This window comes from Streptomyces sp. NBC_01717 (assembly GCF_036248255.1).
Classification (GTDB): Bacteria; Actinomycetota; Actinomycetes; order Streptomycetales; family Streptomycetaceae; genus Streptomyces.
Map to the genome: position 1 here is coordinate 1,475,713 of NZ_CP109178.1, position 57,157 is coordinate 1,532,869.

General features: G+C 69.7%; 49 protein-coding genes and 1 tRNA gene. 22 read left to right on the forward strand and 28 right to left on the reverse strand.

From position 1 onward, the window contains the following. Positions 1-174: 174 nt before the first annotated feature. The 5 genes from OHB49_RS06860 to OHB49_RS06880 all read right to left on the reverse strand — a co-directional run bounded on the left by OHB49_RS06860 (position 175) and on the right by OHB49_RS06880 (position 6,266). Positions 175-1,404, reverse strand: a complete 1,230-nt coding sequence (locus OHB49_RS06860) for a cytochrome P450 (protein ID WP_329158750.1) — start codon at positions 1,402-1,404, stop codon at positions 175-177. Positions 1,405-1,731: 327 nt separating this feature from the next. Then, on the reverse strand, positions 1,732-2,424 hold the full coding sequence (locus OHB49_RS06865) for an ABC transporter ATP-binding protein (RefSeq protein ID WP_329158752.1): 693 nt from the start codon (positions 2,422-2,424) through the stop codon (positions 1,732-1,734). Beyond that, positions 2,424-4,220: a branched-chain amino acid ABC transporter ATP-binding protein/permease gene (locus tag OHB49_RS06870; protein ID WP_329158753.1), complete on the reverse strand. Its 1,797-nt coding sequence runs from the start codon at positions 4,218-4,220 to the stop codon at positions 2,424-2,426. The genes OHB49_RS06865 and OHB49_RS06870 overlap by 1 nt, the downstream gene beginning before the upstream one ends. After that, on the reverse strand, positions 4,205-5,044 hold the full coding sequence (locus OHB49_RS06875; protein ID WP_329158754.1) for a branched-chain amino acid ABC transporter permease: 840 nt from the start codon (positions 5,042-5,044) through the stop codon (positions 4,205-4,207). The genes OHB49_RS06870 and OHB49_RS06875 overlap by 16 nt, the downstream gene beginning before the upstream one ends. Positions 5,045-5,078: 34 nt before the next feature. Then, on the reverse strand, positions 5,079-6,266 hold the full coding sequence (locus OHB49_RS06880) for an ABC transporter substrate-binding protein (RefSeq protein WP_329158756.1): 1,188 nt from the start codon (positions 6,264-6,266) through the stop codon (positions 5,079-5,081). 412 nt (positions 6,267-6,678) lie between these two features. Here OHB49_RS06880 and OHB49_RS06885 point away from each other — a divergent pair, with 412 nt between their 5' ends. From OHB49_RS06885 to OHB49_RS06905, 5 genes are all read left to right on the forward strand, one after another. After that, positions 6,679-7,827: a 2-hydroxyacyl-CoA dehydratase family protein gene (locus OHB49_RS06885; RefSeq protein ID WP_329158758.1), complete on the forward strand. Its 1,149-nt coding sequence runs from the start codon at positions 6,679-6,681 to the stop codon at positions 7,825-7,827. Next, complete coding sequence (locus OHB49_RS06890; RefSeq protein WP_329158761.1) at positions 7,824-9,125, forward strand: 2-hydroxyacyl-CoA dehydratase family protein; 1,302 nt, start codon at positions 7,824-7,826, stop codon at positions 9,123-9,125. Before OHB49_RS06885 ends, OHB49_RS06890 begins: the two co-directional genes overlap by 4 nt. A 148-nt stretch (positions 9,126-9,273) precedes the next feature. Then, positions 9,274-10,527 carry a CaiB/BaiF CoA transferase family protein gene (locus OHB49_RS06895; protein WP_329158763.1) on the forward strand — a complete coding sequence of 418 codons (1,254 nt, stop codon included), beginning with the start codon at positions 9,274-9,276 and terminating at the stop codon, positions 10,525-10,527. Next, entirely contained in the window at positions 10,527-11,561 is a 1,035-nt protein-coding gene (locus OHB49_RS06900; protein WP_329158764.1) for a PaaX family transcriptional regulator, read from the forward strand. The genes OHB49_RS06895 and OHB49_RS06900 overlap by 1 nt, the downstream gene beginning before the upstream one ends. Then, positions 11,558-12,760 (forward strand): cytochrome P450, encoded by a 1,203-nt coding sequence (locus OHB49_RS06905; RefSeq protein WP_329158765.1) that lies wholly within the window; start codon positions 11,558-11,560, stop codon positions 12,758-12,760. Before OHB49_RS06900 ends, OHB49_RS06905 begins: the two co-directional genes overlap by 4 nt. A gap of 18 nt (positions 12,761-12,778) precedes the next feature. Here OHB49_RS06905 and OHB49_RS06910 read toward each other — a convergent pair whose 3' ends face one another. The 5 genes from OHB49_RS06910 to OHB49_RS06930 form a co-directional block, all read right to left on the reverse strand. Continuing rightward, positions 12,779-13,735, reverse strand: coding sequence for a PaaX family transcriptional regulator (locus OHB49_RS06910; RefSeq protein ID WP_329158767.1), 957 nt, complete (start codon positions 13,733-13,735; stop codon positions 12,779-12,781). Positions 13,736-13,882: 147 nt separating this feature from the next. Further along, complete coding sequence (locus tag OHB49_RS06915; RefSeq protein ID WP_329158769.1) at positions 13,883-14,347, reverse strand: MaoC family dehydratase; 465 nt, start codon at positions 14,345-14,347, stop codon at positions 13,883-13,885. A 14-nt stretch (positions 14,348-14,361) separates the two neighbouring features. Further along, positions 14,362-15,846: an acyl-CoA synthetase gene (locus OHB49_RS06920; RefSeq protein WP_329158771.1), complete on the reverse strand. Its 1,485-nt coding sequence runs from the start codon at positions 15,844-15,846 to the stop codon at positions 14,362-14,364. 337 nt (positions 15,847-16,183) lie between these two features. Beyond that, the gene (locus tag OHB49_RS06925; RefSeq protein ID WP_443079499.1) at positions 16,184-17,074 is read right to left on the reverse strand and encodes an amidohydrolase family protein; all 891 of its coding nucleotides are present in this window, start codon (positions 17,072-17,074) and stop codon (positions 16,184-16,186) included. A gap of 1 nt (position 17,075) precedes the next feature. Continuing rightward, the gene (locus tag OHB49_RS06930; RefSeq protein WP_329158772.1) at positions 17,076-17,990 is read right to left on the reverse strand and encodes an SDR family NAD(P)-dependent oxidoreductase; all 915 of its coding nucleotides are present in this window, start codon (positions 17,988-17,990) and stop codon (positions 17,076-17,078) included. A 141-nt stretch (positions 17,991-18,131) separates the two neighbouring features. Between OHB49_RS06930 and OHB49_RS06935 the strand changes: the two genes are divergently transcribed. The 3 genes from OHB49_RS06935 to OHB49_RS06945 all read left to right on the forward strand — a co-directional run bounded on the left by OHB49_RS06935 (position 18,132) and on the right by OHB49_RS06945 (position 19,511). Beyond that, positions 18,132-18,587 (forward strand): MarR family winged helix-turn-helix transcriptional regulator, encoded by a 456-nt coding sequence (locus OHB49_RS06935; protein WP_329158773.1) that lies wholly within the window; start codon positions 18,132-18,134, stop codon positions 18,585-18,587. Between the two features lie 238 nt (positions 18,588-18,825). After that, complete coding sequence (locus tag OHB49_RS06940) at positions 18,826-19,008, forward strand: hypothetical protein (RefSeq protein ID WP_329158775.1); 183 nt, start codon at positions 18,826-18,828, stop codon at positions 19,006-19,008. A 20-nt stretch (positions 19,009-19,028) separates the two neighbouring features. Next, complete coding sequence (locus OHB49_RS06945; RefSeq protein WP_329158777.1) at positions 19,029-19,511, forward strand: transposase family protein; 483 nt, start codon at positions 19,029-19,031, stop codon at positions 19,509-19,511. Between the two features lie 3 nt (positions 19,512-19,514). On the opposite strand, the gene OHB49_RS06950 is transcribed toward OHB49_RS06945, so the two are convergent. From OHB49_RS06950 to OHB49_RS06960, 3 genes are all read right to left on the reverse strand, one after another. Further along, entirely contained in the window at positions 19,515-20,111 is a 597-nt protein-coding gene (locus OHB49_RS06950) for a TetR/AcrR family transcriptional regulator (protein ID WP_329158779.1), read from the reverse strand. Positions 20,112-20,511: 400 nt separating this feature from the next. Continuing rightward, positions 20,512-20,585: transfer RNA gene (locus OHB49_RS06955), tRNA-Pro, on the reverse strand. 50 nt (positions 20,586-20,635) lie between these two features. Further along, a complete protein-coding gene (locus OHB49_RS06960) occupies positions 20,636-23,269 on the reverse strand; it encodes an ATP-binding protein (RefSeq protein ID WP_329158781.1) in 2,634 nt (877 codons plus the stop codon). A 108-nt stretch (positions 23,270-23,377) separates the two neighbouring features. Between OHB49_RS06960 and OHB49_RS06965 the strand changes: the two genes are divergently transcribed. Together OHB49_RS06965 and OHB49_RS06970 are read left to right on the forward strand one after the other, a co-directional pair. Further along, the gene (locus OHB49_RS06965; protein ID WP_030973532.1) at positions 23,378-23,923 is read left to right on the forward strand and encodes a DUF309 domain-containing protein; all 546 of its coding nucleotides are present in this window, start codon (positions 23,378-23,380) and stop codon (positions 23,921-23,923) included. Between the two features lie 99 nt (positions 23,924-24,022). Further along, positions 24,023-24,397, forward strand: a complete 375-nt coding sequence (locus OHB49_RS06970) for a hypothetical protein (RefSeq protein ID WP_030973530.1) — start codon at positions 24,023-24,025, stop codon at positions 24,395-24,397. A 15-nt stretch (positions 24,398-24,412) separates the two neighbouring features. Here the strand turns inward: OHB49_RS06970 and OHB49_RS06975 are convergent, their stop codons facing one another. The 3 genes from OHB49_RS06975 to OHB49_RS06985 are packed head-to-tail and all read right to left on the reverse strand — an operon-like array spanning position 24,413 to position 28,549. Beyond that, positions 24,413-25,648 carry an FAD-dependent oxidoreductase gene (locus OHB49_RS06975; RefSeq protein ID WP_329158787.1) on the reverse strand — a complete coding sequence of 412 codons (1,236 nt, stop codon included), beginning with the start codon at positions 25,646-25,648 and terminating at the stop codon, positions 24,413-24,415. Then, positions 25,645-27,078 carry an FAD-dependent oxidoreductase gene (locus OHB49_RS06980; protein ID WP_329158789.1) on the reverse strand — a complete coding sequence of 478 codons (1,434 nt, stop codon included), beginning with the start codon at positions 27,076-27,078 and terminating at the stop codon, positions 25,645-25,647. Before OHB49_RS06980 ends, OHB49_RS06975 begins: the two co-directional genes overlap by 4 nt. 37 nt (positions 27,079-27,115) lie before the next feature. Continuing rightward, positions 27,116-28,549 carry an FGGY family carbohydrate kinase gene (locus OHB49_RS06985; RefSeq protein ID WP_329158791.1) on the reverse strand — a complete coding sequence of 478 codons (1,434 nt, stop codon included), beginning with the start codon at positions 28,547-28,549 and terminating at the stop codon, positions 27,116-27,118. Positions 28,550-28,987: 438 nt separating this feature from the next. On the opposite strand from OHB49_RS06985, the gene OHB49_RS06990 reads away from it, so the two are divergent. Then, entirely contained in the window at positions 28,988-29,995 is a 1,008-nt protein-coding gene (locus OHB49_RS06990) for a hypothetical protein (RefSeq protein ID WP_329158793.1), read from the forward strand. Between the two features lie 65 nt (positions 29,996-30,060). Next, positions 30,061-31,590 (forward strand): amino acid permease, encoded by a 1,530-nt coding sequence (locus OHB49_RS06995; protein WP_329158795.1) that lies wholly within the window; start codon positions 30,061-30,063, stop codon positions 31,588-31,590. Between the two features lie 89 nt (positions 31,591-31,679). On the opposite strand, the gene OHB49_RS07000 is transcribed toward OHB49_RS06995, so the two are convergent. After that, positions 31,680-32,447 (reverse strand): sulfite exporter TauE/SafE family protein, encoded by a 768-nt coding sequence (locus OHB49_RS07000; protein ID WP_313940326.1) that lies wholly within the window; start codon positions 32,445-32,447, stop codon positions 31,680-31,682. 375 nt (positions 32,448-32,822) lie between these two features. Between OHB49_RS07000 and OHB49_RS07005 the strand changes: the two genes are divergently transcribed. The 6 genes from OHB49_RS07005 to OHB49_RS07030 all read left to right on the forward strand — a co-directional run bounded on the left by OHB49_RS07005 (position 32,823) and on the right by OHB49_RS07030 (position 40,332). Beyond that, positions 32,823-33,992, forward strand: a complete 1,170-nt coding sequence (locus tag OHB49_RS07005) for a substrate-binding domain-containing protein (protein WP_329158797.1) — start codon at positions 32,823-32,825, stop codon at positions 33,990-33,992. 101 nt (positions 33,993-34,093) lie between these two features. Then, entirely contained in the window at positions 34,094-35,461 is a 1,368-nt protein-coding gene (locus tag OHB49_RS07010; RefSeq protein ID WP_329158799.1) for an ABC transporter substrate-binding protein, read from the forward strand. Between the two features lie 55 nt (positions 35,462-35,516). Continuing rightward, positions 35,517-36,509, forward strand: coding sequence for a carbohydrate ABC transporter permease (locus OHB49_RS07015; protein ID WP_329158801.1), 993 nt, complete (start codon positions 35,517-35,519; stop codon positions 36,507-36,509). Further along, positions 36,506-37,381 carry a carbohydrate ABC transporter permease gene (locus tag OHB49_RS07020; protein WP_030973507.1) on the forward strand — a complete coding sequence of 292 codons (876 nt, stop codon included), beginning with the start codon at positions 36,506-36,508 and terminating at the stop codon, positions 37,379-37,381. Before OHB49_RS07015 ends, OHB49_RS07020 begins: the two co-directional genes overlap by 4 nt. A 36-nt stretch (positions 37,382-37,417) precedes the next feature. Continuing rightward, positions 37,418-38,449 (forward strand): hydroxyacid dehydrogenase, encoded by a 1,032-nt coding sequence (locus OHB49_RS07025; RefSeq protein WP_329158802.1) that lies wholly within the window; start codon positions 37,418-37,420, stop codon positions 38,447-38,449. Continuing rightward, entirely contained in the window at positions 38,446-40,332 is a 1,887-nt protein-coding gene (locus OHB49_RS07030; protein WP_329158804.1) for a DUF2264 domain-containing protein, read from the forward strand. The genes OHB49_RS07025 and OHB49_RS07030 overlap by 4 nt, the downstream gene beginning before the upstream one ends. 52 nt (positions 40,333-40,384) lie before the next feature. Here the strand turns inward: OHB49_RS07030 and OHB49_RS07035 are convergent, their stop codons facing one another. The 4 genes from OHB49_RS07035 to OHB49_RS07050 all read right to left on the reverse strand — a co-directional run bounded on the left by OHB49_RS07035 (position 40,385) and on the right by OHB49_RS07050 (position 44,188). Beyond that, complete coding sequence (locus OHB49_RS07035; protein ID WP_329158806.1) at positions 40,385-41,017, reverse strand: LutC/YkgG family protein; 633 nt, start codon at positions 41,015-41,017, stop codon at positions 40,385-40,387. Further along, entirely contained in the window at positions 41,014-42,549 is a 1,536-nt protein-coding gene (locus OHB49_RS07040; protein ID WP_329158808.1) for a LutB/LldF family L-lactate oxidation iron-sulfur protein, read from the reverse strand. Before OHB49_RS07040 ends, OHB49_RS07035 begins: the two co-directional genes overlap by 4 nt. After that, the gene (locus tag OHB49_RS07045) at positions 42,546-43,313 is read right to left on the reverse strand and encodes a (Fe-S)-binding protein (protein ID WP_030973497.1); all 768 of its coding nucleotides are present in this window, start codon (positions 43,311-43,313) and stop codon (positions 42,546-42,548) included. The genes OHB49_RS07040 and OHB49_RS07045 overlap by 4 nt, the downstream gene beginning before the upstream one ends. A 149-nt stretch (positions 43,314-43,462) precedes the next feature. Next, a complete protein-coding gene (locus OHB49_RS07050) occupies positions 43,463-44,188 on the reverse strand; it encodes a FadR/GntR family transcriptional regulator (protein ID WP_030973495.1) in 726 nt (241 codons plus the stop codon). A 779-nt stretch (positions 44,189-44,967) separates the two neighbouring features. Between OHB49_RS07050 and OHB49_RS07055 the strand changes: the two genes are divergently transcribed. Further along, the gene (locus OHB49_RS07055) at positions 44,968-46,560 is read left to right on the forward strand and encodes a collagen-like protein (protein WP_329158811.1); all 1,593 of its coding nucleotides are present in this window, start codon (positions 44,968-44,970) and stop codon (positions 46,558-46,560) included. 434 nt (positions 46,561-46,994) lie between these two features. On the opposite strand, the gene OHB49_RS07060 is transcribed toward OHB49_RS07055, so the two are convergent. The 6 genes from OHB49_RS07060 to OHB49_RS07085 all read right to left on the reverse strand — a co-directional run bounded on the left by OHB49_RS07060 (position 46,995) and on the right by OHB49_RS07085 (position 53,385). After that, on the reverse strand, positions 46,995-48,269 hold the full coding sequence (locus OHB49_RS07060) for a glycosyltransferase (RefSeq protein ID WP_329158813.1): 1,275 nt from the start codon (positions 48,267-48,269) through the stop codon (positions 46,995-46,997). Next, positions 48,266-48,871 carry a tetratricopeptide repeat protein gene (locus OHB49_RS07065; protein WP_329158815.1) on the reverse strand — a complete coding sequence of 202 codons (606 nt, stop codon included), beginning with the start codon at positions 48,869-48,871 and terminating at the stop codon, positions 48,266-48,268. Before OHB49_RS07065 ends, OHB49_RS07060 begins: the two co-directional genes overlap by 4 nt. A 753-nt stretch (positions 48,872-49,624) precedes the next feature. Then, positions 49,625-49,903 (reverse strand): hypothetical protein, encoded by a 279-nt coding sequence (locus OHB49_RS07070; protein ID WP_329158817.1) that lies wholly within the window; start codon positions 49,901-49,903, stop codon positions 49,625-49,627. An 81-nt stretch (positions 49,904-49,984) separates the two neighbouring features. Beyond that, positions 49,985-51,028: a S66 family peptidase gene (locus tag OHB49_RS07075; protein ID WP_329158818.1), complete on the reverse strand. Its 1,044-nt coding sequence runs from the start codon at positions 51,026-51,028 to the stop codon at positions 49,985-49,987. 48 nt (positions 51,029-51,076) lie between these two features. Continuing rightward, positions 51,077-51,859 carry a crotonase/enoyl-CoA hydratase family protein gene (locus OHB49_RS07080; protein ID WP_329158819.1) on the reverse strand — a complete coding sequence of 261 codons (783 nt, stop codon included), beginning with the start codon at positions 51,857-51,859 and terminating at the stop codon, positions 51,077-51,079. Beyond that, positions 51,856-53,385 (reverse strand): AMP-binding protein, encoded by a 1,530-nt coding sequence (locus OHB49_RS07085; RefSeq protein WP_329158821.1) that lies wholly within the window; start codon positions 53,383-53,385, stop codon positions 51,856-51,858. The genes OHB49_RS07080 and OHB49_RS07085 overlap by 4 nt, the downstream gene beginning before the upstream one ends. 78 nt (positions 53,386-53,463) lie before the next feature. Between OHB49_RS07085 and OHB49_RS07090 the strand changes: the two genes are divergently transcribed. Further along, complete coding sequence (locus OHB49_RS07090; protein WP_030973481.1) at positions 53,464-54,057, forward strand: TetR/AcrR family transcriptional regulator; 594 nt, start codon at positions 53,464-53,466, stop codon at positions 54,055-54,057. Between the two features lie 141 nt (positions 54,058-54,198). After that, a complete protein-coding gene (locus OHB49_RS07095) occupies positions 54,199-54,969 on the forward strand; it encodes a maleylpyruvate isomerase family mycothiol-dependent enzyme (protein WP_329166390.1) in 771 nt (256 codons plus the stop codon). A gap of 89 nt (positions 54,970-55,058) precedes the next feature. On the opposite strand, the gene OHB49_RS07100 is transcribed toward OHB49_RS07095, so the two are convergent. Then, positions 55,059-55,913, reverse strand: a complete 855-nt coding sequence (locus OHB49_RS07100) for a LysR family transcriptional regulator (protein WP_329158824.1) — start codon at positions 55,911-55,913, stop codon at positions 55,059-55,061. Between the two features lie 68 nt (positions 55,914-55,981). On the opposite strand from OHB49_RS07100, the gene OHB49_RS07105 reads away from it, so the two are divergent. Then, positions 55,982-56,884: an EamA family transporter gene (locus OHB49_RS07105; protein ID WP_329158825.1), complete on the forward strand. Its 903-nt coding sequence runs from the start codon at positions 55,982-55,984 to the stop codon at positions 56,882-56,884. The last annotated feature ends 273 nt before the right edge of the window (positions 56,885-57,157 follow it).

Below are 57,157 nucleotides of genomic sequence, written 5' to 3' on the forward strand. Positions count from 1 at the left end.
TGCGCTGCCAGCCTCCTGACGTTCCCCGACCGACCTACCCGAAAGGGCCCCGGCACTGTGGAGTGGAAGAGCTGGGCAGACCAGCCCACCCCATGCCCGAATGCGCGACTCAACCCCGACACGGCCCGCACAACCCCGAAACACTCACCCCGAGATCAGCCGGTGGATCCAGGCTCAGGCGCGGACGAAATCGAGCGGAACGGAACGGGTACCCCACTCGGCCCATATGGCCATTTCGGGAGATCCGGTGAGTTGGAAGCCGGTGCTGCGGGTGAGGGCCTCCTCCAGTGTCGTGATCATCATCATCCGGGCGAGGGGCGCGCCGGGGCAGCTGTGCGTGCCCCGGCCGAAGGAGATGTGCCTGGCGATGTTGGGCCGGTGCAGGACGAAGGCGTCTCCGTCGGGGAACACCCGGTGGTCCCGGTTCGCCGAGGTGTAGACGAGCGCCACGGGGTCGTCCTTGCGAATGAGCTGCTCTCCCAGCCTCACGTCCTCACGCGCAGTGCGGGCCATGCCCCGGTAGGGCGAGTAGAGCCGGAGGAACTCCTCCACCGCGGCGGGAATGTCCTCGGGCCGGTCGCGCAGGTGATCCTGCAGCTCCTGGTCCTTGCTCAGGTGCACGAACATGTTGCCGATGAAGACGCTGGGCGCCACCATCCCGGTGACGATGAGCTGCCGGACGCAGCCGAGCACCATCTCGGCGGGCAGTGGTGCGCCCTGGTACTCGGCGTCGAGCAGCGCGGCGGTGAGATCCTCCTCGGGATCGTGCGGATGGGCCCGTCGCTCGTCGATGACCGACTGGGCGATCTCGTACAGCCGTCGGCTGAGCTTCTTCACCGTCTCGTGGTCGAGGACCTGGATGGCGTCGACGTAGGTGCCGCTGACCTGCTTGATCAGGGTCGAGGTCTCGACGGACAGGTTGAAGAAGTGGGCGAAGACGTGGGCGGGGAACTGGTGCGCGTAGTCCTTGCACACGTCCGCCCAGCCCCGGTCGATGAGCGGGGCGAGGAGTTCGACTGCTGCGGAGCGGACCTTGGGGGCAAGGTCACGCATCTTCGGCGGGGTGAAGAACTTGTTGATGACGCGCCGGTACGCCATGTGGTCCGGCGGGTCGAGATGCAGCGGTGGCCGCACCCCGGTGAACGCGAACTTCGGTATTGCGTTCTGCTGTGACGTCGTGAAGTGCTCGATATCCGTGATCACCGAGAGCACTTCGTCGTAGCCCAGCAGCGCCCAGAACCCGCCGTACTCCTGGCTGCGGGCGATCGGGCAGCGGGCTCGCAGCCCGGCGAACTCCTCGTGGGCGCTGGTGAAGGTCTCCCCCGGCCGCACGGGATCGAAATCGTGGGCGTCGCGGCGGCTCTCGTCGGCGCTGGACTGGCTGTTGCGGGGGCAGTGGTTCACGGTCCTCCTTGAGGACAGGTTGGTGCGGAATCGGACGGGTCGAGGCAGGGCTCCGACTCGATACGCCGCACGACGGTCCCGGCTCAGGGGCCGACGCCGTCGGGTATCCCGGAGTGCGGCGCGCTGCCGGACGCACAGCGGTGGATCAGGCCGCACTCCATCGAACGTCATCCGTGGAGCCGGTTCGGGGACTCGCGAGCCGGCAGCGGCTCAGGTCGCCGGTGGTCCGGGACGGGGTCCGGTCGGGGCATTCGGACGCCGCGCCACCGCAGAGCAGTGCCGGTGGCTCGCCGGCACTGCTCTGGGTCGCCGTGCCATGTGTGCGCGTCACGGTGCCAGCAGGCGAAGCAGGTGGTCCCGAGCCTCCTCTGCGGCGGGTTCCTCGGCCACCAGGCGGCCGAGCTTCATGACCGCGACCCGGTCGCACACTCCCAGGGTCGCGTCGATGTTCTGCTCGACGAGCAGGATGCCGGTGCCGCGTTCCTGGCGTTCCCAGCGCAGGGCGCTGACCACGGTGTCCACCATCGACGGCTGCAGACCCGCGGTGACCTCGTCCAGGACGATGAGCGCGGGGTCGGCAAGCAGGGCGCGGGCAAGAACGAGCATCTTCTGCTCACCCCCGGACAGGGTGCCGGCGCGCTGACGCAGACGGGTGCCCAGGACAGGGAAGAGGTCGAGGACGGTCGATCGCCGCTTGGGGTCGATGCGCCCGGCTTTTGCGGCGACGATGTTCTCCTCGACGCTCAGCGCCGCGAACACCGGCTCGTCCTGCGCGCCATAGGCCACGCCCCGGCGCACGGTCCGTTCCGGCAGCAGGCCGGTGATGTCCTCCCCACCGAGATGCACGGTGCCCGCCGTTGGCCGGATGAAGCCGAGGAGTGTCTCAAGCAGCGTTGTCTTGCCCATGCCGTTGCGGCCGACGACTCCGACGGCCTCGCCGTCACCGACGGTGAGATCCACCCCCCTCAGGACGGTGGCGGACCCGTAACCGGATTCAATGCCCTGTGCTGTCAGCTTCATCACGCCACCGTCCCGAGGTAGGCCTCGCGGACCACATCGGAGTTGCTGACCTCGGTGGGAGTGCCGTCCTCGATGATCCGGCCCTCGTGCAGCACGACAACACGGTCGGCGATCCGGTTGACGAAGTCCAGGTCGTGCTCGATGAGGATGATCGTCATACCTCCCCTTGCGAGGCGTTGCAACACCGTTCCTACGACTTCCCGTTCGTTGTGGGTGAGCCCGGCAGTAGGTTCGTCGAGCAGCAGCACCTGGGGGCGGGAGGCAACCGAGGCGGCGATCTCCAGTCCCTGCTTGAGCCCGTGTGCCAGCGACGTGCCCTTCTCGTGGTCCCGCCCCTGCAGGCCCATGGCCTCAAGGACGTCGAGTACCGCTGGAGAGGTGGGGATGCGCCGGCTCCGTCGCCAGAAGGAAGGCAGTCTGCCTGCCTTGCGGGCGAGCAGGATCGTCTCGGCCGCCGAAAGGCTTTCGAACAGCTGCGGCGACTGGAACTTGCGGCTCACTCCCCGGCGCGCGAGGCGGTGCGCCGGGGGACGGCGGTCCACGCTGTGCGCGCCGAGGTCGTAGTGCACGGTGCCTCGGGCAGACAAGTTGCCATCGGCGAGGACGGACACCAGCGTCGACTTGCCGGCTCCGTTCGGGCCGACGACGCAGAGCAGTTCACCCCGCTTCACGTTCAGGTCCACACCACGCAGCACCTGAAGACTCCCGTATCCGAACTCAAGGCCGGAAACCGAGATGACGGGCGACGTGTCCGGGAGTGGTGCTGGCGGGGTGGTCTCGGGGACGATCTCGCGCTCGTCGGCCCGGGCACCTCCTCTCAGCAGCCGGCCGAACGCGCGGGTGAGCGGCGGCAGGATGCCGCTGGGCGTGAACACCACGACGAGCACGAACAGCAGGCCCTGGATCAGCGACCACTGCGTGGGGAAGCTCCCCGACAGGTGTGCCCCGAGCAGCTGCAGGCCGATGGCGCCGATCACCGGCCCGATGATGGTGGCGCGTCCGCCGACTGCCACCCACACCATCATCTGCGTGGCGAACAGGAAGGTGAACAGGTCGGCGGCCACCAGTCCGGTGGTGAGTGCCATCAGCCCACCCGCAAAGGCGGCCAGGCCCGCGCCGCCCATGAACGTCACGGTCTTGACGTTCTCCACGCTGTAGCCGAGGTAGCGGGTGCGGACCTCGTTGTCCCGGACCGCCCGCAACAGCAGGCCGACGTCGCTGCGGACCAGGATGAGCGCACCCGCGGTGACCAGCACGAGCGCCGCCAGGGTGAGGTAGTACCAGGCGCGGGTGGTGATCGTGAGGGGATTGAAGCCGAACAGTCCGTTCTCCCCACCGGTGACGGTGGGGAATTGTGAGTAGAGCGTGGTGGCAGCGGTGGTCAGGGCCAGGGTGACAACCGCGATGTAGAAGGGGGATCCCTTGGCCGAGAAGGCGAAGCGCCCCACCACGCCGGCGACCGCGGCGGCGATGACGATGCCGAGGAGCAGGGAGACGACGTAGCGCCAGGTCTCGTCCTGTACCGAGATGACAAGACCGGTGCTGTCGGTCGTCGTGGTCATGGCACCCACGGTGAGGGCGCCGATGCCGAACCACAGGGCATGTCCCAGGTCCGGCGCGCCGACGTAACCCCAGACGAGGTCGAGGCTGACGGCGGATATGCCGTAGATGAAGGCGACGGTGAGCAGGCCGACGTCGTAGTCACCGACGACCTGGCCGAGCACCACGAACACGAGCACGGCGACGAGTGCGCCGGCGGCCGGGAGTCGGCCGTTGAAGGTCAGGCGTGACGCCATGTCAACCCCTCGGGTCGGATACGCAGGAGAACGACGGCGACCGCGATGACCGCCGTGGAGCTGTAGATGGGGCTGGCCCAGTGCGCAAAGAGAATCTGCACCACCCCGAGGACGAGGCAGCTGGTCACGACCCCGGACAGCCTGCCGCCTGCGAGCAGCACCGCAAGAAATCCGGTGGCCACCAGAGAGAGCGCGTAGTTGGGGGTGACTGCCTGGGTGGGGCCCAGGACGGCGCCGGCGAAGCCGGAGAGCGCACAGCCGACGACGAACGTGACGGCTCGGATGAGCGCGACCCGGATACCGAGCGCACGGGCGAGGTGCTGGTTGGACTGCACCATGCGAATGGTCAGGCCGACCCTGGTGAAACGCATCAGCACTGCCAGCGCCACGACCAGCGCGGCTGCCAGCAGGATCAGCATGAACCGGTAGGTCGGGTACGGCGTCCCGGCGAGGGACGTCGTCGTGGCCATCGGCTGGCCGACCGCCTGGTTGTCGTGTCCGAATCCCAGCGTCAGGGCCTGAATGATGATCAGAGAGATGCCCCAGGTGGCGAGAATCGTCTCCAGGGGGCGGTCGTAGAGGCGTCGGATGACCAGGACCTCCACGACCAGCCCGGTGACCGCCGCGGCGGCGGCACCGGCCAGGATGCCCGTCCAGAACGGCCAGCCCGCCTGGTGCGCGATCACGGAGGCGTAGACGCCGACCGCCATGAAGCCGGTGTGCGCGAGGTTGATGACGTCCAGTACTCCCAGCACGATGGCCAGGCCCAGGACGACGATGGTCAGAATCCCGACTGCTGTCAGGACGTCGAGCAGGAGCGTCACTTGATTCTCCTTGAGGTCGTTGCCGAGCCGTCCGTCAGCCCTGGCAAGCCAGCTTCGGGGGGATCGGGTCGGACTTCTTGCGGATGGTGAAGGTGCCGTCGGACCGCGCCTGCGCCAGGTACACCGGCTGGTAGCTGAAGGAGCTCATTGACTTGAGAAGCCCGACCGGGCCGTCAATGTCTGTGTGCTGGAGCGCCTTGATGACGTCCCGCCCACCGGCACCGGCCTTCCTGACCGCCGCGGCGAGCGCCTGCACCTGCATGTAGGACACATACGCGTTGACGTCCGGCGCGCCCTTGAGACCGCTTCGCCCGGCCAGATCCTTGAAGACGTCGTTGCCGTTTCCCTTGATGGCGGCGAAGTAGATACTGGACGACCAGACTCCCTCGGCAGCGGGGCCCAGGGCCTTGGCGGTGCCCTCGCCGAGCAGCACGTCCACCCGCGTGATGCCCTTGGTACGAGGGTCGGCCGCCCACTGCTTCTGAAGGGCGACGTCGTCGTCACCGATCACGTTGAGGAAGGCGACGTCGGGGCGGGCCTTGACGATGTTGGCGATGTCCTGGGAGAAGTCGGCGGTGCCGCTGGGCTCGTAGGCGGTACCGACGACGGTGCCGCCCAGCTTGGTCAGATGCTCCTTGGCCGTCGCGATGGAGGCCTTCGGCGTGGAGTAGTTGGCACCGAGGAAGTACCACCTCTTCTTGCCCTCGGCGAAGAGTTCGTCGATGGCGGGCAGCGTCTGCTGGTTGGGCACCAGCCCGAGGCTCGTGAGGTTCCAGGCGCAGATGTTGCCTGCACCGGACGACAGGCTCACCAGCGGGATGTCGAGCCGCTTCGCGAGGGCGTTGCACGCCAGCAGTTGCGGGCCCGGTATGAAGGCGACGATCGCCTGTGCCTTCTGCTGCTGGATGAGCCGGCTGCAGGCGGTGTTGGCGCTGCGCGCGTCCGCACCTGCGTCGGCCACCATGGAGGTGAACCGGACGCCGGCCTTGTTGTGCTCGTTGACATCCTCGAGGCCGGCCTTGCTGCCGGCTCGGGCGTGGTCCGCGTAGACGGAACCCGCTCCGGACAGCTGGAGGATGAAGCCGACCTTGTACGAGTCGGCGGAGCCGCTCGGCGAACCGGCCGACTGGTGCGTTCCGCAGGCGGACAGGACGAGCGCCATGGCGCTCGACATGGCAAGCACGGCGATCGGTCGCCGTCCGTGTCGGATGAGTCGGGCCATCGGCTGTCTCCTCGGGGGATTGCTGGATGCCGTTGCCATGTCGGCCTCGGCGGACAGGTCGTGCGGTGTGCACGGGAGGGGACCGCGGCAAACAACGGAAGCCCGGGCGGGTAGGGGTGGCCTGGGCCTGACCACAGGAGATGGCGCACTCCGTCGTAGCGCTGGAACGTGACGTGAAACATAGAAAGTACGTTGCCGGGTGTCAATGAATGTGTCTCATATTGCTGCACAACGCTTTGGCGACCTACGCGGAACAAGAGTGCGTATCTAACCTCAAATCGCCCATATATATGCGACGTTGAGCGGGATTTAACCTCGACACGAGATACTTGCCTTCCGGATCGTCGCTGCATATGTTGCTTATCGCGACCGGTCGAACTCGCCGGAAGCAGTACATGAGAGGTGGCGGACGTTGAGATCACTGCAGCATCTCCTCACGGTCTACGAGTCCCGGAACGACCCGTTGCCCGCCGAGGTGCAAAGCCGCCCCGTGGTCGCATGCGTCGGTGCGGACGTGCCTGCCGAGGTGCTCACCGCCGCCGGATTCGTCCCGTTCCGGCTGGCCGGCCGCGCGGATCGGCGCGAGGCAGCCGAGCCGTACTGCGGTCCTGGGATCGACCCGCTTGCGGTGTCGCAACTCGCCCGTCTCCTGGAGGGCGACGCCGCAAGGACCGCCGGTCTGGTGATGTCCGCCGACACCGAGGGGTCCGTGCGGCTCTTTTTGTACCTGCGGGAGATCCAACGCCTTGAGGCCCGCGCCACGGTGCCCCGGTTCACGTTCTTCGACCTGGTCCACCTCCCACAGCGCACCTCGGCCGCCTACAACCGGACGCGCCTCGACCAGCTGGTCGAGGAGATCAGCAGCTGGGCCGGCCGGCCCGTCACCGACGAGCGGCTGCGGACCGCCGCCGAGCTCCACGACCGGGTGCGGGAGCTGATCCGGACGGTCGGCACCCAGCTGCGCAGCGGCCCCGGTGGCCCGCGCCTGACCGGCGCCCAGGCCCTGGCGGTGATCGGATCGGCTTTCCTCACGACGCCTGAGCACTGGTGCGAGGCCGTGGAGCGGCTGCTCGACGACGCCGGCCGGCTGCCCGCGCTGCGGGGCACTCGCGTGTTCCTGACCGGCTGCGATCACGACCACCCGGATGCCTACGAGGCCATCGAGTCGCTGGGCTGTGTGATCGTCGGCGAGGACCACGGCTGGGGAGCCCTCGCCGGCGAGGTAAGGGTCGGACCCGCATACGACATCCGCAGTGCTCTCATCCGGGCCAGGGCTCTGCAGGCGCCCGCCGCCGCGGGTCACAGCGCCGCCTTGCGGGCCGCGCAGACGGCGCGCATGGCCGCCGCGTGCGGCGCGGAACTCGTGGTGGCCTGGGCCCGCTGCCATGACGACGCCCCGCCGTGGGACGTCCCGGCCCAGCGCGCGGCCCTGCAAGCGCTCGGGATCCCGATGTTCGCCGTTCCTGCTCAGAAGTACGGCGAAGAAAGGAACGAGAACGTGCGCTCACTGTTGGAACCGGCGCTGCGCCGGCCGGCCCACGCCGCGGGGGTGACCCGGTGACGGCCGATGCCACCGGCCGGCGCAACCGGGTGGTACTGCCCTCCGCAAGCGCGGCCACGGCCTATCAGCGGCAGTGGTTCGCCGACCTGAAACAGCGTGCCGCGGAGGGCGACCCGGTCGCGCTCGTCAACGCCGATGCCCCGCAGGAGATCCTGCGCGCGCTCGACATTCCGTACGTGGTCAACCAGTGGTGGGCGTCGGTCTGCGCGGCCAAACAGAAATCCGGCCACTACTTGCGTCTGCTCGCGGACCGCGGTTACCCCGCCGACCAGGAGGCGTACAACACCCTGGCGCTGGCGAGCACCTTCGACGAGGACCCTCCGTGGGGAGGTCTGCCCCCCATCTCTCTGGTGCTCGCCGAGGCGACGGGTGACGCCCTGCGCAAGGTCTTCGAGGTCTGGGAACGCGAACACGGCGCCGTCTTCCTGCCCTTCGAGCGCACCATCGCGAACCACCAGGACCCCCGTTGGTGGGAGCGGATCGAGGACGACTGGGAAGCGTTGATCGGCACTGCGCGCATCGACCTGATGACCGCAGAACTGACCGGCGCGGTCAAGCATCTGGAGATGGTCACCGGTCGTGTCTTCGACGAGGAGCGCTTCCGTGAGGTGATGGCCCTGGTCAACGAGCAGCAGTTGTGGAACCGGGCAGCTCGTGACCTCATCGCCCGCACCAGCCCGGCTCCCATCACGATCAGTGACAGCATCCCCAGCGTCATGATCCCCCAGTGGCACCGCGGGACGGTGTGGGCGCGTGACGCGGCCCGTACCTTCTACCACGAGGTACGCGACCGGGTGGACACGGGAACGGCCCCCTGCCCCGAGGAGCGGATCCGGCTCATGTGGGTGGGGACCGGCCTCTGGTTCGACATGGGCTTCTACACCTGGTTCCAGGAGGTGTACGGCGCGGTCTTCGTGTGGTCGATGTACCTCGCGATCGCGGCCGATGGCTACATCCGGCACGGCGACGATCCGCTGCGCACCCTGGCCGGCAGATTCGCAGCGTTCCCCGACATGATCAACGCGCCGCCGTGGGCGGCGGAGTGGTACGCCAAGGAGGCGGTGCACAACCGCATCGACGGCGCGGTCCACATGGCGGGTACCGATCGCCGGGGGACCTACTTCGTCAACCGCGCCTTGGAGGCCGCCGGCGTGCCCGTGCTGCAGATCGGCGGCGACAGCGGCGACTCCCGGGGCTGGGATGCCCAGGCCGTGCAGGCAGAGGTCTCGGAGTTCATCCGAACCCGGGTGGAACCTGTCGCCGCTCGCCGTCGCGCCCGGGAGAAGGGCGCCCGCTGAACGTGCCCCGCCGCACCTTGCCGCGGCCGGGCGTCGGTGCCGGCGCCGTGAGCCGGCACCGGCGTTCCCTGTCACGGCCTTGCACGTGATTGCGCAGTCGAACCATCAGTCCGACCATCCGCTGCCCCCGCTTCCTGTCGAGGTACTCATGTCCCCACAGACCGCCGAACTTCCCCGACCGCTCGAAGGCATCACCGTCATCGACCTGACCATCGCGCTGGCCGGCCCCTATGCAACGCTGCTGCTGTCCGGGCTCGGGGCACGGGTGATCAAGGTCGAGAACCCACGGGGCGGTGACCGGGTCCGCAACAACGCGCCCTATTTCGGCCGCGACGGGCTCACGATGCAGCGCCGCCACGACGACGACATTTCCCTGGGGACCCTCGAACGCACCCGGGGCAAGGAGAGCGTGACGCTCGATCTGAAGCACCCGGCCGGCCGCGAGGTCTTCGCGGACCTGGTACGGCAGGCCGACGTCGTCGTCGAGAACTACAGCCGCGGCACTGCCGACCGGCTCGGCGTCGGCTACGCGGCCGCCGCCGCGATCAACCCCCGCATCGTGTACTGCTCGATCAGCGGCTTCGGGCAGGCCGGGGAGCCGGGGACCGGCAAGGCGATGGACGCGATCGTGCAGGCGCTGTCCGGAACGATGATGACGTCCGGCAGCCCGGGTGACCCGCCGGTCCGCGTGGGGTTTCCCATCGGCGACCTGTCCGCACCGCTCTACGCGGTCATCGGCGTCCTGGGCGCTCTGCGGCAGGCGGAGGCAACCGGGATCGGCCAGCATGTCGACGTCTCCATGCTCGGCTCGCTCACCGCGCTGGTCGCCGGCGAGCAGTCGCACCTGCTGACCCGACTCGGCCTGTCCGGCCGCAACGGCAGGTTCATGCCGCGGCTGGCGCCGTTCGGGGTGTTCGAGACCGCCGATGGCTGGGTGGCCGTCTGTGCACCGGAGGACAAGTTCGCGCGGGGAGTGCTGACGGCGCTGGGGCGTCCCGAGCTCCTGGCCGACGGGCGGTTCACCACCCGTGACGCGAGGGTGGCTCATGCCGACGAGTTCCATGCCCTGATCGAGGAGTGGTCACGTAAGCACCCACAGGACCAGGTGATCGCCGCTCTGGAGGCCCACGGTGTCCCATGCGCGCCGGTCAGGGATCCGGCCGAGGCCGTCGGGGACGCGTCGCTGCTCAGCCGCGGCGACACCGTTGCGCTCCACCATCCCGCCTACGGCACTGCGGACGGACTGATCGGCAGCGGCATGCCCGTTCACATGTCCCGCTCCCGTACCGATCTCGCCGACGGTGTTCCCCGCCTCGGTGAGGACAGCCGGCTCGTCTACCGCGAGCTGCTGGGCTACTCCGCGGAGCGGATCGACGGGCTCGTCGCTGATGGAGCCATCTGATGACGTCTGCTGCCCTTGGACCCACCGGCTCGACACGGTCGGGCGACGTGGTTCCGGCCGCCGGGGACCCTGGCCCGCATCTGCCTCGCCCGCAGGCGGGGTCGTCGTCTCAGCACCTGTTGACGACCCTGCTGGGCGATTACTGGGCGGGGCGCCCTGAGCACCTGCCGTCGGCGGCACTCGTGGCTCTGCTCGGCGAGTTCGACATCGGTCCCGCCGCCGCCCGCGCGGCGCTGAACCGGCTGGCCCGGCGCGGCGTGCTCACCTCGACCAGAGTGGGGCGCTACTCCTACTACGGCTTCGCGCCGGGCGCCGCGGAAGTACTCATGGCCGGCGCATACGAATTCGTGTCCTTCGGACAGGGCGACCGATCATGGGACGGGCAGTGGACCCTCGCCCTCTTCTCGCTCAACGAGAGGGAACGGGATCTGCGCCACGCCGTGCGCTCGAAACTGCGCTGGCTGGGTTTCGCCCCGCTCTACGACGGCACGTGGGTGTCGTCCCGCCCGGTGGCCGCCCAGGCCCGCCAGGAGCTGGACGGCCTCGGTATCCGGGACGTCACCGTCTTCCGCGCGGCGGTGCAGCCTGGGTCGCCCCGTCGGCCGGTCGACGCCTGGGATCTCGACGAGGTCGAGGCGACCTACGCACGTTTCGTGACGGCCTACGGCCCGCTGCGCGACCAGGTCCGTGAGGGAGACGTGAGCGCTGCCCAGGCGCTGCTCGCCCGCACAAGGATCATGGACAGCTGGCGCACGTTCCCCGGTATCGACCCGGATCTCCCCGCCAACCTGCTGCCGCACGAATGGCCGCGGAAGGACGCCCGCACCATCTATGTCGAGGTCTATGACGCCCTCGGCCCCCTGGCTGCGCTCCGGGTCCGGCAGATCGTGGGCCGGTACGCGCCGGAACTCGCCGAGTACATCGAGTACCGCTCCACAGATCAGCTGCTCGGGTTGGGCCGGCAGGCGCTGCAGCGTCGCCGCTCCCCCCGACCCCTTCCCAGCCGGCCAACCAGCGATCGGACCCATCCATGACTGCCGTGGACCCCTGCCCCGACAGGCCGGACGACTTCGACCCGACGGCCGGCAACGCACCGGACCACGTGCACGCCGAGTACCGCCGGCTGCGGGCCGAGTGCCCCGTCGCGTACAGCAGTTCCTACGGCGGTTTCTGGGCCTTGACGCGTCACCGGGAGGTTCGTGCGGCGGCGCTAGACGACCGTACCTTCATCTCCTCGGTCAAGGCCGTCGTCCCCAGTGATCCCCGCGGGCTGCGCAGACCTCCGCTGAACTTCGACGCACCCGCGCACACTCCCTACCGCCGGGCGCTGGAGAGGACGCTGCAGCGTGAGCGGCTACAGCGACTGATGCCGCGGCTGCGCCGGCACGCCGGCAACGAACTCCAGCCGCTGCTCGACCGTGGCCACGGTGACATTGCGCAGGAGTTCGGCACCCGCTTTCCTGCGTGGACCACGACCGAGTGGCTCAACCTCAGCCCGGACGTGGCTCCGCTGCTGGCCGAGACATCGGCCCGGTGGGTGCAGGCCTGGCGCAGCCAGAACAAGGACGTCGTCAACTCGACGAGTCAGAAGCTGTACGACATGGCGCGCGAACTCGTTGCCGACCGGCGACGCAATCCGCGTCCCGTCGACGAGGATCCCGCGAGTTCTCTTCTCTCCGAACGCATCGACGGCGTGCCTCTGGACCCGGAGCACGTGGTCGGGGCGCTCCGTCAGTCGCTCGTGGTCGGGATGGTGGCACCGCCGATCATCCTCGGGTCGATCGCCGTCCATCTCGCGGACGAACCGGAATTGCAGCAACGGCTGCGTTCACGTCCGGAGCTGATTCCCGACGCCCTGGAGGAGTTCCTCCGGCTCTACGCACCGTACCGGGGGTTCGCACGCACCCCGTCCGAGCCCGTGGAGATTCTGGGTCGCACCATTCGCCCGGAAGAGCCCATCACGCTCGCGTACGCGTCAGCGAACCGGGACGCCGCGGTCTTCGACGATCCCGACACGTTCCGGATCGATCGGAGGAACATCGCCGAGCATCTCGCTTTCGGCCGGGGACGGCACCGCTGCCCCGGGGCGCCCATGGCGCGGACGATGCTGAGGATCGCGCTCGAGGAACTCCTGTCCCGTACCACGTCGTTCACCGCCGTCGGTGAGCGCGAGGGCGCCAGAATGCCTGAACTGGGCATTGTCTCGGCCGAGTTGCAGCTCAGTCCTGCCTAGCAGATGGTACTGACCGCCTCACGGCGCGCCGCGCCGTTCTTCTCCGGATGCCCAGTCGGCGGTGGTGCGGTGGCCGGCCAGTTCGGCCACCGCACCGTCGTGGACTGCGGCGAGCTGCCGGAACCGCAGCTCCGCGAGAGGCGCGAGCCCGTCGTACAGGGCCACGAACAGCGACCGCGCCGTTGTCCGGGGCCAGTCGGGGGGAAGCAGTGCGTCCGGTAGGTCCGGGTCGATTCCCGGAAAGGTACGCCAGGCGTCCAAGACCTGGATCCGGCCGGCCAGGGCGGCGCTGGGGCTGACCTCTCCCGCCGTCATTCGTACCGCCAGTTCCTGGTGGTCGGCGACGAAGGTCCGGTAAGCCGCGGCAACGTCGCTCAGATTCCACGCCGCCAGCGGCAGGGTCTCTCCTGCCTCCTCGGCCCTGAAAATCGTCAGGCTGTCCACTCCCGCGGCCCGGAAGATCGGTTCGAGAGCCGCCGGATCGGCGTGCGCCGAAACCCACAGCCCGTCGAACAGCGGCGCGAACCCGAGCCACCTCAGATAGCTGCGTACCCGGTGGCGGACATGGCGCTGCTGTTCCGGAATACTGAAAGCAGCCACCGTCCACAGGCCGTCCCAGTCCGGCTGCAGCGCGCCGAAACGCACAATGCTCGCGGTCTTGTGCCGGGTGTCCTCGCAGCCGATCGCGCTCAGCCGCAAGTAGGACTGGCGCCCGGACCGCTCGGTCTCCAGCACTCCTCGCTTGACGAGCCGGTTCGCGGTCGCGCGTGCGCTCGTCTCGCTGATACCGAACTCCGCCAGCAGGGTGATGACCGTACTCATCGACAGAGCCGCCGGGGCGTCCAGCCAGTGCTCGCCCAGCAACGTGGTCAGCAGCCGTTGCGGAGACGCCCCGGTCTGCTGGCGCGGGAGGACGGATCCCTCCTGTGCGCGGCGCAGCACAAGCGCCTCGATCGACGGGTTCTTCTCCGGCATCGCTCCAGCTTAGTACCCCGACCCTCGCGGCCTGGCGACGGTGGAGACAGGGCTGGTGGCGGGCCGGCAGACCGGCGGGAGGAGCCCGGGGCTGGTCGTCGCCTCCCGCCCGCGGCCCCGGGGCACGCTCCTCCCACCGGCGGGGTGCTACGCGTAGTGACGGAAGATGGCCTGCGCGACGCAGGCCGGCTTGTCGGCACCGTCGATCTCGATGGTGAAGGCCAGGCGCATTTCCACGCCGTTGCCCTTGACGTCCTCGACCGAGTCGACCACGCCGTGCAGACGCACCTTGGCACCCACCTTCACGGGGTGCGGAAAACGCACCTTGTCGAGGCCGTAGTTGATGCTCATCGAGGTTCCCTGAATGGTCAGCAACTGGTTGAAAAGAGGAATGATCAGGGACAGTGTCAGGTAGCCGTGAGCGATGGTGCCACCGAAGGGGCCGTCGGCGGCACGAGCGGGATCGGTGTGGATCCACTGGTGGTCACCGGTGGCGTCGGCGAAGGTGTTCACCCTTTCCTGGGTGATCTCAAGCCACTCGGTACGGCCGAGCTCGGTGCCCGCCAGGGCCTTGATCTCGTCGAGTCCGGTGGCGGTGCGCAGGGCGGTCATGACAGGGAACTCCTTCAGTTGGATGTGCCGAATTGTTCGCGGATGCGGTGCTTGAGCAGTTTTCCGGCGCCGCTACGGGGCAGCGCATCGGCGACGACGACGGATTTGGGGATCTTGTAACGGGCCAAGCGCCCGTCGAGAGAGGCGATGATGTCGCCGGCCGTCGCCTCGGCGGCCGGGTCGAGGACGACGACCACGCGGGGCACTTCGCCCCACGTCTCGTCCGGGACACCGATGACGGCGCAGTCAATGACGGCCGGGTGGTCGTAGAGAGCCTTTTCGACCTCGGCGGGATAGATGTTCTCCCCACCTGAAATGATCAAATCCTTCACGCGGTCGACGATGGTGACGTACCCGTCCTCGTCGGTGCAGACGACGTCACCGGAGCGGAACCAGCCGTTGTGGAAGGCAGCAGCGGTCTCGTCGGGCAGATTCCAGTACCCGCTCATCACATTGGGTCCCTCGACCAGCAGTTCACCGCGTGCGGCGTCGTTGCCGTGGGCATCGACGACACGGATGTCGCTGAAGAAATGCGGCAGACCTGCTGTGCCGGTCTTGTCCAGAGCGTGCTCGGCGTCGAGCAAGCAGACGCCGGGCGAGGACTCCGTCATGCCGTAGCCCTGGATGAAACCGAGACCGCGTTGCTGGTAGAGGCGGACCAGGCCTTCGGGAACCGGCGCGCCGCCGCACAGCAGCATGCGCAACGACGACAGGTCGGCCTCGGCGAACCGGGGTTCCGCGGCGATCTGCTGGAACATGGCCGGCACCCCGAACAACACGGAGACGTGGTGCCGTTCGATGAGGTCGAGGGTGCGGCTCGGTGAGAAGTGTTCCTCGATGACCAGGGTGCCACCCTTCAGGACGGTGGGCAGACTGGTCATGTTCAGTGCCGCGGTGTGGAACAGCGGAGCGGACAGCAGGGTCACGTCCCCGGTGACGAAGTCGCCGTCGACCAGGGTGTTGAAGCTGTTCCAGGTGAGGTTGCCGTGGGTCAGCACGGCTCCCTTGGCGCGGCCGGTGGTGCCCGACGTGTAGAGGATCATCGCGTTGTCCTCAAGGCCGACCACGACATCGAGCGGCGCGTCCGAGGAGCGGGCGAGGGCCTCCTCCAGGTTTTCGTCCACGCTGACGGTCTGCCGGACACCGCTGGAAGCCGCGAACTCCTCGTAGGAAGGCGAGTGCACCAGGACACTCGCCCCGGAGTCTGCCAGACAGTGCCGCAACTCCGGCTGCGCCAGACGGGTGTTCAGGGGCAAGAAGACGGCACCGAGCTGGCCGCTGGCGAAGAGCGTTTCGAGGAAGGCGGGGTGGTTGGGTCCCAGGAACGCGACGCGATCGCCGGGGCACACACCAAGACTGCGCAGGTGGTGGGCCAGACGCGTGGTGCGGTCGTGAAGTTGCGCGTAGGTGCGCCGGGTGGCGCCGTGGACGAGAGCCAGGTGGTCCGGGGACTTACGGGCGCGTCGCGCGGTCCAGGATCCGATGCCGTGGTTGCGCATGCGGGTGCCGTGCCTTTCGGATGTGGTCGGACGAGCCGGTCAGGAAAGGAATGGTGAAGACGGACGGCTCGGGGAGGTGTCGGATGAACCTTTGGCTCGGGAGCCGGTGGTGCCGCGGTTCCCAGCGGGGCTCCACAGGGCAGCCCGTCGCCTGCTACGCCGCGCAGGACCCGGCCGGCAACGGCACGCCTCGACGCAGCCGCGGAGTTACTGCCGTCGCCTCGACGCGTGCGGCAAAACCTACGGAGCCACGCCCCGCTCGCGGCACCGGCCCCGTACCGCGACAGGGTTCCGGCACGGTACGCCGGAGACAACACGAACCGGCCTGAGACGGCGGTCAGTCCTGAACCAGACCGAGCAGTCGCGCCGCATTGTCCTTGAGGATGCGCGGCCGAACCTCAGGCTTGATATCGAGCTTGTCGAAGTCGCTCAACCATCGGTCCGGAGTGATCACCGGATAGTCCGACCCGAAGAGCACCTTGTCCTTCAGCAGCGTGTTGGCGTACCGGACGAGCTGCGGCGGGAAGTACTTCGGGGACCAGCCGGACAGGTCGATGAAGACGTTCGGCTTGTGCGTCGCCACGGCCAGAGCCTCGTCCTGCCACGGAAAGGACGGATGGGCCAGGATGATACGCAGGCCCGGGAAGTCGGCCGCCACGTCGTCGATGAGCATGGGATTGGAATATTTCAGGCGGATACCGCCGCCTCCCGGCACACCGGCACCGATACCGGTCTGACCGGTATGGAAGAGGGCGGGCACGCCCAGTTCCTCGATGGCCTCGTACAGGGGGTAGGCCATCCGGTCGTCCGGCGAGAAACCCTGCAGACTCGGGTGGAACTTGAACCCCCGTACGCCGTACTCCTGAACGAGACGCCGGGCCTGACGCACCCCCGCGCTGCCCCGCCACGGGTCGATCGAGGCGAAGGGGATGAGTACGTCCGCATGGTCGGCGCAGCTCTCGGCGACTTCTTCGTTCGGGATCGGCGGGTGCCCCAGCGCGTGCTCGGCGTCGACCGTGAAGACGACGGCGGCCATCCGGCGCTGCCGGTAGTACTCCGCCATCTCGTCGATGGTGGGCTGGCGGTGTCCGTGTGCCGCGAAGTACTTCTCGGAGGCGGCCATGAGTTCAGGACTGAGCGAGGGATGCCCCGTCCGCGACACCTCCGCATGCGTGTGCACATCGATCGCGGTGAGCTGCTCCGGGTCGATTGCGATGGACGCAGGCATGTCAGGCTCCCGTCGGCGGCTGGGGGGCGGGAATGCCGCAGCTCTCCGGTTCCGCCCCGATGCCGCCGTCCCAGTCATGGGCGATCTCCTCGGCGGACCAGCCGCCGTCACGCAGCATCACCCCCTTCTCCTTGGGATGAGACCACAATGCGAGGCGGTCTCCGCCGGCGCCGATGGCCTGTCCGGTCACACCGCTGGAGGCGTCGGAGGCGAGGAAGGTGACGAGCCCGGTGACGTCGTCGACCGTGCCGAGTCCTTCGTCCTTGCGCATCCAGTCCGGCAGGGGCGCACCGGTACGTTCAGCCTCTTCGATGGCGGGCGCGAAGACCGGAATGGTCTTGGTCATCTCGGTGGCGGCGACCGGGATGACGGCGTTTACGGTGATCTGGGCCCGGGCCAGTTCCATGGCCCACGTGCGCGCCATGGCCACGATGCCCGCCTTGGCCGCCGCGTAGTTGGTCTGTCCAAAGTTCCCGCGCTGCCCCGCAGGCGAGCCGATCAGAATGATGCGTCCACCCTCACCCTGCTCGCGCATCCGCACAGCTGCTGCCCGGGCACAGGTGAAGGTGCCGCGCAGATGGACACGCACGACGTCGTCGAAGTCGTCGTCGGTCATCTTCCACAACACCCGGTCGCGCAAGATGCCGGCATTGGTGACGAGGACGTCCAACCGCCCGAAGTGCTCCACCGCCGCGGAGACCAGCTGTTCGGCCGCGGCGGTGTCACCGACGGCAGCCGTCACGCCGACAGCCTTGCCGCCGGCCGCTTCCACCGTCTTGACCGCAGCCTCGACCGCCTCCTCTTCTACGTCGTTGACGACAACGGAGGCTCCGGACGCGGCAAGCGCCCGAGCATATGCGAGACCCAGCCCGCGTCCGCTGCCGGTGACGACGGCGACCTTCCCGATCAAGTCCATGACTACCGACCCTTCATTGACAGGATTCCTGGCAAGCGCCAGTTTTTCGATCAACAGGAATCCTGTCAATGGGCTAGAGTGGCTCTTCTACACGGGGCATGCCACGAGCGACCCTCAGGGCAGCAACACCGGGAGGACGCCGTGCCGAAAGCAGTCACACCGACGGCCCGCCAAGAGGAGAAGGACCTTCCGTCGCTCCTCTACCTGGTCAAACGCACCGAACTTGTCGTCCGGGCCCGGCTGGACGAAGTGCTCAAGCCGTCTGGCGTGACCGCGCTGCAGTACACGGCGCTGACCGTGCTCCATCGGCACGACGGACTGACGGCCGCCCAGCTCGCGCGCAGCTCATTCGTCACCGCCCAGTCCATGGCGGACATGGTCCGCACCCTGGAAGCCTGCGGGTACGTCGTCCGCCGCGCCAATCCCACCAACCGGCGGGAACTCCTCATCGGCTTGACCGAGCTCGGCCGCCGGCTCCTTGCGGACCATGAAGAACCCGTACGCGAGCTGGAGCGGCGAATGACGGACGGCCTCACCCCGACGGAAACCGCCCAACTACGCAACGCGCTCACCCACGCCTGGCATCAACTGTCCTGACCCCGCTCCTGCACGTGTGCGGGGTCCTGCAGCACCGCAGGACATCGAAGCCGCAACCTTCGCAGACAACGGCCACTGCCTCACCGGTTCTCCACGCGGCCCGCACCGGCGCGAACAGCTCTTCTTCGCTTTCCTGCCGAGCCGTTCACCCGTGATGGCAAAACCGTCGGTCACCGTCAAGCGACCTCGGGGCTGACCATTCCCTGCGTGTCGATGACGCGACCTGCATGGGTGGCTGTTGGAAGTCATCGAGCTGCTGTCGGCCCGCTCTCCATACCTGGACCGCGCCCTGAAGGAGATCGCCGGGAAGGGTGGAGCCGTCATGCTGCTCGACGGCACCCTCGTGCGCACCCGCAGACGCACCGGGAACGAGAGCCGGCCGAACTACTCGGGCAACCACCACTGCTGTTCCTCGCCCTGACCGACAAGCACTGCAACCTGGTGTGGATCTCGGCGGCGAAGCCGGGGCGCTCCAGCGTTCACCACCGCCCTCCACAAACAGGATCAGCGCCCAACCACGGGAAGGCCGGCCTCAGGGTGTTGGCCGACCTCGGCTTCACCGGCCTGGACGACGACACCGACGACCCGGTCATCATCACCGGCCGCCAAGCCACCCGAGGCCACCCGGTCACCGCCGCTCAGAAAGACGCGAACCGACGGGTGAGCCGCGAACGCGCGCCGAACGAGCACAGCTTCGCCGACGTGCAGAACTGGCGGATCCTCACCAAGATCCGTATGAATGCCCGACACGCGACCACACTGCTGCGGGCCCTGCTCGTACTGACGAACGCGGAGATCAGACGCCGACCCGGCGTGGCCGATGATCTCCGCGAGACGATCACCGCAGCCACCAGCGTCAGTACACCCTCACCAGCTCACGCGAGCCCCGTGACCTGCAACTTCAGGATGAAAAGTTCCCATTGAGCCTCAGGGAGCCGCGAGCAGCCCTTCCCCGTCGGTGGAGATGTCGCGCAGGAGCCGGTCCAGGTGCACGTGCACAACGCTGACAAGGTCGAACGCCCTCCCACTCGCCAGCCACTGAAGCCGGATGCCCGCGTCGACCGCGAAGCACTCGCGGGCCAAGGCCACGTCGTTCACGCCCGGCTTGAGTTCGCCGGACTCGGAACCGGCGCGCAGGTTCGCGGCCAGCCGACGGACACCGCTCTCCTGCCACCCGGAGAAGAGGGCGTGCGCAGGATGGTCCGGGCTGATCGCCTCGGCAGCCAGTACGACCTCGAGCTCAATCATCCCGGGCTCGCGCAGATTGTCCTCGATGGCCTGCAGGTAGCTGCGGAAGACCTCCCTGGCGCCGGCGGAGGCTGAGACTTGCATCCAACGCTCGTCCTGACGCTGGAACCAGTACTCCACGACGGCGAGAAGCAGCTGCTGCTTGTCGCGGAAGTGGTGCAGCAGCCCGGCGTCGGTGATCCCGGCGTCTTCGGCGACCCGCGCCAGCGAGGTCCTGCGGTACCCATCGCGCCCGAAGCGGTTCAGGGCGGCGTCGAGGATCTGCGCGCGCCTCATCTGCCCTGTCGCGTAGCCGGCCGCATTGCGTGAAGCACGATATTCGTCATGGCTCCACTACAACACCTGGGAGGACCGGATCCACGGCAGCACCACCTCGCGATCATTGCCACTGCTACGGCACCGCACCTGGCCTCAGCCGGCGAACCAGAACGTGGGCACGAACACAGGCCAGTGCCAGTCGGGGTTTGGAGGTGCGCGGCCGTGGTGGCATCTGCCCGCAGAGAGCGGTAGATCTCCTCAGGTGCGAAAGGCGTGACGCACCTTGACTGGGTCAAGGTGCGCTTCAAATCGGTCAAGTGCGCTGGTCCCCAACTGGTCCCCAACTGGTCCCCAGAAGCGGCCGAAGGGCCGCTTCAGATTACCTCTGAAACGGCCCCTGACCTGCGACTCTTACGAGTCGGGACGACAGGATTTGAACCTGCGACCCCTTGACCCCCAGTCAAGTGCGCTACCAAGCTGCGCCACGTCCCGCTGCGGTTCCCCCTGGCGTTCCCAGGCGGCCGCGCAGGACAAACATTACCTCACTCCGCCGACCGGATCGACGCCCGTGCCTGGTGGGCGCGGGTGGCGAGCGATTCGGCGCCGCACGCGGTGGCCAGTTTCTGCGCCCGGGCGAGCTCCTTCGGGGAGCGGATCGCGATGCCGTAGTCGAAGCGGGCCAGGGCATGTTCGTACGCGGACGGGGAGGCCTCCAGGTGCCGGACCGCGTCGGCGAGCAGGTGCTGGGCGTCCTCGGGGCGGGCGAACAGCGAGACGCAGCGCAGCGCCTCACCGATCGCGGTCTCCGTGCCGAACCTCTCCGCGTGCACCCGGGCCGAGGTCGCGAGTTGGGCGGCGCGGGCCGGGTCGTCGTCGGCCAGGGCGCGGGCGAGATCGCCGGCCCAGGGGGCCCAGATGCCGTTGAACCTGCCACGCGGTTCGAGTGCCTGGCCGGCCGCTTCGAGTTCGGTGACGGCCTCCTTCGTACGGCCTTCGGCGAGCAGGAGACGGCCCCGGACGCACGGCGCGTCGGGCAGCACCATGGCGCTGGGGTAGGGCAGCCCGAAGTGGTACCTGTCAGCTATCGTGCGCGCCTCGGAGACGCGGCCGCGGGCCAGCAGGGTGTCGATGAGCAGGCAGGCGGCGTCCCAGTGGACGGGCAGACCGCTGCCGACACGGTCGGCGAGCCGCAGCCCTTCGCGCAGAAAGCCCTCGGCCTCGGCCAGTCGGCCGCGACGGCGGTGGACCAGGCCGAGGAGGGTGTGCGCGAATGCGAGGTGGGCGCCGCTCCAGCCGGAGATCTCGAAGGCGCGCACTGCCTCGCCGAAGAGTTCCTCGGCCCGGTCGAGCTGGTCGGTGAAGGCATAGGTGATGCCGACCAGGGTGGGGAACTCGAAGCCCCATTCGGTGTCGGTCCAGCCGAGACCGCGGGCGGGGCGGCCGTCGACCAGGGCGCGTTCGCAGAGGTCGATGACGAGTTGGGAGTTCTCGCCGCGCAGCATGGCGTCGAACGCGCGGATGGTGAGCAGGGCGCGTTCGGCGTTGTCCTTGCCGGTGAGGTGGTCGGCGTTGCGGGCGAGCCGACGGGAGCGGCCGGGACCGTCGTCCTCGGCGGCCTGCATGCCCTCCCACATGAAGTGCGCGGCCTGGAGGCGCATCTGACCTGGGCCGGGGGCGGTGCGTCCGGCCTCGGCGGCGAGGGCCAGTGCGGCTTCCTTCAGCTGGTTGTTGTGGGAGAGGGCCGCGGCCAGCCGGAAGGTGGCGTCGACCCGTACGTCGTCGTCGAGTCCGGGCAGATCGAGGGCGGCGCGCAGATGCTGGACGGTGGTGGGCGGGGAGCTGAGCAGCGTGGCGCAGCCCAGTTCGTACAGCAGCGTGGCGCGCACCTGATGGCGCGGCGGTTCCCGCAGGGCTCGCTCCAGGCAGCGGCGCGCGGCCTCGGGTGCGCCGACGGCGAGGTGCTGGCCGGCTGCTTCACGGAGTTGCTCGACCAGCTCCTGGTCGTCGTCCGGGTGGACTTCGAGGAGGTGGCGGGAGGCCGCGGCGGCGCCCAGTCCGGCCCTGGCGATCGCCCAGGCCGCCCGGCCGTGCATGGCGGTGCGGGTGGCCGGCGGGATGGAGCGGTAGACGGCGGTGGCGATCAGCGGGTGGACGAATTCGAGCGGATCGAAGCCGCTGACGATACGGGCGTCGCGCAGCCGCGCGGTGCAGTCGGCGGCCTCGGCGGGGCTCATCCCGGCGAGGGTCGCGGCCAGGTCCTGGGAGATGTCGGTGCCGAGGACGGCGGCGGCCCAGGCGAACCGGTTGGCGTTGGTGCCGAGCCGTTCGAGCCGGGCGACGAGTCCGCTGCCGCGGGCCGAGGCGCCGAGTTCGCGCAGCAGCCCGGCCGACTCCTCCAGTGGCGGCAGTTCGCGGTCCTGCACCTTGGCGACGAGTTCGACCGCCTCGTACGGGTTGCCGCCGGTGACGGCCCACACCTCGCGGCAGAACGGATCGTCGGCGTGGTCGCCCAGCGCCGCCCTGACCAGTTCGGCGGTGGCGTCGGGGGTGAGAGCGCGCAGCGCGACCCGGACCTGCGCCGGGTGTCCGCCGCCGTTGCCACCCTCCGCCTTCCGCGCCGCCAGCTCGTCCGGGCGGTGCGCCTGGACGACCAGGACGGGCAGTTCGCCGAGGCGCGCGGTGAACGAGGCCAGCCAGGCGAGGGATTCACCGTCCGCCCAGTGCGCGTCGTCGACGATCAGCAGCAGCGGACGGTGGCTCAGCCGTGAGGCGAGCCGCGCGACGACCCAGTCGATCCCGTCCCGCACACCCTGCGGATCGGGCTGCGGGCCGGTGGGCTCGGCGAGCCCGAGGGCGGGCGCGGCGATCTCGTACCAGGCCCCGAACAGACTCCTCACCTCGTCGGGCGGGAACTGGTCGAGGGCGGGCTGCAGCAGTTGACGTACGACGTGGAACGGTACGGACGTGACCGTCTCGCCGCCGCGCGCGGACCAGACGGTGCAGCGGTCCGCCGCCAGGGTCTCGATCTCGGCGAGCAGTGCGGTCTTACCGATGCCTGCCTCGCCACTGAAGATCAACAGCCCGCCGACCGCCTGGGCGCCGCACAGGGCATCCACGGCTTGTGCGGCGGCAGCGAGTTCCGGATCGCGCTCGTACAGCGGCCGGGACGGCTTCATGCCTACCCTCCCCATAGTGGTACGGATGACTCCCGACACTAGTCGTGCGCGGGGGCCCACCGACAGTGGTTCGGACAGTTCGTCGCAGGTGCGGGGCACAATCGAAGGGTGGACGAGACTCACAGGGACCGCGACGCCGAGGGCCGGGCGCGCAACGCGCGCCCCCGGGACGGGCTGGGGCGCCCGCTGCCGTACGGGACGCCGGGAGTGGAGCGGCAGCCGGAGGGGGTGATCCGCTCCCCCGACGAGACGCTGCGGGAGGCGCAGCGGCTGCTGGACGCGGGGATGCCGTTCCATGCGCACGAGGTGTTCGAGGATGCGTGGAAGTCGGGTCCCGAGGAGGAACGGGAGTTGTGGCGCGGGCTGGCACAACTGGCGGTGGGGCTGACGCATACGGCCCGCGGCAATACGACGGGCGGGGCGCGGCTGTTGCGACGGGGTGCGACGGCGCTCGCGGAGTGCGCGCGGTCCGGCGGGTTCGTGGAACCCGGGGAGTTCGGGGACGCGGTGCCCTACGGGATCGGGGTCAGTGGACTGATCGACTGGGCGCAGGAGCTGGCCGGGCGGGTGGAGACGGCGCACGGGCAGGCGGCGGACGCGCAGCCGGTGGATGCGGCCGAGGAGGCGCCGTGTCTGCGGCCGGAGCGCCGGTAGACCGGTGAGGCGGCGGGCCGGTCGGCTGCGACCATTTTTCGGGCTCCCCTCGCCCGGACCGGCGAACACGGCGCCTCGAAGCTATTACCATCCCGCGTCATGAGCACTTCTGACCAGGACCAGTCCGTGGACACTCCGATACCCGCCCCCGACGCCGGTGCAGCGGCCGAGGTTGAGGCCGAGACCGAGGCAGAGGTTGAGGCAGAGGTCGAGGGCCGCAGACTGACACCGCGTCAGGCGAGACGGCTGCGGATCGCCCTCTCATCGGTCGGCATGGTGGCGATGGCGGTCGTGCTCGGGCTGCGGATCGCGAGCCGGTCCTCCGTTCTGGTGGTCGGGGTGTACGGGCTCGCACTGATCCTGTGCGGGATCGTGATCGAGCTCAGCCGCAACGGCCGGACACGGCTGGGCAGTTGGCTGCTGGCTGTGGGCCTGGTGGCGGCGATCGGTTCGGACTGGCTGCTGATCCCCTGACGCCGCAGCGAGGGCTCAGTGCACCGTGATCCGCACGGTTCCGCCGTGCGGATCCACCCGGTCGAGCCAGTCACCCCGCAGCCGGAACGACCGGTTCGGTACGGCAGGCAGCAGCAGCCGCTCCCGGTGGAGTACGCGTCCGTCCTGGCCGACGACGAGGAACGGGCGGAGCAGCCGCCGGCCGGTGCGCAGGGTGAAGCGGCCGTTGAGCGGGCGGCTGCCGTCCAGGGCGACGAGGTTCGGTGCGATCCATTCCAGCGGGGCGTCGACGGCGAGCGCCGGACGGCCGGTCGGCCACGGATCCGCTGCCAGGTGACGCAGTACGGGAGCGGCCACGGCCCGGCCCTCGGCGGCCGCGGTCCCCGCGCTCTCCACCGCGTGCAGCAGATTGCCGACGGCGAAGACACCGGTCGCCCGGGTGCGGTACGAGGCGTCGTACGCGGGACCACGGGTGCCGGGGTCCAGGGTCGCCCCGCCGCGCCGGGCCAGCTCGTGGTCGGGGATCCAGTCCCCGGTGAAGACGACGGTGTCGCAGCGCAGGGTCGTGGTCCGGCCGTCGCGGTGGCGCAGTGCGACCCCGGTGAGCCGCTCCCGGCCGGTCAGTCCGGTGATGGTGGCGTCGGTGAGGAGCGGTGTGCGGTGCCGTGGGCGCACCGGGACGGCGGGCAGCGGGGACGGCGGCTGGTCGGTGACCAGGGCGACCACGTCGAGGCCGGCCACCCTCAGCGTGTCCGCCGCGGCGTGGCTGACGGGTTCGTGGCCGATGACGACCGCTCGCGTACCGATCCGCTGCCGGAAGAGGTGGACCGCCTGCTGGAGTTCGCCGGTGGTGTAGACGCCGGGCGGGCGGGTGCCGGGGACGAGCCGGGCACTGCGCGGGCGTTCGCGCGCGCCGGTGGCGAGGACGACGGCGCGCGCGGTGATGCGTTCGAGTCCGGTGGGTCCGGTGATGTCGAGGGTGCGGGGTCCGGCCCAGCCGGTGACGGTGACGGAGGTACGGAGGGTGGCTCCGGCCCGGACAGCCGCGGCGACGCACTGCTGTGCGTACACGGGCCCGATGGCCCCTCCCCCGATACGGCCGGCACCGAATCCGCCGTGGAAGCAGTGGCGCGGGATGCCGCCCGCGGCCTGTTCGCGTTCCAGGATCTCGACGTGGCCCGCGCCGGACGCGGCGAGTTCGGCCCCGGCGCCGAGACCGGCCGGTCCCGCCCCGACGACCAGGACATCGACGGTCCGCTCGCGCCGGGTCATGGCCGGGCCTCCTCGATCAGGGCACGGACCGCGGCCCCGCAGTAGAACCCCTGGCAGCGTCCGCCGCCGGCCCGGGTCCGGCGCCGCAGCCCGTCCTTCGACCGCGCCGGGATCGTACTGGTCAGCGCGTCCCGGATCTCGCCGGCGGAGACCCGTTCGCAGTGGCAGACGAGGGTGCCGTACGCCGGGTCGGCGGCGATCAGCTCCGCGCGCAGGTACGGGCGGGGGAAGGCCTCACCGAGCTGGGGCATGGTCAGCGGCGGCAGTTCGGCCGGCGCACCGAGGTCGAGGCCGGTGCCGGCGAGCAGTTCGGTGACGTACGCGGCGATGGCCATGGAGGCGGTGAGACCGGTGGAGCGGATACCGCCGACGGCGACGTACCGCTGGTCGGGGTAGGCCCGGATGCGGTAGTCCTCGTGACCGGTGGCGGCGCGCATCCCGGCGTAGACGGCCGTGACTTCCTCCTCGAGCAGCCCGGGCAGGATCCGGCGGCCCTTCTCGCGCAGGAGCGCGAGACCGTCGGCACTGGATCCGGTTGCGGTCTTGTCGTCGAGCTCTTCGGCGGTCGGGCCGAGCAGGACGTTGCCGAAGACGGTCGGTGCCACCAGCACGCCCTTGCCGGCCTCGGTGGGTACCGGCAGCAGGATGTGGTCGACGAGATCGCGGGCCAGCTTGTCGAAGACGATGAGCTGGCCACGGCGCGGAGTGACGGTGAAGGCGTCGTGGCCGAGTTGCCGATCGAGTTCATCGGCGTACAGACCGGCGACATTGATCAGGTAGCGGGTGCTCAGCGGGCCACGCGTGGTGATGAGGGTGTGGACGTCCTGGCCGCTGTCGATCTGCCGGACCCGGCAGTTGAGGTGGAGATGGACTCCTGCGCGCACGGCCTGGGTGGCGTACGCGAGGGGCGTCGTCCAAGGGCAGATGATGCTCTCGTCGGGGATCTCCAGCGCGCCGAGCGCACCCGGGCCCAGATGGGGTTCGCGGGCACGCAGTTCGTCGGCGTCGATGATGCGTGCCGCGTGGTAGTCGTTGCGTTCCGCCTTGGCCGCCAGGGCGGGGAGTGCGGCGAGCTGTTCCTCGTCCCAGGCGACGAGGAGGGCGCCGACGCGCTCGACCGGGATGCCGGTCGCGACGGCGTACGCGGCGAGTCTGCGTTGCCCGTCGCGCACGAGGCGGGCCTCCAGCGAGCCGGGCACGGCGTCGAAACCGGTGTGCAGGATCGCGGTGTTGGCCTTCGACGTGCCGTTGCCGATGTCGTCGGATCCGTCGATGAGGGCGGTACGGAGCCGATAGCGGGCCAGTTCGCGGGCGACGGCGGTGCCGACGACTCCTGCGCCGATGACGGTGACGTCGTACGTCGTCGCATCCCCGTCGCCGTCACGCAGGCTGTGGGCCAGGGCTCCGGTCGCGGTGATCGTCGGTGTCATGTCGTCTTTCCCGGGCCGCGCCGGTCGCGGATGCCCGTCATGCCCGGTCCAGCAGGGTCTCCACCGCCGCGCGGAACCGGGCGAGGCGTTCGGCGGCCTCGTCCGCGCCGATCCGCGGTTCGTACACGGCGGCCGGTTCCCATGCGGGTACCGCCTGGTGGAGCGGCAACTGCGGGTCGAGGCCGAGGCGGGCGACGGCCCCGACGCCGAGTGCGGTGACGTCCGGCAGTGCGGACACCTCGACCGGCCGCTGCAGGAGATCGGCCTGGGTCTGCATGAGGAGCGCGGAGCGGGTCAGGCCACCGTCGACGCGGAGCGAGGTCAGGGGTCCGCCGAGGTCGGTGGCGACGGCATCGGCGAGTTCGACGACCTGCGCGGCGATGCCGTCGCACAGGGCCCGCACCAGGTGCCCCGCGGTGGTTTCCAGGCCGAGGCCGGTGACCGAGCCGCGCAGATCGCTGCGCCACCAGGGTGCGGCAAGTCCGGCGAGCGCCGGTACGAACGTGACCGTGCCGGCATCGGGGACGGTGGAGCCGACCGGGTCGAGGTCGGCGGCGCCGGAGATCACTCCGAGGTCGGTGAGCCACCGGACAGCGGACGCGGCGGTGTACACCTGCCCGTCGAGGCAGTAGCTGGTACGTCCGCCGAGCTGCCAGGCGACACAGCTGACCAGCCCGGTGGAGCCGCGGCGTGGCGTGGGACCGGTCTGGGCGAGCAGGAAGGCGCCGGTGCCGTAGGTGCATTTGGCGGTGCCCGGCTCCAGGGCGCCCTGGGCGAGGAGGGCGGCCTGCTGGTCGACGAGCAGTCCGGTCAGCGGGAGTTCACCGCCGAAGACGCGCGTCGCACCGACGGGCCCGGCGGCGTCGACGACGGACGGGAGCCGTTCACCGGAGAGGCCGAAGATGTCCAGGGCGGCGGGTGACCAGCCGACCCGGTCGAGATCGAGCAGCTGGGTCCGTCCGGCGGTCGCCGCGTCCGTGACGAACGCCCCGGTCAGCCGGTGGACGAGCCAGGCGTCGCTGGTGGTGACGACGCCTTCGCGGGTCAGTTCACGGCGGATCCAGGCCATCTTCGGGGCGGCGAAGTACGGATCGAGCGGCAGCCCGGTGAGTTGTTTCAACTCCTCTTCATGTCCGGCCAGTTCGGCGCAGAGCGATGCGGACCGCCGGTCCTGCCAGACGATGGCGTCGGTGAGCGGCCGCCCGGTCGCGGGATCCCAGGCGAGCACGGTCTCGCCCTGGTTCGCGAGTCCGACGGCGGCCACCGGCTCACCGGCTTCGCGTACCGCCTGCTGTCCGGCGTCGACGACCGAGGCGAGCAGCTCGGCGGGGTCGGCCTCGACCGCTCCTCCGGCGCCGTACCGCGGCCGCACCGGGGCCGATCCGGAACCAATCACTCCGCGCTCCGGACAGACCACCAGCGCCTTGGTGCCGGAGGTGCCCTGGTCCACGGCGAGTACCGGGCCTGTCATCGACACTCCAGCTGTGCGGAAGCTCTGCGGCTTGAACGGAATCGTGATCACTGGTCGCTGACGCACAGAGTGGTGCAGACCACCGCGTACGTCAAGCGCCGCCCGCACCCCGAGGGAACGACCGGATGGTGGTCAACTCGCCGTTGTTTCGAAGGACTTGAGTAAGATCCGCGAATCGGCCAGGTGGTCGACACCAGGCGTTCTACACTCACCGCCGAGCAACACCCCCACACCCCACAGCAGTTCGTTCTCCAACAGCTGCTACACCCCCCACGTGCTTGAGGATTGATGGGACCGACACGCTTTCCGGTGCACCGACATCACGGTCGCCGGGTCTTCCGCCTTCGCATGGCTGTACCGCCTCCGGGCGGCGAGACGTGCTGAGAACACCTCCGATCCGCCCCGTCCGGCCCTCTCGCACGGGAGCGGGGCGAGCCCATGGCCAACAGTGACTTCCGGCCGGTCTATCACCCTGCCGGACATGACAACGAGTTACGTGCCGCGTTACAGGACCTGCGAACCGGCCGCTGGGTCTCCATGCGCAATCTTTTGGAGAGCACCCCGGACTGGGCGCTGTGGACCCAGCGCACCCAGGTGCTCGGAGCGGTCGCCGCGGGATCTGACGCGGTACAGGCCTGGCGGGTCGAGGAGCCCGGGAGTGTCGTAGCTGTCGTGATGCACGCACGGGTTGTCGTGGAGCGGACGGTACGTGCCCATCGCGAGGGCCATCACCGGGCGCAGGAACTGTGGCAGGAAGCCTGGGAGGCCTGCGAAGCCGCCGCGCACGCCACCCCGACCGACCCGGTGCCATGGGTGTGCCTGCTGGCCCTGTCCCAGCTGGACGAGGAGCAGCGACTGAGCGAGCACCGGCTGCATCCGCCGGGGCCGATGCTCTTTCCCGGTCCGTGGGGCCTGCTGGCCGAGGCCGACCGGCGCGATCCGGGCAACCGCGAGGCCTACCACCGGATGCTCCAGTTCGTATACGCACGCAAAGCCGGCAGCACCCTCTCGGAGGCGGTCAATTTCGCACAGTGGGCGGCCTCTTCGGCGCCCGACGGCTCCGCGCTCCATGTCCTGCCGCTGTACGTGCGGGTCGAGCGGTACCGCCGCGAGCACGGTCAGGAGAAGGCGCTGGACCTTCACTGGGTCACCGAGGACGCCGAACGGGATGCCGAGCGCGCCCTGCGCCTGTGGTTCCACCGCACGGATCCGGCCGGACATTCCCTGCTCGACGTCAATCATCTGGCCCACGCACTGTGGGGCTCCCTGCGGTTCGCCGACGCGGTCCCCGTGTTCCGGGCGCTCGGGCCGTACTTCACCACGCTGCCCTGGTCCCACCGCACCCGCACTCCCCGTGACCCCTCGGCCGCCGAGGACGTGTTCCTGCGCGCCCGGGGCCGCTGTCTCGCCGCAGCACGCGAACCGGGACGCGGACCGCACGGCTGAGTCCACCGAGCCATCGCCCCGCAGCAGACCGATCCATCCCCGTCCCGCTCATGGAGGTTCCTGTCATGTCCATATCCACCTCGGCCCAGCCGGGCGCGGAGGCCACCCCCCAGAAGGACGAGGAGCAGCGGCTGCGCGAACTCGGCTACCAGCCGGTGCTGGCCCGCCGCATGGGCGGCTTCGGCAACTTCGCCATCAGCTTCTCCGTCATCTCGATCCTGTCCGGCTGCATGACCCTGTACGGCTTCGGCATGTCGACCGGCGGACCATCGGTGATGCTGTGGGGCTGGGCGGGCGTCGGCCTGTTCGTGCTCTGCGTCGGCATGGCGCTCGCCGAGGTCACCAGCGCATACCCGACGTCCGGCGCGCTGTACTACATGGCGGACCGGCTCGGTGGCCGCAAATGGGGCTGGTACACCGGCTGGCTGAATCTACTCGGCCTGCTCGGCGCCATCGCGGGCATCGACTACGGCGCCGCGCTGTTCACCGGTGCGCTGATGAACCTGCAGTGGGGCTTCGACCCGACACCCGGCCACACCATGATCATTTTTGTCTGCATCCTGCTGGTGCATGCCGTGCTGAACCTCTTCGGGGTCCGCCTCGTCAGCGTTCTCAACTCGATCAGCGTGTGGTGGCATCTGGCCGGTGTCGCCGTGATCGTCGCCGTGCTGGCGATCGTCCCCTCGCACCACCAGTCGCCGTCGTTCGTCTTCACCGAGTTCGTCAATGACACGGGATGGCAGAACCCGCTCTATGTGGCGGCGATCGGTCTGCTCCTCGCGCAGTACACCTTCTGCGGTTACGACGCCTCCGCCCATCTGTCGGAGGAGACGTCGAACGCCTCGGTGACGGCGGCCCGCGGCATCGTCCGCTCGATCTGGGTCTCCTGGATCGCCGGGTTCGTGCTGCTCGCCGGTCTGACGTTCGCGATCCAGGACTACGCGGGCACCCAGGACACCGCCACCGGTGTCCCGCCCGCCCAGATCCTGATCGACGCGCTCGGCACCTCGGGCGCCACCGCCATGCTGCTGATCGTGATCGCCGCCCAACTGTTCTGCGGCAACGCCGAGGTCGCCGCGGCCAGCCGGATGGTGTTCGCGTTCAGCCGGGACAACGCGCTGCCCGGTTCGGCGCTGTGGCGCAAGGTGAGCGCCCGCACCCAGACACCCGTGAACGCGGTGTGGCTGTCCGTCGTCGTGGCCGGCCTGCTCGCGCTTCCGTCCCTGTACTCCGCGACCGCGTACGGTGCGGTGACCGCGATCAATGTCATCGGCATCACGCCCGCCTATGCGATCCCGATCTTCCTGAAGCTGCGTGCGGGTGACCGCTTCCAGCGCGGCCCCTGGCACCTGGGCCGCTGGTCGAAGCCGATCGGCTGGATCGCCGTGGTGTGGGTGGCGATCGTGACCGTACTGTTCCTGCTTCCGCAGTCGTCGCCGGTGACCATCAACTCGATGAACTATGCCTCGATCGCACTGGTGGCGGTACTGGTGCTGGCCACCGTCTGGTGGTTCGTCGCGCGCCGTTCGTACGGCACGCCGTCCGCGTACGGGAACGCCCGTGAGCAGGCGGAGATCGCGGCGGACATCGTCTGACGCGACGGCTGTCGCGGTCTCTTCGGGTGCCCTTCAGGCCCTCCTGGACCCTCGGATCCGGGAGGGCCTTGCCGTGCCGCCGGGTGCGCTCAGCCCACGAGCAGCTGGAGGCCGCCGAGCACGGTCGCGCCGATCACCAGTCGTTCGAAGAGCTTCTGGTTGATCCGGTCCACGCACTTGCGGCCGATATAGGCGCCGGGAATGACGAACAGCAGCATCGCGGCGTCCAGCAGCAGTGACTGGGCGTCGATGAGGCCGAGGCCCACGCTGAACGGCACCTTGGAGGTGTTGACGATCAGGAAGAACCACGCCGACGTGCCAAGGAATCCGAGCTTCCGGAAACCGGCCGAGAGCAGATAGAGCGACATCACGGGGCCGCCCGCGTTGGCGACCATGGTGGTGAAGCCGCCGAGCACTCCGTACGAACGGGCCTTGAGCCGGCCCGTCCGGGACGGGCGGCCGGACTCCTCCGGAGGCTCCTTGCCCTCGGCGCCCGAGCGGCGCCGCCAGACGGTGACGCCCGCCATGAAGAGCAGAATCGCGCCGATCGACGTCCTCACCGCGTCGTCGTCGGCCCACATCATGAAGAGCGTGCCGGCCACCACGCCCACGGCGACGGCGGGGAACAGCCGCAGCAGCGTCGGCCAGTGCGCGTGTCTGCGGTAGGTGAGGACGGCGAGCACATCGCCTGCGATGAGGATCGGGAGCAGTACCCCGGTGGACTCGCGGGCCGGGAGCACGGCCGCGAAGACCGCGAGACTGATCGTATTGGCACCGCTGACGGCCGTCTTGGAGAAGCCTACGAGTGCGGATGCCGCGGCCAGCGCCGCCAGTTGCCAGAGTGTGAGGGTGTCCATGCCAGGAACAGATGGTAGTCGCACCCATTTTCGGGCCGCGGTCGAGTCCCTTGTTCAACGCCCGGCTTTGCACCGGCTCATCCGATGTGTGGTCACACGGCTCACTCCATCACCGGCCTTCCCCAGCGGCCTCTGAGGTGTGCCGGCCGTCCGCCGGGTCGGGAACCACTGCGCCTCCCACGTCACGGGGAGGGCGACTCGCAAAGATGCCCCGGTGTCTGAGGGGCGTATGGGGCGACGATCTTCGGCCATGGAGGCCATGAAGCCCTCGGACGCCATGGACGGCGCGGGGGTGATGGTTATGCTGCGACCAAAGCGCGCACGCGAAGCGTTCAAACGAACAGTGCGCCAGCGGTACGGCGAGAGGGCAACAGCATGCGGGAGCCGGTTGAACTCAGACGTCAGCGAATCCTGTCGGTGGTGCAGTCGCGGGGTGCCGTCAAGGTCAGCGTGCTCGCCGCCGAGCTGGATGTCTCGGTGGTCACGATCCGGCGGGACGTGGAGGAGCTGACCCGGGTGGGGAGGCTGCGGCGCGGACACGGGGTGGCCCGTCCGGTGGTCGACGCGCCGGAACCCACCACGGTCCCGGCGGCGCGGACCGAGGAGCCGGCCGGGGACGGCGCCGCGGTGGCCCTCGTCGTACCGGAGCGGCATTCGTACCTGTACGAGACGCTGCACGGCGCCCGGACCGTGCTGGAGGAGTCCGGGATGCGGATCGCCCTGCACATCGCGCCGCAGTCGGCAGGTGCCGAACGGCCGCTGGTGGAACGGGCGCTGGCGGACGGGGCCCGCGGGCTGCTGATCGCCCCCCGGTGGCGCAACGCGGGCTCGGAGGAGCTGGACTACGGCTGGCTGGCGGAGGTGGGGGTGCCGACCGTGCTGATGGAGCGGCGGCCCCGGCCGGGCAGTGCGCTGCACGCCCTGGACTCCGTCTGTTCCGACCACTGGTACGGGACGCATCTGGCCGTGGACCATCTGGTGTCGCTGGGCCACCGCCGTATCGTCCTGGCCGCCCGCGACGACAGTCCGACGGCGCGCACCATCCGGACGGCGTTCGCCGAGATCGCGGCGGCCCGTCCGGAGGTGGAGGACTGGTCGACGGTGCTCAGTTCGCCTGCGGCGGTGCCCGGCCCCGGTCCGCAGACGCCCGGCGCACCGGCCGAGGCCGCGCCCGCTTTCGATCCCGACGGCGACGCCACGGCGGTCGACCTTGCCGCACTGCTGCGCGAACGGGGCGCCACGGCAGCCGTGCTGCACGGCGATGTGGACGCGCTGATGCTGGTGCAGCGACTGGCGGAGGGCGGCGTCCAGGTGCCGCGGGACTGCTCGGTGGTGGCGTACGACGATGTGGTCGCCGCGCTGGGCAGTACGCCGCTGACCGCGGTGGCGCCACCGAAGGCGGAGATCGGACGGGCGGCGGCCGAGTTGCTGCTGTACCGGCTGGCCGGGACCGCCGGCGCAACCGGTCCGGTGCGCAGGACGGAATTGCTGCCCACGCTGAAGATCCGCGGTTCGGCACAGCCGATTCCCATTCCCGAAGACTGATCGTTTGACCGCTTTAATTTTCTTCTGAGCGATCTATTGACCCGTACCGATCAGCCGATCAGGATTCCCGTGTCTCGAATCAGGAGCCGCGGGAGGCACCCATGCCTGGTCGACAGAGCCGTCGATCCGTGCTCGCCTCGATCGCCGCCCTGCCGCTGACGGGCGCGCTCAGCGCCTGCAGCAGCAGTGACGGCGCATCGAAGTCGGGCAGCACGAGCAAGACCAGCACCATCAGCAGCAAGGGCGCGAAGCGCGCCACGCACATCACCTTCTGGTCTGCCCTGCGCGGCAGCCAGGAGGTCGTGGACGCGTTCAACCGCACCCACGACCGCATCCAGGTCGACTTCCAGCAGATCCCCACCGGGGGCCAGGGAGGTTACGCCAAGCTCAGCAACGCCTTTCGGGCGGGCAACGCGCCGGACGTCGCCACCATCGAGTACCCCCAGGTTCCCGGCTTCGCCATCGACGGTGTCGCCCGGGAGCTCACCGATCTGATCGGCGACGGACTGCGCGCCAAACTGCTGCCGCAGGCGCTCGGGCTGACCACCTTCGAAAAGCGTGTCTTCAGCGTGCCGTTGGACGTCGAGCCGATGATGATGCACTACCGCACCGACCTGTTCCAGCAGTTCGGTCTCGAAGTGCCGCGCACCTGGGACGAGTTCGAGGAAGTGGCCCGGACCGTCCGCCGCCAGGCCCCGGACCGGCGACTGGCGACCTTCGCCACCGACGGCGCCATGCAGTTCGCGGCGCTCTCCTGGCAGGCTGGCGCCCAGTGGTTCGACACCTCGGACGGTGCCTGGAACGTGTCGCTCGCCGACGAGCCGACCCGCCGCGTCGCGTCGTACTGGCAACGGCTGATCGACCAGGACCTGGTCTTCATGAACGCCGTGGACAGCAGGCAGAGCGACGCCCAGATCAGCAACGGCCAGATCCTCGTCCGGCTCAGCGGCGCCTGGGACGCCGGGGCGCAGATGAACGCCCGGCCCGCCCAGAAGGGCCAGTGGGCCGTGGCCCCGCTCCCCCAGTGGGATCCGGCGAAACCGGCGATCGGCACCCACGGCGGCTCCACGTTCGCGGTCACCAAGGACAGCCGGCACCCGGAGGCCGCCCTGGAGTTCATCGAGTGGCAGGTGTCGCACCCGGACGCACTGCGGGCCCGGCTCTCCAGTGGCAGCAGCAGCCAGTATCCGGCCGCCCCCGGTCTCGTCGCCGTCGGCCGCAAGGCCTTCGACCGCAGCTACTACGCGGGCCAGGACATCTACACGGTGTTCGAGGAGGAGGCACACAAGATCCGCGACGGCTGGATCTGGGGACCCCGGATGACCGCCACCGCAAAGGTGATGCAGGACGGCTTCGCCCGGGCGAGCGGCGGCCAGGGCTCGCTGATCGACGCGGTGCGCGCCGCCCAGCAGGGCACCATGCCGGACCTCAAGGCACTCGGCCTCGCCACCACCGAGCGCAGCAGCTGACACCGTTCGCCACCCCTTCCCCCCATTCCCAGCAGCAGAGAGGCAGGTGAGACGCATGACCACCCCCGCTTCCACCCCCACGGTCGCCCCTGTGCGGCCGGCGAACGCCCGGTCGGCCGCCGTGCCCGCGCGCTCCACCCGCAGGTCGGCCCGGCGCCGTGAACTCGGTGCCTGCGGCGCCCTGATGACACCGTTCTTCGTACTTCTCGTCACGGTCTTCCTGATCCCCGTCGGAACGGCCGTCTGGCTCAGCTTCTTCAGCGACGACCAGCCTGGGCTCGGCTTCGGTCCGGAGCGCACGGTCTTCGTCGGACTGCGCAGCTATACGGCCGTGCTCACCGACCCGACATTCCTCGGCAGCCTGGCCACCGTCTTCCTGTACTGCCTGATCTATATTCCGATGCTGGTGATCGCCTCGCTCGCACTGGCGCTGCTGCTGGACTCCGGGGTGGTACGGCTGCGCTCCTGGGCCCAGCTCGGCCTGTTCCTGCCGCACGCCGTGCCCGGCATCATCGCCGCCGTCATCTGGCTGTATCTGTACACACCGGGGCTCAGCCCGGTGATCGACCTGCTCGGCAGCGCCGACATCACCATCGACTTCCTGGGCGTGCACACCGTGGTGCCGTCCATGGTGAACATCGCCCTGTGGAGCAATCTCGGCTACAACATGGTGGTCTTCTATGCCGCCCTGCAGGCCGTGCCCCACGAGGTCATCGAGGCCTCGGTCGTCGACGGGGCCGGACCGGTCCGTACCGCGCTCCAGGTCAAGGCGCCGCTGGTGCGCTCGTCCATCGTCATGGTCGCGATGTTCACCCTGATCTTCGCGCTCCAGCTGTTCACCGAGCCGATGCTGCTCAGCCAGTCCACCCCGATGATCAACTCGCGGTTCTCGCCCAGCATGTACATCTACGACGCGGCGTTCACCCGTAACAACTACGGGCTGGCCGCTGCCGCCTCGGTCGTCCTGCTGATCTGCACGATCGCCCTCTCCTACGGCGTCACCCGCTGGACCAACCGCGCCAACGCCCCCGAGGAGGACGCCCGATGAGCGCGACGAGCCCCACCCGTACCGCCGCCACACTGCGGCCCCGGCTTCTCGGCCGCTCCGTCGTCCAGGTCGTGGTGGGCATCTCGGTTCTGTACACGCTGCTGCCGGTGCTGTGGCTGGTGCTCGCCGCGTCGAAGGACCGGGACGCCCTGTTCGGCAGCGACGTGCTGTCGCTGAACCACTTCGCCTTCGTACAGAACCTCAAGGACCTGTTCGCGATGGACGGCGGACTGTACGGCCGGTGGTACGGGAACAGCCTGCTGTACGCGGTCCTCGGCGCCGCGCTGGGCGCCCTCGTGAGCATCGCCTGCGGCTACGCCTTCGACAAGTACCGCTTCCCGCACAAGGAGAAGCTGTTCGGCCTGGTCCTCGCCGCCGTCATGGTGCCGCAGACGGTGCTGGCCCTGCCGCTGTATCTGATGGCGTCCGGCACCGGGCTGGTCAACACCTTCTGGTCGGTCTTCATCCCGGTGCTCTTCAATCCGTTCGGTGTGTATCTCGGCCGGATATTCAGTCAGGGGTACGTGCCGAACGAAGTGCTCGAAGCGGCGCGTGTGGACGGCGCCGGCGAGCTGACCACCTACTTCCGGGTCGCGCTGCGGATGCTGGGACCCGGCCTGGTCACCGTCTTCCTCTTCCAGCTCACCGCCATCTGGAACAACTTCTTCCTGCCGATGGTGATGCTCTCCGACCAGGACCTGTATCCGGTCAGTCTGGGGCTCTACACCTGGAACAGTTCCGCCACCGTGTCCCCCGAGTACTACCCCGTCGTGATCATGGGCTCGCTGCTCGCCGTCCTCCCGCTGATCCTCGCCTTCGCACTGCTCCAGCGGTTCTGGAAGTCGGGGCTCACCGCGGGCGCCGTCAAGTAGCCGGGCCACCCGGACCACTTCCGTACCAGGAGCAAGATGTCCAGCACCACCCGCACCGCAGCCCGTCGGCCGCGCGCCGTCGTCGCCATGAAGCCGGATGCCGCGGCCGCCGTCCTCGCCCCCCGATCTCTGGCCGCACTCGCCGAGGTGTGCGCCCTCGCACCACTGCCCGTCCTCGACGACTTCACCACCGACCGTGCCCGCGCCGCGCTCGCGGACGTCGAACTCCTGGTCACCGGCTGGGGCTGCCCGCCGCTCGACGAGGTCGTGCTGGCGGCGGCTCCCCGGCTGCGCGCCGTCGTGCACACGGCGGGCTCCGTCCGCGGGCACGTCACCGAGGCCTGCTGGGACCGGGGCATCGAAGTGTCCTCGGCCGCCGCCGCCAACGCGCTGCCGGTCGCGGAGTACACCGTCGCGATGATCCTGCTCTCCGGCAAGCGGGCTCTGGAGCGGGCCCGCGACTACCGGGCCGAGCGGCGCCGTGACGACTGGCTGCGGACCTCGCCCGAGGTCGGCAACTACGGCCGCACCGTGGGCATCCTGTCCGCCTCGTTGATCGGCCGGCGCGTCATCGAGCTGCTGCGCCCGTACGACCTGCGGGTGCTGCTGCACGATCCCTACGTCTCCACGGCGGACGCCGCCGAGCTGGGTGTCCGGCCGGTCGAACTCACTGAGCTGTTCGCGCAGAGCGATGTGGTGAGCGTCCACACCCCGCTGCTGCCCGCCACCCGCGGGCTCGTCAGTCGTGAACTCCTCACCTCGATGCGCCCGGACGGTGTGCTCATCAACACCTCGCGGGGCGCCGTCGTCGACCAGGACGCGCTCACCGACGTACTCCGGCAGGACCGGATCCGCGCAATCCTCGACGTCACCGACCCCGACACGCTGCCGTCCGCGCACCCCCTGTGGGAGTGCGACAACGCCCTTATCACTCCGCATCTCGCGGGCTCGCAGGGCAACGAGTGGCAGCGACTGGTCGACCTGGCGGTCCGCGAGATCGGCCGCTGGGCCGCGGGCGACGGTTTCGCCCACCCCGTACGACGCGAAAGGCTGGCATTCCTCGCATGACCTCCCCCCTTGAACTTCCCTCCGACGACCGAGACCTGAGCCCGCACACCGGCTACACCCGGGCGCACTGGGAGGCGGCGGCGGACGGGCTGCTGCGGGCCGCGTGGCAGTGGTCGACACCCGGGCGCGCGCTGCTGGACCTGCCGGGCCGACCGTCCGGATCCGGGGTGCGCTCGGACGGCCTGGAGGGCTACGCCCGTACGTTCCTCGCGGCGGCGTTCCGGGTCGCGGGCGCGGACGGGAAGGATCCGCACGGCTGGCTCGACCGGTACGCGGACGGACTCGCCGCCGGTACCCGGACGCCCGGCCGGGACGATCTGGAGTCCTGGCCGTGGATCCTCGACCACCATGTCCAGGGCCAGCCCATGGTCGAATCCGCCTCGGTCGCCATCGGGCTGCGGCTGACCCGCCCCTGGCTGTGGGACCGGCTCGACCCCGGCGTCCAGGACCGGGCCGAGGAGTGGCTGCGCGGTGCGCTGCGGCACACCCCCGCACCCAACAACTGGTACCTGTTCCCCTACTCCGTGGCCGCGTTCCTGGAGTCGGTCGGCCGCGGCGACGCGGAGACGACCCGGGCGAAGGAGCGGGCGCTCGACCTGCTGGAGGGCTGGTACCGAGGACAGGGCTGGTACGCGGACGGCGACGGCGCCGCCTTCGACCACTACAACGGCTGGGCGCTACACCTGTACCCGGTACTGGACGCGCATCTGTCGGGCGACCCCGAGCTGTCCGCGCACTACGGCTCCCGGTTGCGCGAACACCTGGACAGTTTCTCGCTGCTGTTCGGCGGCGACGGCGCGCCGATCCATTTCGGCCGCTCGCTGACCTACCGCTTCGCGGCCGGTTCGGCGGTCGCACTGGGCGCCGTCACCGGGCACACCCCGCTCTCCCCCGGCGCCTCGCGGCGGGTGATCAGCGGATCGCTGCGCTACTTCCTGGACCGCGGTGCGACGGGCACGGACGGGCTGCTGAGCCTGGGCTGGCACGGCCCGCACGAGGCGACGCTGCAGCACTACTCCGGCCCCGCGTCCCCGTACTGGGCGTCCAAGGCGTTCGTCTCGCTGCTGGCCTCGGAGAGCCATCCGCTGTGGACCGCGACGGAGGAACCCGCGCCCAGTGAGGGCCCCGACCGGGTGCTGGCGCTGCCCGCGCCCGGTCTGCTGATCCAGTCCACCCGGGCGGACGGCATCGTACGGCTGCACAACCACGGCAGTGACCATGTCCGGCCGCACGAGGGCGAGTCGGGCGTGCAGGACGATCCGCTGTACAGCCGCCAGTCGTACTCCACGGTGACCGGCCCCACGTCGAAGGTGAACGCGGCGGACAACCATCTGGCCGTGGTCGTCGCGGGGGCGCGCAGCGGCCGCCGCAGCATCCGCGCGCTGGGCGCCGGACAGGGTGACGGCTGGGGCTGGGCCGCGTCCTGGCACCGTCCGGTCTTCACGTCGGGTGCGCCGATGGTGCCGGGGCTGCGGGTCGAGAGCGTCACGGTGGTCCGCGGGAGGTACGAGCTGCGGGCGCACCGGGTGCTGGGCGCGCCGGCCGGGGCACGGGTCGAGCAGACGGGCTGGGCGACCGGCCCGGACGACGCCGTACGGTCCGCGCTGCACGGACTGCACGGCTGGGAGACTTCGGACGAGGTACGGGCCCCGCAGGGCACGGCGTACACCCGCTGGGCGGTGGTGCCCCGGCTGGGCGCGGACGCGGAGGGGACAGTCCTGCTGGTGTCCCTGTCGTCCCTGACGGCGGAGCCGGACGCCACGGCGCTCGCGGCGGCGGTGAGCGCGGTGAACGTGGACGGTGACACGGTCGAGGTCGGCTGGGCGGAGGACGGGGCGACGACCCGGATCGACTTCGAACCGCTGAAGGTCGAGCACCGCTGACCAGCTGTCCGCCGGACGGTTTCATGGCCGTCCGGCGGACGATGCCCCCGCCCTACGCGTCGATGCGGATCACGACCACCAGCGACCGCGGGCCGTGTACGCCCTCGACCCGCTCCAGCTCGATGTCCGAGGTGGCCGACGGCCCGCTGATCAGCGTCGTCGGCCGCTCCGGCACCAGCCGGCCCACCGCCTCCGGCACCCCCACCTCGACGGCCGACAGATCCACCACGCACACGTGCAGGTCCGGGACGAGCGACAGCGCCCGTCGCCCCTGGTCGGGCGAGCCGTCGAGGAAGATCGTGCCGGTCTCGGCGCAGCCGACGGCCGACCCGGTGACGACACCGTCCAGCACATCGAGCCGGGGCGCCGGAATGTCGGCGCAGTCCTGCTGGACCTCCCCGTCGTACGCCTCGAGCCACCGCTCGTCGAGTCCTGCGGGAATCCCGACCTTCCGGACACCACGCTCCCGCAGGACCTGCGCGATCACTTCGGCGGTGCGGTCGCCGGTGCAGGCGTGCACCTGTGCCTTGTAGTCGACGAGCCGGTCGGTGAAGAGCGCGAGGCGCTCGTCGTCGGGGAGCGTGCGGCCGGTCCGGTAGTCGCGCGGGACGGCAGTGTCGGGGGTAGGTGCGAGAGCCAGGGCGTCCCGGATCCGGCCGAGCACCGTTTCGCGAGCGGTCGTCACTTCTCCTCCTGCTGCTGGTTCCTGCCGTCCTCGGCGGCGGCCCGCATGGTCGCGGCGCCCTCGTCCGACGCCAGCCAAGCGCGGAAGGACTGCTTCGGCGGCGCCGCGGTGTCACGGCTGTCGCTCCACCCGTTGAACGGGGGCGGCAGGTGCGAGATCTTCCCGTCCCGCCCGGCAAGGACCCGGCCCAGCCCCGCGGCCTTCTGCGCGGCCGTGAACAGCTTCGGCCTCCTCATCACGCCGGCCGCCGCCTTCATGGCCAGCTTCTCCGCCGTCGTACCGGACTGTTCGGTGTGCTGGTGGCGCAGCTCGACCAGCAGCGACGGGATGTCGATCTTGACCGGGCAGGCGTCGAAACAGGCGCCGCAGAGACTGGAGGCGTACGGCAGCGAGCTGTTGGGGTCGTCCTTGGCGGCGTGCATCCCGGCGAGCTGCGGGGTGAGGACCGCACCGATCGGGCCGGGGTAGGTCGATCCGTACGCATGGCCGCCGGCGCGTTCGTACACCGGGCAGACGTTCAGACAGGCCGAGCACCGGATGCAGTTGAGCGCCTCGCGCCCGATCCGGTCGGCGAGCGCGGCCGTGCGTCCGTTGTCGAGGAGGACCAGGTGGAAGTCCTGCGGACCGTCACCGGGCGTCACCCCCGTCCACATGGAGGTGTACGGGTTCATCCTCTCCCCGGTCGACGAGCGCGGCAGCAACTGCAGGAAGACTTCGAGGTCCTGATAGCGCGGCAGCACCTTCTCGATGCCCATGACGGTGATCAGGGTGTCGGGCAGGGTCAGGCACATCCGGCCGTTGCCCTCGGACTCGACGACGGACAGGGTGCCGGTCTCGGCGATCCCGAAGTTGGCTCCCGAGACCGCAACCTTCGTCGTCATGAACTTCTCGCGCAGATAGGCGCGGGCCGCGGCGGCGAGATGGGCGGGTACGTTGTCGAGCCGCGGATCCACACCGGGGATCTCCTTGAGGAAGATCTGCCGGATCTCGTCGCGGTTGCGATGGATCGCGGGCACCAGGATGTGCGACGGCTTGTCGTGGGCGAGCTGCACGATGAGCTCGGCGAGGTCCGTCTCGTACGGGGTGATGCCGATCGATTCGAGGTGCTCGTTGAGGCCGATCTCCTGGGTGGCCATCGACTTGACCTTGATGACCTCCTTCGATCCGGTCGCGCGGACGAGCCGCGCGACGATCTCGTTGGCCTCGACGCCGTCGCGCGCCCAGTGGACGGTGCCACCGCGCTCGGTGACCTTCCGCTCCAGCTGCTCCAGGAGTTCGGGGAGCCGGTTCATGGTGTCGGTCTTGATGGCCGAGCCGGCATCGCGCAGCTGCTCCCAATCGGGCAGTTCAGCGGTGACGTTGAGGCGTTTGGCGCGGATGGTACGGGTGGCCTTGCCGAGGTTGCGGCGCAGCTGCTCGTTGCCCAGTTCGTCGTGGGCGGCCGCGGGGAACTTCCGGTCGCCGCGCAGATTGCCCGTCCCGTAGGGAGAGCGGGGCGGGGCGGCGGGCATGCCGAGAAAGGTGCTGCTCATCGGACGGCCTCCGTCAGGACGTACGGCGAGGTGCGGGTGGAGGAGAGGATCTGCGCGAGGTGCAGGGTTTGGGTGCCGGATGCGATACGGGAGAGTCCGCCGCCGATGTGCATCAGACAGGACGAGTCGCCCGCGGTGCACACGGCCGCCCCGGTGGAGGTGATGTTGCGCATCTTGTCCTGAAGCATCGCGGTCGACGTCTCGGCGTTCTTCACGGCGAAGGTGCCGCCGAACCCGCAGCAGGAGTCGGCTTCCGGAAGCTCGACGAGGTCGATGGAGTCGACGGCCCGCAGCAGCTTCAGGGGCTTCTCACCCACGCGCAACATGCGCAAGGAGTGACAGGTGGGGTGGTACGTGACGCGGTGCGGGAAGTACGCGCCGACGCCGGTGACGCCCAGGACGTCGACGAGGAACTCCGACAGCTCGTAGGTCTTGGACTTGACCGTGGCGACGCCCGCGCGCAGCGCCGCGTCCCCGTACCGCTCGGCGATGATCTCGTGCTGATGGCGGACCGATCCGGCGCAGGACCCCGAGGGCATGACGACGGCGTCGATCGACGCGTCGCCGAACTGCTCGGCGAAGTTCCGCACGAGCGGGACGGGCTCGCGCTGGTAGCCGGTATTGACGTGCATCTGGCCGCAGCAGGTCTGCTCCGGCGGGAACACCACCTCGTGCCCCAGGCGGGCGAGCAGCACCGCGGTGGATTTCACCGCCTCGGGAAAGAGCGTGTCTCCCAGACAGGTGGCGAAGAGTCCGATACGCATGGGGCCTCTCCGATCGTTTCTCTGGCCTTTGTATGGTCGGACCATACTAGCCTCGGTCCGGAACGTGAACCGGAACGTGAAGAGGGGCAGGATATGCCGCGGGGACGGCACGCGTTCGCGCCGTCCCCTTGATTGCTGTCGTGTTGCGGCTACGACTTCTCGTCCACCAGCGTGCCGTGCAGGCTGCGGATGTGCCGCTCGGCCAGACCGGCCGCCTTCGCTCCCTTGCCCGCGCGCACCAACCGCAGGAGTTCGGTGTGCTCGGCGTTGAGTCCGGCCGCCGCCGCCGGCCAGTCCTCGGCCTCCTCCAGTGCGCGCAGGATCAGCGGGCGCACGGACTCGCGTACGGCGGAGGTGAGTGTGGAGGTCAGGTCATTGCCGGAACTGCGGGCGATCTGGACGTGGAACCGGGTGTCCAGATCGTTGAACTCGGCCACACCGACATCCGGTTCCGCCATCCGTACGAGCAACTGCTCCGCCTCGTCGAGGTCCTCCGCGGAAGCGTGCGTGGCCGCCGCCTCGAAGCTGGACCGCTCCAGCACGACGCGCGCCTCCAGGACGTCCTCCAGGCTGTAGCTGCCGAGGGCGAAGTGCAGTCGCAGCAGCCGGCCGAGGGCGCCGTCGGGGTTACGTACGATCCGCGCCCCGGCGTCCGGGCCACGACCGGGTTGGGCGACGAGGACTCCGATCGTCTCCAGCACCCGCAGCGCCTCACGCAGGGCGGACCTGCTGACTCCGAGAACCGGCGCGAGCTCCCGCTCGGGCGGCAGCCGGTCCCCGGCCTTGAGCTCTCCGGCGAACACCCGCTCCTCGATGCTCTGGAGCACGAGCTCATGCGTACGGGACTGCCGTACGGGTTGCCACTCGACGGGCATCGTTCACCCCCTGCCTAGCTCTTCATCCCACTATGTCACACACGACATGTGGTCGGACCAAACATCACCGACAGAAGACGCTACCCCCCGCGCAGGAAAGCCACGCGGCAAGCGAACCTGCGATCGCGGTACGGAACGTGATCCAGAACCACTTCTCCGCCGTCCCGCTCGCAGCCGGAGTCGATCTTTTGCACACTTCGCTCTTGCCAAGCGCTACGGCACCGGAAGTCGTCGGGAGGCCACAGAACCTCACATGCCCGTTCCGCGCCGCCGTTCGAGTGCGGGCCCGCGACAGACACCGGCTGCCGCGTTCCGGTGGCGTCGTGAAGGACATCTCCTCTCGGCGAACCGTGCAGCGCGGCATCCGCCGTGCACGGGGAATCGAGTGCGCCCACCGGTGCAGCAACACCCACGCGACCTGCACCAAGGGCGGACTGCAGATCGCCACGCCCGACGGCGGAGGCCGACAGTTCCGCCTCATCAGGTCCATAGATAGGACAGGAAGATGGTGTCTACAGCACTTGACCGCCCTTTGGGTGATCTTCACTCACGACACGGAACTGTCCGCACACGTTCAATCACTGAGTGTGAAGGATGCCTGTGTCCGTGGCTGTCAGCGACGTGACGCGCATGCAAATAAACCGCGCTTATCGAGTGCGCCCGCACGCGGTGTGGTCACTCCAAGTTCCGTGAGGAAGGTTCCCTAGGTGAGCCGTAAAACGATCCGAAGCTCCCGCATCAAAACCGCAACCCTGGTTTCTGCGGGCACCCTTGCTCTTGTGCTCAATGTTGTCCCGAGCACGGTGGCGATCGCCGACGCGATCCACAGGTCCGGCACCGGGCACAGCACGGGGCTGCCGGGCCCGAACGGCGCCACCAGTGCCGACCGTGACAACGACCACGACGGCCGCGACGGCCGCGACGGCGACCGTGGCCCGCAGGGACCGCGGGGCCAAGGAGGCCCGCAGGGACCGCGGGGACAGGTAGGCCCGCAGGGACCCCAGGGTGTGCCGGGCGAGGACGGCGTGGACGGCGTGCAGGGCGCGCAGGGTGTGCCGGGCGTGGGCACCCAGGGCCCGCAGGGTACTCAGGGCCCCTCCGGTGGCGTCGGTGGCCCCATGGGCCCCCAGGGCCCCCAGGGGTTCCAGGGCGTCCAGGGCGTCCCGGGCCTGGACGGCTTGGACGGCGTGGACGGCGTGGACGGCGCCCAGGGCCCCCAGGGTGACCCGGGCGTGGACGGCACCGACGGCGTGGACGGCGCCCAGGGCGGCACGGGCCCCCAGGGCGGCACGGGCCCCCAGGGCGGCACGGGCGCCCAGGGCGGCACGGGCGCGCAGGGCGTCCCGGGCGTGGACGGCACCGACGGCACCGACGGCCTGGACGGCGCACAGGGTGCCGACGGTGCCGATGGCCTCGACGGCGCCCAGGGCGCACAGGGCGGCACGGGCCCCCAGGGCGGCACGGGCGCGCAGGGCGTCCCGGGCGTGGACGGCACCGACGGCACCGACGGCCTGGACGGCGCACAGGGTGCCGACGGTGCCGATGGCCTCGACGGCGCCCAGGGCGCACAGGGCGGCACGGGCCCCCAGGGCGGCACGGGCGCGCAGGGCGTCCCGGGCGTGGACGGCACCGACGGCACCGACGGCCTGGACGGCGCACAGGGTGCCGACGGTGCCGATGGCCTCGACGGCGCCCAGGGCGCACAGGGCGGCACGGGCCCCCAGGGCGCCAACGGTCTCAACGGTCTCAATGGCACCGACGGTGCCCAGGGCGCCAACGGCGCCAACGGTCTCAACGGCACCAACGGTGCCCAGGGCGCCAACGGCGCCAACGGTCTCAACGGCACCAACGGTGCCCAGGGCGCCAACGGCGCCAACGGTCTCAACGGCACCAACGGTGCCCAGGGCCCGCAGGGCGCCCTCGGTCCGCAGGGCATCCCGGGCGTGGACGGCACCGACGGTGCCAACGGCGCCCAGGGCGCGCCGGGCGCAACAGGTACGCAGGGCGCAACAGGTGCGACGGGCCCCGTCGGTCCGCAGGGCCCCATCGGCACTACCGGCGGCCAGGGCGTCCAGGGCCCCCCGGGCCTCCAGGGCGTCCAGGGCCCCCAGGGCACAACATCACTTGACACCTACGTCGTGACCGGCAACGTCGCGACCGGCGTCCTGGGGGTCGAGTCGACCGCCCTGTGCAGCCCGGGCGACGTTGCTGTCGGTGGCGGATACAACTCCGACGCCGTCACCATCAATGTCACGCAGAATGCGCCGGTGTTCACCGGTAGCGGCCCTGCCACCGGTTGGCAGACCTCCGCCACCGTCGGCCTCATCACCGACTCGCTCACCTCCTTCGCGATCTGCCACTTCGAGGCATAACCCCATGTGAGCGGCGGTGCGGTACCGGCTGCCCGCTTCACTCGGGAGTAAGTGACGGTGCCCCGAGGCTTCGCCTCGGGGCACCGTCTGCTTTTCGTGCGACGGCCGCACACGTCAGCACCAGCGCGAACAGGCCCTGCCTGCCGGCAAGATGCCGCGGCCCTGAGTGGCGTGGATGGCGCTCGTAGTACGTCCGCCCGGCGACCGGCTCGAGCGCGGCCGCGGCCGTGTTGCTCGGCGAGAAGTCCCGCCGGCCGCATCCCCACGCAGGACCCGGTCCTGTCGAAGTGCCGGGCCGAGTTCCCGAACAGCAAGTGCACGGCCCGGCCATCAGGAGAGCATTCACGTCCCGCCCGACCGCTCCGAACGGCAAAGAGGCGCCCGGCGGGAGCTCTCAGCTCCCGCCGGGCGCCTCGGACATGTCCTCGGACGTCCTAGACCTTCAGGAGTCCGCCGCACCGTGCGGCGCCGTCCTTCACCGCGATGAGGTTCGCCACGACGTAGGAGATGTTGTTCTTGGAGTGCCAGTCGGTCGGGTAGTAGGTGACCAGGCGCGAGTTCTGGAACCGGGCCTCGATCTCGGGTACGAATGTCCGGTACTGGTTGTCCGTGTAGTACCAGAAGGAATTCTCGTTGTAGAAGGAGACGTGTGTCGGATCCTGGTACGCGCCGCGGCCGTCGGAGCTGGGGGTCATGGTGAGGAGCATGCCCCCGGGCGCCAGCAGCCGGTACAGCTCGTTGATCAGCGGCACCTTCGCGGGCACATGCTCGAGGAAGTCCACCGCCCGCAGCAGGCCGACGGAGCCGTCGGGCAGGTCGAGCTTCCCGGGCAGGGTCGCGACGATGTCGACGCCCTCTCCCGGATACTGGTCCACGCCCAGGTAGCCGGGCGGCTTCCGGTGGGCTGCGCCGAGGTCCAGCGCGAACAATCCGCGGCGCTGGGTCCAGGCCAGGGCATTGGCCTCGATGTACTTGTCGTACAGGGCGACCGTCTCACGCTGGATGTGTGCGTTGATCTCCGGATCGCGCTGCGTGTTCGCGGGATGGATCCGCTGCAGGTACAGGCAGCGAGGGATGTGGTGGAAGTCGCCGGCCTGGAAGAGACGGCACATCAGGTCCTGGTCGTCCAGGACCGTACGGGTGGCGTCGTATCCGCCGACCTTCTCGTAGACATCCTTGCGGAACGCCCGAACGTGGTTGGGCGCGTACCAGATGTACGAGACGTTGTGCGGCGTCGGAGCCATGGACACAGCCTGCAGCAGCCGACGGCGGTCGACGCTCACATCCTCGTACTGCCAGCCGTGCTCCTTGTTGAAGCGGCTCTCGTCCCGCCCGCCGTCCTGGGTGATCTGCGCGGTGTTGCTGTACACGAAAACGGCCTCGGGATTGGCGTCGAACGCCTTGGCGAGCTCCGCCAGGCACGCCTTCGCCAGAAGGTCGTCGTGGTCGAGCTCCACGAGGATCTCCCCTCGTGCCAGTTCACAGGCCCTTCGTTTGGCGGCCCCGACACCGTGGACGTCGTCCGCGATCTCCACGCGGACACGCTCATCGGGGAACTCCGGACGCCAGCGGGCGCCGTTGTTGAGAAGGACGATCCACTCCCAGTCCGAACAGGTCTGTGCCTGCAAGGTGGTCAGGCACTCATCGAGGAATCGCGGCCTGTGGCTGGGGGTGAAGACGGAGAACCTCGGTGTCGCAGTCGACGTCATTCGGTATTACCTGCTTGGCTAGTTGACGGTGATGGGCTTGCGGAATCCTGGAATGGTTCCGGTACGAAGGAGAGCAGCTTGGGGTCGGCCGCAACGGCGCGGCCGAATGCGTCCTGGGCCTCGTCGTCGCGGCCTTTCTTCGCCAGGGCCTCCCCGAGGTGCAGGTAGGCCGTGGAGGCCTTCGAGTTGTGGGCGACGACACGCTTGAGGAGTTTGATGGAGCGGTCGGGCTCGCTCGACTTGAGCAATAGCGCCTCGTTGAAAAGGGCGGAGTCGAACGACGGATCGATCTTCAACGCCTTGTCATAGGCTGCGCGAGCATCAGCCTTCTTGCCGTCGCGCTGCGCGATGACGCCCAGGTTGTACCAGGCGATTTTGTTGCGCGGATCCATGGCCACCACCCGCTTGAAGCTGGTGGCCGCCCCGGAATAATCCTGGTACTGCGACTGCATAAGGCCGGCATTCAGAAGCGCCTGCGCCTCCGCGACGGTCCGGGACGCAGATTTGGCCTCGGATTCCGAGGTGGCGGCCGGCTGGGACAAGATCGCCCAGACTGCCGCCCCGGCGCCAACCACGGCCGCTGCGGCGAGCCCTGTCCACAATCGCCTACGTTTCACTTGGTCACATCTCATGGAGTCGGTGTGGGATGGGATGGAATGGATCCGACGGAAGCCGAACGGCTGACACGGGCGCCCGAGGGGGTGCCGGAGAGGCCGGAGTCCGAACCTCCGTCATTGTCACCAAAGTTACGAGGTGACCGTTATGGCGTCACGATTCGTCACGGACTTCGGGCGTACAGACCACCCGAACGTACGCATCCAGGTGCGTCATTCACTTGAAGTCGATGACGCGAATCTCGGGGTGACACCGGATTCTTGAGCGGGCCGACCGGTAATTCGTCCGCCAATGAGGGTGGTCATCGTGGTCAAGAATCTGATGATCTGCATGAGGGGTCCCATTGCCACACACGGCGCAATGTCCTCCGCATGGTGAAGTGGGCAGAATTTTTGGCGAGTTCACCGGCTCAGGCGTCAACATCGTCCCATTGCAAGGCGAGCAATGCTGTCAGCTGCACGGTACGCCGTGGACCCGGGCACAGGGCTCCAGTCGCTCCGTCCGCCAACCGCCCGGCCGACACAGCGAGATGCGAGGCACTCAACGGGACCGACGACTCATTCCGTGCCGGTATCAGCATCGGAATGTGTGACAGTAACGGCGGCCCGTGGCGACGTCGGCCGGCACCGGCCTGATCGGGGTGCCGCCGACCCGCTCGACCCCGCTGTCACGCTCGCCAACTGGTGGGCCACCCCGTCGCGCAGACGCGCGCGTTCAGTTCAAGCGTACGTATGGCGCCCTCATGTCCTGCACCCCATTTCCGGGCACACGACATGTGGTCGAACCGAACAGCGACGCGCCGGCAGGACAGCGACGATCGGCCCGGCTGCCATGGCGGCGACACCCGCTCCGGCCACCGCGGACCAGCCGCCGCCCGTCCAGGCGACTGTTCCGACGAGCGAGCCGACCGCGATGCCGAGGAAGCGGAACGTGCAGTAGAGAGTGTCGAGGCGGTTGTGCAGAGCGGGATCGATGCCGATCCCCAGCTGCTCGGACGACGCGACACCCAGTGCGTTCACAGCGATGTTCCGCCGCGCGGTGGGAACGACGCCTTCGGCATACTTCGCCGACGCAGCAGGAGCCCACCGGCAGGCGGGTTCTCAGTAGGTCACGACGATACGGCGGGCGGTCCCGTCGACCCGGATGTTCCCGCCGTACGGGATCACCACCTGCGGGTCCGTGTGGCCGAGGTCGACGTCGAGGACGGCCATCGTGTCGGGGGCGTACTCGCTCAACGCGCGCAGAACCGCCTGCCGTTGCTCCGCGCGGTACCGGTCTCCCTCCTCGGCGCCGAGCGGCTGCGCGAACGACCAGCACTTCGCCCGCCCCATGATCAGCGCGGGGAACTGCTGCAGGAGCCCGCGCTCCCCCATGTTCCGCAGAATCCGGTAGACCTCGTCGGCAGGGGGCATCTCCTCGGACGTCTCCAGGAAGAGCACGCTGCCCGCGTAGTCGCCGACCGGCCGGATCTCGCGGTCGGCCATGAGCAGCCACCCCAGGATCTCCAGGTTGCCTCCCCAGCCGGGCCCTTCGACGACCCGGTCGGCGTTGTGCCAGACCCAGTCGTCGGCGGGTCGCATCTCGGGCTCGGAGTCGAAGGTCCGGGGGTCCTCCCAGCGGCGGTTGACGTGGTCGGTCTCCTTGGCAGGAGTCAGTTCGTAGGTGCCACGGGTGAAGAGGGCCGCTCGCAAGGAGTCTGCGGTCAGAGGGTGCATCGCACCGGGGCGTCCGAGTTCGACCATCACCGACCCGCCGTGGTAGCCCACGATGCCCAGGTTCCGGAGGAGGGCCAGCAGGTTGGTGTTGTCGCTGTACCCGAAGAACGGCTTGGGATTGGCGCGCAGGAGCCCACGGTCCAGGTGCGGGAGGACGGTGATCTGGTCGTCACCACCGATGCTGGCGATCACGGCCTTGATCTCCGGGTCGGCGAACGCCGCGTGGATGTCGGCGGCCCGCTCGGCCGGGGTCGACCCCATGGTGCGCGTCGTCGGATACTCCACCGCTTCGAGCCCGAACTCGTCGCGGAGTCTGCGCAGTCCCAACTCGTAGGGCAGAGGAAGAATCCCGGGAAGCCCGGAGGACGGGGAGATGACGGCGATACGGTCGCCGGGGCGGGGCTTGTCCCGGTACCTGGGTGTCGTCATCCGGCGAGCGTAGGACGAGCCCGTTTCCGGTGTCAGCCGGGTTTCGGCTCACTCGTCGAACGACCCGTGGCGGCCCGCACCGCCGCCGAACCGGTCTGCCCCGGCCTGGGTTTCCCCCCCGGTCAGCGGAACCAGGCCGTGCCGGTACTCTGCCGCCAGGGCGTCCGGCTCGGAGAGGCCGTGCTGTTCGCGGACGGAGAGCCTGTCGTGACGCAGACACAGTTGGGGGAACGCGGCGATCTCCCGGGCGAGTTGCTCCGCCGCGCGACGTGCTTCACCGGTCGGCACGAGCCGGTTGGCGAGTCCGATGGCGTACGCCTCCGTCGCCGGCACCGGGCGGCCGGTGAGGATCAGGTCCATCGCGCGGCTCTCACCGATCAGGCGCGGCAGCCGCACCGTGCCGCCGTCCACCAGAGGCACGCCCCAGCGGCGGCAGAAGACACCGAAGACCGCGTCCTCCTCGGCGACCCGCAGATCGCACCAGACGGCGAGTTCCAGGCCGCCGGCCACCGCGTGTCCGGAGACCGCGGCGATGACCGGTTTACTCAGCCGCATCCGGGTGGGTCCCATGGGCCCGTCGCCCTCGGCGTGGACCTTGTTGCCGCGTTCCGTGCCGATGCCCTTGAGGTCCGCTCCGGCGCAGAAGGTGCCGCCCTCGCCCCACAGGACGGCGACAGACGCGTCCGGGTCGGACTCGAACTCACGGAAAGCGTCCGCGAGTTGATCGGCGGTCGGTCCGTCGACGGCGTTGCGGACCTCGGGGCGGCTGAGAATCACCGTGAGGACGGGGCCGTCGCGCTCGATCCGTACGGCGGGGTGTTCGGTCGTCATTTTCCCTCCCACAGGGGGTCGCGCAGGGCCCGGCGGAGGATCTTTCCGACCGGCGAGTACGGGATGGTCTCGACGAAGTGCACGGTCTTGGGAACCTTGTAGCCGGCCAGCCGCGCGCGCACGTGATCGCGCAGGGCCGCTTCGGAGACCGCGCCCCCGGGCCGCAGCGTGACGAAGGCGGTGACGGCCTCGACCCAGGTGGCGTCGGGGGCGCCGACAACAGCGCACTGCCCGACCGCGGGGTGGCTCGCGAGGGCGTCCTCGACCTCTCGCGGGTAGACGTTGTAGCCGCCCGTGATGATCATGTCGCTGCTGCGGTCGACGAGGTGAAGGTAGCCGCGGTCGTCGAAGCGCGCGAGATCCCTGGTGCGGATCCAGCCGTCGCCGGTGAGGCTCTCGGCGGTCAGTTCGGGCGCGTCGTAGTACCCGGCCATGGCGAACGGTGCCTTGACCCGGACCTCTCCGATCCCGCCCGGTGCGACCGGGGCGCCGTCCTCGTCGGTGACGACGAGTCGCGCGTCGACCACCGGGTGTCCGGCGGCGCCGAGCAGTTCACCGCCCTCGGCATGGTCGTCCTTGTCGAGCACGGTCAGACACAGCGGCGCCTCGGTCTGTCCGAAGTACTGGACGAACTTGGGGCCCCAGGCGTCCAGTGCGTGCTCGATGAGCGGGCGCGGCATCGGACTGGCCCCGTAGACGACGGTATGCAGGCGGGCGAGGTCGGCACGCTCGGCGTTCCCGTCGGCGAAGAGCATGCCGAGCATGGTGGGGACGAGGTTGACCGCGGTCACCCCGTAGCGGGCGATGGCCGCCAGGTACTCGTCCGGGTCGAAGCCGCCGAGGACGACGGAGGCGCCACCCCGTACCCAGTAGGGCAGCACGAAGGTGCCGCTGGCGTGGATGAGCGATGCGGCGTGCAGCATCACGTCGTCGCGGCCGGGTGAGACGAGGTTGGACAGGATGTTCGCGCTGATCGCGGCATAGCTGGCCTGCGTGTGCTGCGCGGCTTTGAGGGTTCCGGTGGTGCCGGACGTGTAGAGGATCAGGATCACGTCGTCCGCCGCCGCAGGCAGCATCGGGTCTGCGGGGCTCGCCTCACGCATGGCCGCCAGCAGGTCGAGGTGGCCGGCCGTACCGGGGCTGCCGAGGCATGCCAACGCCAGCCCCGGTACGGCGGCGCCGAGTTCGAGCGCACGCTCGGCAAGTTCCGGCCCGTACACCAGGAGGGTCACGCCGGTGTCCTGGAGCATGCGGGTGTGTTCGGGGGCGGAGAGGCGGCCGTTGAGGGGGACGCGGGCAGCCCCGGCCTTCAGGCAGGCGAAGTCGACGGAGATGGACCACAGGCCGTTGCCGAGGAGCAGCCCGACCCGGTCGCCACGGCCGACGCCCAGTCCCGCGAGGACGTGGGCCAGGCGGTTGGCGGCCTCGTCGACCTCCGCGTAGGTGAGGGAACGGTTTTCGAAATGCACGGCGGTACGTCCTGCGAAACGCGCGGCACCGCGGCGAACCAGGTCTACGGCAAGCATGCGCCGGACGATAGACCCGTCACATACAGTCCGTCCAGACTGTTTGTTGGTTCCCCGTCCTGTCGTACGCTCGCTGCCATGCCCGCTCCACGCCGCACCCAGCAGCAACGCCGGGAGGAGACCCGTCAACGCCTCCTCGATGCCACGATCGACTGTCTGGTCGAGCACGGCTTCGCGGGCACCACGACCCAGCGGGTACAGGAGCGGGCGGGCGTCTCCCGCGGCGCGCTGTTGCACCACTTCGCCTCGAAGGCCGATCTGCTGGCGGCCGCCACCCACCATGTCGCCGAGTTGCGACTCGCGCACATCCGCGCCGAGACGGGCGGCGGCGCGGCGAGCCGCGAGAAGGGGCTCGCCCTGCTGCGCACGGCGATGTCGGGCCCATACTTCCTCGCGGGCCTGGAACTGTGGCTGGCAGCGCGCACCGACGCCGACCTCAGGGCAGCACTGCTTCCGGCCGAGCGGGACGTGGGCGCGGCCCAGCGTGCGGTGATGGCCGACATCTTCGGTGCGGAGACCGCGGCGCGCGAGGACTTCGGCCTGCTCTGCGAATCACTGCTCGTCCTGCACCGCGGCCTGGCGCTCACCGGCGTGCTGCGCGAGGACCCGACATTCGACGACGAGATGCTGCGCCTGTGGGTGGACAGGTTCCTGACCGCCCGGACGTACTGATCGTTTCAGAGGACACCGCGTCGTCCGAGGGCGCGGCCGGTGCCGCGCACCCCCTGCGTCGGCTGTGAAAATCGCTGTCCGGTCGTCGGAGCACGGTGATGGACAGCCGGAGAGGAAAAGGCTCTGGACTTCCCCGATCTGCTGCGGCTGATCGACGAACGATCGACCGCCTTTCGCGCCGCGGTCGCCTCGGCGCCCAGCCTCGACGTGCAGGTGCCCACCTGCCCCGAGTGGACGCTTTTTGATCTGGTGCAGCACCTGGGCGAGGGGCGCCGCTCCTGGGCCGCCACCATCGCCGCAGGGCCTGCCGCCACGGCCAAGTCGGCATCGGAGGGCGCCCCGGCCGCGCCTCGGGAGCGCGAGGCGCTGCTGGCCTGGTCGGCCGCATCGACGCAGGAACTGCTGGACGCACTGCGGGAAGCCGGCCCGGATCGCGGTTGCTGGACGTGGTGGGGTATGTCGCAGTCGCCGCAGACGTGCGGTGCCGTCGCCCGGCACCAGCTCCACGAGGTCGCGGTGCACACCTACGACGCCCAGGTCACCCTGGGCGCCCCGCAGCCGCTGCCGGACGAGGTGGCACTCGACGGTGTCGACGAGTTCCTGTCCACCTGCTGTGCAACGACGAGCGCCTGGCCGCACGAGCCCGCTGCCGTCGACATCCACGCCACCGAGGGCCGCTCCTGGCACCTCTCGCTCTCCGTCGACGGCGCACGGATCGCCCGACTCCCCACGCCCGGCACGATGCCCGCCACCGCTGCCGGCGAGGGCCCGGCCGCGGCCGACGCCGCTCTCCGGGGCACGGCCGGTGAGCTGGTCCTGGCCCAGTACGGCCGTATTCCGGTGGACTCCCTGAAGCTCGACGGCGACCGACGTCTGCTCGACCTGCTCTGGGCCTGGAACCCGGACGAGTAGGACGTGACGATGCGCCACCTCGTGCGCCCCGAGGGCATGCCTCCCAATAACGGCTGCAGCCACGCGTCTCCGGGCCTCACGGCGAGGGCTCAGCCTGTGCGATAGAGCGCCGTGAGCAGTTCGATCGCGGCCTGGGTGGCTGGATGCGGGTCGTCCCGCCACCAGGCGAGCCGCACCGCGATCGGCTCGGCGTCGCGCACCGGCCGGTAGACGATGCCGGGCCGCGGATACTGGTTGGCGGTGGATTCCGCCGTCATTCCCACGCAGCGGCCCGTGGAGATGACGGTGAGCCAGTCGTCGACATCGTGCGTGTCCTCGGTCGACGGGCGGGAGTCCGGTGGCCACAGTTCCGTGGTGGTGGTGCCGGTCCGCCGGTCGATGAGCAGCGTGCGCCCGCTGATGTCCGAGAGCCTGACCGAGCGGCGCCTGGCCAAGGGGTCGTCGGCGGCCATGGCGCACAGACGCCGTTCCAGCCCCACGATGGCGGAGTCGAATCGGCGGTCGTCCAGCGGCCGGCGCACCACGGCGAGGTCGCAGGCGCCCTCCGCCAGCCCGGCCGTACCGGAGTTGACGCGGACGAGCTGCAGCTCGGTCTCGGGGTGCGCGCCGCTCCAGCGTCGCTGAAAGGCGAGCGTGTGGCGGCCAAGGGCCGACCAGGCGTATCCGATCCGCACCCGGGTGTGGCCCGACGTGGCCTCCCGGACGAGATCCGCCACCTCGCCCAGCACGCGTCGGGCTTGCGCCACCACGCGCAGCCCGGTCGCGGTCGGAGTCACCTCACGGGAGGTGCGCCGCAACAGCCGTACCCCAAGAGCGCGTTCGAGCGAGGCCAGCGTGCGGGACACGGCCGCCTGGGAGACACCGAGCGCGACGGCGGCATCGGTGAAGCTGCCCTCGTCGACGATCGCGACGAGACAGCGCAACTGCCGCAGCTCCACATCCATGACTCAAGCGTATAGATGGATCGGCTCATGCATTTTGCGCAAGGGGTGTGCGGTCGCACGATCGGGGCATGCAAGCAGCTACCGCAGGCTCAGCAGCACCCGCGCACCGCACTGCCTCGGCGCCCCCTGCCCCGGGGTCCGGCGGCAAGCGCCTGGCCGGTGTGGTCACCATGTTCGGCAGCGGTCTCTCCAACCAGACCGGCGCCGCGATCGGTTCACTTGCCTTCCCCGTCCTCGGACCTGTCGGTGTCGTCGCGGCACGCCAGTACGTCGCCGCGATCGTCCTGCTGACGGTCGGCCGGCCCCGCCTGCGGTCCTTCACCTGGCGTCAGTGGTGGCCGGTGCTGCTGCTGGCGCTGGTGTTCGGAACGATGAACCTGTCGCTGTACAGCGCCATCGACCGCATCGGCCTCGGGCTGGCGGTGACCCTGGAGTTCCTCGGACCGCTCGGCATCGCCCTGGCCGCCTCACGTCGCCGCGCGGACGCGTGCTGTGCGGTGATCGCCGCGGCGGGCGTCGTCACTCTGCTGCGCCCGCAACCGTCCGCCGACTACGTCGGGATGGGTCTGGGGCTGCTGGCCGCCGTCTGCTGGGCGTCCTACATCCTGCTCAACCGCACCGTCGGCCGCCGCATCGCCGGAGTGGAGGGATCGGCGGCCGCGGCAGGCCTCTCCGCCCTGATGTTCCTGCCGGTCGGACTCGTCGTCGTGCAGCATCCGCCGTCCGCGGGGGCCGCCGTCTGCGCTGTCGCCGCCGGCATCCTGTCCTCAGCCGTGCCGTATCTCGCAGACCTGTTCGCCCTGCGGCACGTGCCTGCGCAGACCTTCGGTCTGTTCATGAGCGTCAACCCCGTCCTGGCGGCCGTGGTCGGATGGATCGTTCTGGGGCAGAACCTGGGCTGGATCGAGTGGGCCGGCATGGCAACCGTCGTCTGGGCCAACGCGATCAGCATCCTCATACGTCGCACCTGACGGAACGCCCCGCACGTCCGGGTGTGGGAATACGGCCGCCCGCACGGTCCCCGGCCATGTCGCCCTGCTCTGACCGTGGAGGAGCCGGAGCCGCTGCCTGCCGGGGGGCGGGCGCACCGGCGCCGGGAGTGGAGAACGAACTCCCACCGTCGGCCTCCGCAGTTCGGTGATCGCTCACGGAGGCCTCGCGCGGCGCGGCGTACGCGTCTCTTCCGGCGCCGCTGTCCGGCCTGCACGCACGCTTCGCGCATCCCGAAGGTGTGCCGACGCCCT

Excerpts from the sequence above, each read along its gene's own strand:
- OHB49_RS07050 (WP_030973495.1), bottom strand. The coding sequence starts at position 44,188 with ATGCCCGTCGAGTGGCAACCCGTACGGCAGTCCCGTACGCATGAGCTC.
- OHB49_RS07085 (WP_329158821.1), bottom strand. The coding sequence starts at position 53,385 with ATGCTTGCCGTAGACCTGGTTCGCCGCGGTGCCGCGCGTTTCGCAGGA.
- OHB49_RS07100 (WP_329158824.1), bottom strand. The coding sequence starts at position 55,913 with ATGGATGTGGAGCTGCGGCAGTTGCGCTGTCTCGTCGCGATCGTCGAC.
- OHB49_RS07010 (WP_329158799.1), top strand. The coding sequence starts at position 34,094 with ATGCCTGGTCGACAGAGCCGTCGATCCGTGCTCGCCTCGATCGCCGCC.
- OHB49_RS07005 (WP_329158797.1), top strand. The coding sequence starts at position 32,823 with ATGCGGGAGCCGGTTGAACTCAGACGTCAGCGAATCCTGTCGGTGGTG.
- OHB49_RS06980 (WP_329158789.1), bottom strand. The coding sequence starts at position 27,078 with ATGACACCGACGATCACCGCGACCGGAGCCCTGGCCCACAGCCTGCGT.
- OHB49_RS06865 (WP_329158752.1), bottom strand. The coding sequence starts at position 2,424 with ATGAAGCTGACAGCACAGGGCATTGAATCCGGTTACGGGTCCGCCACC.
- OHB49_RS07060 (WP_329158813.1), bottom strand. The coding sequence starts at position 48,269 with ATGACGTCGACTGCGACACCGAGGTTCTCCGTCTTCACCCCCAGCCAC.
- OHB49_RS07020 (WP_030973507.1), top strand. The coding sequence starts at position 36,506 with ATGAGCGCGACGAGCCCCACCCGTACCGCCGCCACACTGCGGCCCCGG.
- OHB49_RS06960 (WP_329158781.1), bottom strand. The coding sequence starts at position 23,269 with ATGAAGCCGTCCCGGCCGCTGTACGAGCGCGATCCGGAACTCGCTGCC.
- OHB49_RS06990 (WP_329158793.1), top strand. The coding sequence starts at position 28,988 with ATGGCCAACAGTGACTTCCGGCCGGTCTATCACCCTGCCGGACATGAC.
- OHB49_RS06975 (WP_329158787.1), bottom strand. The coding sequence starts at position 25,648 with ATGACCCGGCGCGAGCGGACCGTCGATGTCCTGGTCGTCGGGGCGGGA.
- OHB49_RS06900 (WP_329158764.1), top strand. The coding sequence starts at position 10,527 with ATGACGTCTGCTGCCCTTGGACCCACCGGCTCGACACGGTCGGGCGAC.
- OHB49_RS06920 (WP_329158771.1), bottom strand. The coding sequence starts at position 15,846 with ATGCGCAACCACGGCATCGGATCCTGGACCGCGCGACGCGCCCGTAAG.
- OHB49_RS07075 (WP_329158818.1), bottom strand. The coding sequence starts at position 51,028 with ATGACGACACCCAGGTACCGGGACAAGCCCCGCCCCGGCGACCGTATC.
- OHB49_RS07080 (WP_329158819.1), bottom strand. The coding sequence starts at position 51,859 with ATGACGACCGAACACCCCGCCGTACGGATCGAGCGCGACGGCCCCGTC.
- OHB49_RS06995 (WP_329158795.1), top strand. The coding sequence starts at position 30,061 with ATGTCCATATCCACCTCGGCCCAGCCGGGCGCGGAGGCCACCCCCCAG.
- OHB49_RS07030 (WP_329158804.1), top strand. The coding sequence starts at position 38,446 with ATGACCTCCCCCCTTGAACTTCCCTCCGACGACCGAGACCTGAGCCCG.
- OHB49_RS07025 (WP_329158802.1), top strand. The coding sequence starts at position 37,418 with ATGTCCAGCACCACCCGCACCGCAGCCCGTCGGCCGCGCGCCGTCGTC.
- OHB49_RS06910 (WP_329158767.1), bottom strand. The coding sequence starts at position 13,735 with ATGCCGGAGAAGAACCCGTCGATCGAGGCGCTTGTGCTGCGCCGCGCA.
- OHB49_RS06930 (WP_329158772.1), bottom strand. The coding sequence starts at position 17,990 with ATGGACTTGATCGGGAAGGTCGCCGTCGTCACCGGCAGCGGACGCGGG.
- OHB49_RS06905 (WP_329158765.1), top strand. The coding sequence starts at position 11,558 with ATGACTGCCGTGGACCCCTGCCCCGACAGGCCGGACGACTTCGACCCG.
- OHB49_RS07015 (WP_329158801.1), top strand. The coding sequence starts at position 35,517 with ATGACCACCCCCGCTTCCACCCCCACGGTCGCCCCTGTGCGGCCGGCG.
- OHB49_RS07105 (WP_329158825.1), top strand. The coding sequence starts at position 55,982 with ATGCAAGCAGCTACCGCAGGCTCAGCAGCACCCGCGCACCGCACTGCC.
- OHB49_RS06870 (WP_329158753.1), bottom strand. The coding sequence starts at position 4,220 with ATGGCGTCACGCCTGACCTTCAACGGCCGACTCCCGGCCGCCGGCGCA.
- OHB49_RS07090 (WP_030973481.1), top strand. The coding sequence starts at position 53,464 with ATGCCCGCTCCACGCCGCACCCAGCAGCAACGCCGGGAGGAGACCCGT.
- OHB49_RS07000 (WP_313940326.1), bottom strand. The coding sequence starts at position 32,447 with ATGGACACCCTCACACTCTGGCAACTGGCGGCGCTGGCCGCGGCATCC.
- OHB49_RS06925 (WP_443079499.1), bottom strand. The coding sequence starts at position 17,074 with ATGCCTGCGTCCATCGCAATCGACCCGGAGCAGCTCACCGCGATCGAT.
- OHB49_RS07040 (WP_329158808.1), bottom strand. The coding sequence starts at position 42,549 with ATGAGCAGCACCTTTCTCGGCATGCCCGCCGCCCCGCCCCGCTCTCCC.
- OHB49_RS06880 (WP_329158756.1), bottom strand. The coding sequence starts at position 6,266 with ATGGCCCGACTCATCCGACACGGACGGCGACCGATCGCCGTGCTTGCC.
- OHB49_RS06915 (WP_329158769.1), bottom strand. The coding sequence starts at position 14,347 with ATGACCGCCCTGCGCACCGCCACCGGACTCGACGAGATCAAGGCCCTG.
- OHB49_RS06895 (WP_329158763.1), top strand. The coding sequence starts at position 9,274 with ATGTCCCCACAGACCGCCGAACTTCCCCGACCGCTCGAAGGCATCACC.
- OHB49_RS07045 (WP_030973497.1), bottom strand. The coding sequence starts at position 43,313 with ATGCGTATCGGACTCTTCGCCACCTGTCTGGGAGACACGCTCTTTCCC.
- OHB49_RS06970 (WP_030973530.1), top strand. The coding sequence starts at position 24,023 with ATGAGCACTTCTGACCAGGACCAGTCCGTGGACACTCCGATACCCGCC.
- OHB49_RS06950 (WP_329158779.1), bottom strand. The coding sequence starts at position 20,111 with ATGAGGCGCGCGCAGATCCTCGACGCCGCCCTGAACCGCTTCGGGCGC.
- OHB49_RS06985 (WP_329158791.1), bottom strand. The coding sequence starts at position 28,549 with ATGACAGGCCCGGTACTCGCCGTGGACCAGGGCACCTCCGGCACCAAG.